The 55,436-nt window shown below is 62.0% G+C and carries 58 protein-coding genes and 1 tRNA gene; 30 read left to right on the forward strand and 29 right to left on the reverse strand.

Annotated features, from left to right (window positions below; all coding sequences use genetic code 11):
- Positions 1–86: 86 nt before the first annotated feature.
- Positions 87–1,493: a methylenetetrahydrofolate--tRNA-(uracil(54)-C(5))-methyltransferase (FADH(2)-oxidizing) TrmFO gene (trmFO, locus tag HY30_RS04075; RefSeq protein ID WP_034737428.1), complete on the forward strand. Its 1,407-nt coding sequence runs from the start codon at positions 87–89 to the stop codon at positions 1,491–1,493.
- Positions 1,494–1,514: 21 nt separating this feature from the next.
- Complete coding sequence (locus HY30_RS04080; protein WP_051614803.1) at positions 1,515–2,495, forward strand: NAD-dependent epimerase/dehydratase family protein; 981 nt, start codon at positions 1,515–1,517, stop codon at positions 2,493–2,495.
- A gap of 3 nt (positions 2,496–2,498) precedes the next feature.
- Here HY30_RS04080 and HY30_RS04085 read toward each other — a convergent pair whose 3' ends face one another.
- Positions 2,499–3,821, reverse strand: a complete 1,323-nt coding sequence (locus tag HY30_RS04085; RefSeq protein ID WP_034737430.1) for a PQQ-dependent sugar dehydrogenase — start codon at positions 3,819–3,821, stop codon at positions 2,499–2,501.
- A 73-nt stretch (positions 3,822–3,894) separates the two neighbouring features.
- Positions 3,895–4,545, reverse strand: a complete 651-nt coding sequence (locus HY30_RS19030) for a squalene/phytoene synthase family protein (protein WP_162176889.1) — start codon at positions 4,543–4,545, stop codon at positions 3,895–3,897.
- Positions 4,546–4,609: 64 nt separating this feature from the next.
- Between HY30_RS19030 and HY30_RS04095 the strand changes: the two genes are divergently transcribed.
- Together HY30_RS04095 and HY30_RS04100 are read left to right on the forward strand one after the other, a co-directional pair.
- On the forward strand, positions 4,610–5,206 hold the full coding sequence (locus HY30_RS04095; RefSeq protein ID WP_034737432.1) for a superoxide dismutase: 597 nt from the start codon (positions 4,610–4,612) through the stop codon (positions 5,204–5,206).
- Positions 5,207–5,377: 171 nt separating this feature from the next.
- Positions 5,378–6,988: a DEAD/DEAH box helicase gene (locus HY30_RS04100; protein ID WP_034737434.1), complete on the forward strand. Its 1,611-nt coding sequence runs from the start codon at positions 5,378–5,380 to the stop codon at positions 6,986–6,988.
- Positions 6,989–7,012: 24 nt separating this feature from the next.
- Here the strand turns inward: HY30_RS04100 and HY30_RS19035 are convergent, their stop codons facing one another.
- Both HY30_RS19035 and HY30_RS04110 read right to left on the reverse strand, forming a co-directional pair.
- Positions 7,013–8,092 (reverse strand): sensor histidine kinase, encoded by a 1,080-nt coding sequence (locus tag HY30_RS19035; protein ID WP_051614806.1) that lies wholly within the window; start codon positions 8,090–8,092, stop codon positions 7,013–7,015.
- Between the two features lie 61 nt (positions 8,093–8,153).
- Complete coding sequence (locus tag HY30_RS04110; RefSeq protein ID WP_034737435.1) at positions 8,154–9,590, reverse strand: coniferyl aldehyde dehydrogenase; 1,437 nt, start codon at positions 9,588–9,590, stop codon at positions 8,154–8,156.
- A gap of 151 nt (positions 9,591–9,741) precedes the next feature.
- Between HY30_RS04110 and HY30_RS04115 the strand changes: the two genes are divergently transcribed.
- From HY30_RS04115 to HY30_RS04125, 3 genes are all read left to right on the forward strand, one after another.
- Complete coding sequence (locus HY30_RS04115) at positions 9,742–10,542, forward strand: enoyl-CoA hydratase/isomerase (protein ID WP_034737436.1); 801 nt, start codon at positions 9,742–9,744, stop codon at positions 10,540–10,542.
- Between the two features lie 103 nt (positions 10,543–10,645).
- Positions 10,646–11,134 carry a DUF3291 domain-containing protein gene (locus HY30_RS04120; protein ID WP_034737437.1) on the forward strand — a complete coding sequence of 163 codons (489 nt, stop codon included), beginning with the start codon at positions 10,646–10,648 and terminating at the stop codon, positions 11,132–11,134.
- A 59-nt stretch (positions 11,135–11,193) separates the two neighbouring features.
- On the forward strand, positions 11,194–11,649 hold the full coding sequence (locus HY30_RS04125; protein WP_162176890.1) for a SixA phosphatase family protein: 456 nt from the start codon (positions 11,194–11,196) through the stop codon (positions 11,647–11,649).
- On the opposite strand, the gene HY30_RS04130 is transcribed toward HY30_RS04125, so the two are convergent.
- The 4 genes from HY30_RS04130 to HY30_RS04145 are packed head-to-tail and all read right to left on the reverse strand — an operon-like array spanning position 11,637 to position 14,663.
- Positions 11,637–12,005 carry a TfoX/Sxy family protein gene (locus HY30_RS04130; RefSeq protein WP_034737439.1) on the reverse strand — a complete coding sequence of 123 codons (369 nt, stop codon included), beginning with the start codon at positions 12,003–12,005 and terminating at the stop codon, positions 11,637–11,639. The genes HY30_RS04125 and HY30_RS04130 overlap by 13 nt on opposite strands.
- Before the next feature lie 4 nt (positions 12,006–12,009).
- Positions 12,010–12,270 carry a DUF3253 domain-containing protein gene (locus HY30_RS04135; protein ID WP_034737440.1) on the reverse strand — a complete coding sequence of 87 codons (261 nt, stop codon included), beginning with the start codon at positions 12,268–12,270 and terminating at the stop codon, positions 12,010–12,012.
- Positions 12,267–13,502: a serine hydrolase domain-containing protein gene (locus tag HY30_RS04140; protein WP_034737441.1), complete on the reverse strand. Its 1,236-nt coding sequence runs from the start codon at positions 13,500–13,502 to the stop codon at positions 12,267–12,269. Before HY30_RS04140 ends, HY30_RS04135 begins: the two co-directional genes overlap by 4 nt.
- Entirely contained in the window at positions 13,503–14,663 is a 1,161-nt protein-coding gene (locus tag HY30_RS04145) for an acyl-CoA dehydrogenase family protein (protein WP_034737442.1), read from the reverse strand. It abuts the gene before it with no gap.
- 107 nt (positions 14,664–14,770) lie between these two features.
- Between HY30_RS04145 and HY30_RS04150 the strand changes: the two genes are divergently transcribed.
- The 3 genes from HY30_RS04150 (at position 14,771) to HY30_RS04160 (ending at position 16,636) form a co-directional block, all read left to right on the forward strand.
- Positions 14,771–15,199: a PaaI family thioesterase gene (locus tag HY30_RS04150; protein ID WP_051614811.1), complete on the forward strand. Its 429-nt coding sequence runs from the start codon at positions 14,771–14,773 to the stop codon at positions 15,197–15,199.
- Positions 15,196–15,984, forward strand: coding sequence for an SDR family NAD(P)-dependent oxidoreductase (locus HY30_RS04155; protein WP_034737446.1), 789 nt, complete (start codon positions 15,196–15,198; stop codon positions 15,982–15,984). Before HY30_RS04150 ends, HY30_RS04155 begins: the two co-directional genes overlap by 4 nt.
- A gap of 76 nt (positions 15,985–16,060) precedes the next feature.
- Positions 16,061–16,636 carry a hypothetical protein gene (locus tag HY30_RS04160; protein WP_155839240.1) on the forward strand — a complete coding sequence of 192 codons (576 nt, stop codon included), beginning with the start codon at positions 16,061–16,063 and terminating at the stop codon, positions 16,634–16,636.
- 9 nt (positions 16,637–16,645) lie between these two features.
- Here HY30_RS04160 and HY30_RS04165 read toward each other — a convergent pair whose 3' ends face one another.
- From HY30_RS04165 to HY30_RS04175, 3 genes are all read right to left on the reverse strand, one after another.
- Positions 16,646–17,263, reverse strand: coding sequence for a glutathione S-transferase family protein (locus HY30_RS04165; RefSeq protein ID WP_034737450.1), 618 nt, complete (start codon positions 17,261–17,263; stop codon positions 16,646–16,648).
- A 120-nt stretch (positions 17,264–17,383) separates the two neighbouring features.
- Positions 17,384–19,303, reverse strand: a complete 1,920-nt coding sequence (locus tag HY30_RS04170) for a TonB-dependent receptor (protein WP_241765642.1) — start codon at positions 19,301–19,303, stop codon at positions 17,384–17,386.
- Positions 19,304–19,608: 305 nt separating this feature from the next.
- Positions 19,609–20,901 (reverse strand): NupC/NupG family nucleoside CNT transporter, encoded by a 1,293-nt coding sequence (locus tag HY30_RS04175; RefSeq protein ID WP_051614813.1) that lies wholly within the window; start codon positions 20,899–20,901, stop codon positions 19,609–19,611.
- A 241-nt stretch (positions 20,902–21,142) separates the two neighbouring features.
- On the opposite strand from HY30_RS04175, the gene HY30_RS04180 reads away from it, so the two are divergent.
- Positions 21,143–22,684 carry a S10 family peptidase gene (locus HY30_RS04180; RefSeq protein ID WP_034737452.1) on the forward strand — a complete coding sequence of 514 codons (1,542 nt, stop codon included), beginning with the start codon at positions 21,143–21,145 and terminating at the stop codon, positions 22,682–22,684.
- Positions 22,685–22,974: 290 nt separating this feature from the next.
- On the forward strand, positions 22,975–23,571 hold the full coding sequence (locus HY30_RS19940) for a hypothetical protein (RefSeq protein ID WP_034737454.1): 597 nt from the start codon (positions 22,975–22,977) through the stop codon (positions 23,569–23,571).
- A 290-nt stretch (positions 23,572–23,861) separates the two neighbouring features.
- Here the strand turns inward: HY30_RS19940 and HY30_RS04195 are convergent, their stop codons facing one another.
- From HY30_RS04195 to fabD, 8 genes are all read right to left on the reverse strand, one after another.
- A complete protein-coding gene (locus HY30_RS04195; RefSeq protein ID WP_034737458.1) occupies positions 23,862–24,080 on the reverse strand; it encodes a hypothetical protein in 219 nt (72 codons plus the stop codon).
- A 54-nt stretch (positions 24,081–24,134) separates the two neighbouring features.
- Positions 24,135–24,776: a guanylate kinase gene (gmk, locus tag HY30_RS04200; RefSeq protein ID WP_034737460.1), complete on the reverse strand. Its 642-nt coding sequence runs from the start codon at positions 24,774–24,776 to the stop codon at positions 24,135–24,137.
- A complete protein-coding gene (locus HY30_RS04205) occupies positions 24,766–25,653 on the reverse strand; it encodes a YicC/YloC family endoribonuclease (protein WP_034737462.1) in 888 nt (295 codons plus the stop codon). Before HY30_RS04205 ends, gmk begins: the two co-directional genes overlap by 11 nt.
- Positions 25,646–26,677, reverse strand: a complete 1,032-nt coding sequence (gene mltG, locus HY30_RS04210; protein ID WP_034737464.1) for an endolytic transglycosylase MltG — start codon at positions 26,675–26,677, stop codon at positions 25,646–25,648. The genes HY30_RS04205 and mltG overlap by 8 nt, the downstream gene beginning before the upstream one ends.
- A gap of 64 nt (positions 26,678–26,741) precedes the next feature.
- Complete coding sequence (fabF, locus tag HY30_RS04215) at positions 26,742–28,028, reverse strand: beta-ketoacyl-ACP synthase II (protein WP_034737466.1); 1,287 nt, start codon at positions 28,026–28,028, stop codon at positions 26,742–26,744.
- Between the two features lie 16 nt (positions 28,029–28,044).
- Positions 28,045–28,278 (reverse strand): acyl carrier protein, encoded by a 234-nt coding sequence (locus HY30_RS04220; RefSeq protein ID WP_034737469.1) that lies wholly within the window; start codon positions 28,276–28,278, stop codon positions 28,045–28,047.
- 114 nt (positions 28,279–28,392) lie between these two features.
- Positions 28,393–29,130, reverse strand: coding sequence for a 3-oxoacyl-[acyl-carrier-protein] reductase (gene fabG / locus HY30_RS04225; protein WP_034737471.1), 738 nt, complete (start codon positions 29,128–29,130; stop codon positions 28,393–28,395).
- A complete protein-coding gene (gene fabD, locus HY30_RS04230) occupies positions 29,123–30,085 on the reverse strand; it encodes an ACP S-malonyltransferase (protein ID WP_034737473.1) in 963 nt (320 codons plus the stop codon). Before fabD ends, fabG begins: the two co-directional genes overlap by 8 nt.
- Before the next feature lie 209 nt (positions 30,086–30,294).
- On the opposite strand from fabD, the gene rpsF reads away from it, so the two are divergent.
- The 5 genes from rpsF to HY30_RS04255 all read left to right on the forward strand — a co-directional run bounded on the left by rpsF (position 30,295) and on the right by HY30_RS04255 (position 34,332).
- Entirely contained in the window at positions 30,295–30,633 is a 339-nt protein-coding gene (rpsF, locus tag HY30_RS04235; protein WP_034737475.1) for a 30S ribosomal protein S6, read from the forward strand.
- Positions 30,634–30,651: 18 nt separating this feature from the next.
- On the forward strand, positions 30,652–30,909 hold the full coding sequence (rpsR, locus tag HY30_RS04240) for a 30S ribosomal protein S18 (RefSeq protein WP_034737477.1): 258 nt from the start codon (positions 30,652–30,654) through the stop codon (positions 30,907–30,909).
- Positions 30,910–30,920: 11 nt separating this feature from the next.
- The gene (rplI, locus tag HY30_RS04245) at positions 30,921–31,514 is read left to right on the forward strand and encodes a 50S ribosomal protein L9 (RefSeq protein WP_034737479.1); all 594 of its coding nucleotides are present in this window, start codon (positions 30,921–30,923) and stop codon (positions 31,512–31,514) included.
- Positions 31,515–31,663: 149 nt separating this feature from the next.
- Entirely contained in the window at positions 31,664–33,154 is a 1,491-nt protein-coding gene (locus HY30_RS04250) for a replicative DNA helicase (RefSeq protein WP_034737481.1), read from the forward strand.
- Between the two features lie 104 nt (positions 33,155–33,258).
- Positions 33,259–34,332: a GGDEF domain-containing protein gene (locus HY30_RS04255; RefSeq protein WP_034737483.1), complete on the forward strand. Its 1,074-nt coding sequence runs from the start codon at positions 33,259–33,261 to the stop codon at positions 34,330–34,332.
- Positions 34,333–34,348: 16 nt separating this feature from the next.
- Here HY30_RS04255 and HY30_RS04260 read toward each other — a convergent pair whose 3' ends face one another.
- A complete protein-coding gene (locus HY30_RS04260; protein WP_081812047.1) occupies positions 34,349–35,485 on the reverse strand; it encodes an acyl-CoA dehydrogenase family protein in 1,137 nt (378 codons plus the stop codon).
- Between the two features lie 97 nt (positions 35,486–35,582).
- Complete coding sequence (locus tag HY30_RS04265) at positions 35,583–36,071, reverse strand: CinA family protein (protein WP_034737605.1); 489 nt, start codon at positions 36,069–36,071, stop codon at positions 35,583–35,585.
- Between the two features lie 131 nt (positions 36,072–36,202).
- Between HY30_RS04265 and HY30_RS04270 the strand changes: the two genes are divergently transcribed.
- A complete protein-coding gene (locus tag HY30_RS04270) occupies positions 36,203–36,973 on the forward strand; it encodes an SDR family NAD(P)-dependent oxidoreductase (protein WP_034737485.1) in 771 nt (256 codons plus the stop codon).
- 67 nt (positions 36,974–37,040) lie between these two features.
- On the forward strand, positions 37,041–38,030 hold the full coding sequence (locus HY30_RS04275; RefSeq protein WP_051614814.1) for a DNA topoisomerase IB: 990 nt from the start codon (positions 37,041–37,043) through the stop codon (positions 38,028–38,030).
- A gap of 11 nt (positions 38,031–38,041) precedes the next feature.
- Here HY30_RS04275 and HY30_RS04280 read toward each other — a convergent pair whose 3' ends face one another.
- Genes HY30_RS04280 through HY30_RS04290 form a run of 3 tightly spaced genes read right to left on the reverse strand, consistent with a single transcriptional unit; the run spans position 38,042 to position 40,412 of the window.
- The gene (locus HY30_RS04280; protein WP_034737487.1) at positions 38,042–38,485 is read right to left on the reverse strand and encodes a hotdog fold thioesterase; all 444 of its coding nucleotides are present in this window, start codon (positions 38,483–38,485) and stop codon (positions 38,042–38,044) included.
- A gap of 41 nt (positions 38,486–38,526) precedes the next feature.
- Complete coding sequence (locus tag HY30_RS04285) at positions 38,527–39,495, reverse strand: alpha/beta fold hydrolase (protein WP_034737489.1); 969 nt, start codon at positions 39,493–39,495, stop codon at positions 38,527–38,529.
- Positions 39,496–39,500: 5 nt separating this feature from the next.
- A complete protein-coding gene (locus HY30_RS04290) occupies positions 39,501–40,412 on the reverse strand; it encodes a crotonase/enoyl-CoA hydratase family protein (protein WP_034737491.1) in 912 nt (303 codons plus the stop codon).
- A gap of 153 nt (positions 40,413–40,565) precedes the next feature.
- Here HY30_RS04290 and HY30_RS04295 point away from each other — a divergent pair, with 153 nt between their 5' ends.
- The 6 genes from HY30_RS04295 to HY30_RS04320 all read left to right on the forward strand — a co-directional run bounded on the left by HY30_RS04295 (position 40,566) and on the right by HY30_RS04320 (position 46,810).
- The gene (locus tag HY30_RS04295) at positions 40,566–41,867 is read left to right on the forward strand and encodes a Xaa-Pro dipeptidase (protein ID WP_034737608.1); all 1,302 of its coding nucleotides are present in this window, start codon (positions 40,566–40,568) and stop codon (positions 41,865–41,867) included.
- On the forward strand, positions 41,867–42,847 hold the full coding sequence (locus tag HY30_RS04300; RefSeq protein ID WP_034737493.1) for a sterol desaturase family protein: 981 nt from the start codon (positions 41,867–41,869) through the stop codon (positions 42,845–42,847). The genes HY30_RS04295 and HY30_RS04300 overlap by 1 nt, the downstream gene beginning before the upstream one ends.
- Positions 42,844–43,242 carry a ketosteroid isomerase-related protein gene (locus tag HY30_RS04305; RefSeq protein WP_034737495.1) on the forward strand — a complete coding sequence of 133 codons (399 nt, stop codon included), beginning with the start codon at positions 42,844–42,846 and terminating at the stop codon, positions 43,240–43,242. The genes HY30_RS04300 and HY30_RS04305 overlap by 4 nt, the downstream gene beginning before the upstream one ends.
- A gap of 26 nt (positions 43,243–43,268) precedes the next feature.
- On the forward strand, positions 43,269–43,823 hold the full coding sequence (locus HY30_RS04310; RefSeq protein ID WP_241765637.1) for a GNAT family N-acetyltransferase: 555 nt from the start codon (positions 43,269–43,271) through the stop codon (positions 43,821–43,823).
- A 109-nt stretch (positions 43,824–43,932) separates the two neighbouring features.
- Positions 43,933–45,480, forward strand: a complete 1,548-nt coding sequence (locus HY30_RS04315; RefSeq protein ID WP_034737499.1) for an acyl-CoA synthetase — start codon at positions 43,933–43,935, stop codon at positions 45,478–45,480.
- Between the two features lies 1 nt (position 45,481).
- Positions 45,482–46,810 (forward strand): GH1 family beta-glucosidase, encoded by a 1,329-nt coding sequence (locus tag HY30_RS04320; protein ID WP_034737501.1) that lies wholly within the window; start codon positions 45,482–45,484, stop codon positions 46,808–46,810.
- A gap of 57 nt (positions 46,811–46,867) precedes the next feature.
- On the opposite strand, the gene HY30_RS04325 is transcribed toward HY30_RS04320, so the two are convergent.
- Complete coding sequence (locus HY30_RS04325; protein WP_034737503.1) at positions 46,868–47,224, reverse strand: DUF4870 family protein; 357 nt, start codon at positions 47,222–47,224, stop codon at positions 46,868–46,870.
- 143 nt (positions 47,225–47,367) lie between these two features.
- Between HY30_RS04325 and HY30_RS04330 the strand changes: the two genes are divergently transcribed.
- The 4 genes from HY30_RS04330 to HY30_RS04345 all read left to right on the forward strand — a co-directional run bounded on the left by HY30_RS04330 (position 47,368) and on the right by HY30_RS04345 (position 52,763).
- Positions 47,368–47,823: a MaoC family dehydratase gene (locus tag HY30_RS04330; protein ID WP_034737505.1), complete on the forward strand. Its 456-nt coding sequence runs from the start codon at positions 47,368–47,370 to the stop codon at positions 47,821–47,823.
- A gap of 112 nt (positions 47,824–47,935) precedes the next feature.
- Entirely contained in the window at positions 47,936–49,975 is a 2,040-nt protein-coding gene (locus tag HY30_RS04335) for a tetratricopeptide repeat protein (RefSeq protein ID WP_034737507.1), read from the forward strand.
- 77 nt (positions 49,976–50,052) lie between these two features.
- A complete protein-coding gene (gene msrB, locus HY30_RS04340) occupies positions 50,053–50,463 on the forward strand; it encodes a peptide-methionine (R)-S-oxide reductase MsrB (protein WP_034737509.1) in 411 nt (136 codons plus the stop codon).
- Positions 50,464–50,597: 134 nt separating this feature from the next.
- Positions 50,598–52,763 (forward strand): S9 family peptidase, encoded by a 2,166-nt coding sequence (locus tag HY30_RS04345; protein WP_051614829.1) that lies wholly within the window; start codon positions 50,598–50,600, stop codon positions 52,761–52,763.
- Between the two features lie 64 nt (positions 52,764–52,827).
- Here HY30_RS04345 and HY30_RS04350 read toward each other — a convergent pair whose 3' ends face one another.
- Complete coding sequence (locus HY30_RS04350; RefSeq protein ID WP_034737512.1) at positions 52,828–53,742, reverse strand: carbon-nitrogen hydrolase family protein; 915 nt, start codon at positions 53,740–53,742, stop codon at positions 52,828–52,830.
- A gap of 217 nt (positions 53,743–53,959) precedes the next feature.
- Between HY30_RS04350 and HY30_RS04355 the strand changes: the two genes are divergently transcribed.
- Positions 53,960–54,421, forward strand: a complete 462-nt coding sequence (locus HY30_RS04355; protein ID WP_034737514.1) for a helix-turn-helix domain-containing protein — start codon at positions 53,960–53,962, stop codon at positions 54,419–54,421.
- A 45-nt stretch (positions 54,422–54,466) separates the two neighbouring features.
- Here HY30_RS04355 and HY30_RS04360 read toward each other — a convergent pair.
- The 3 genes from HY30_RS04360 to HY30_RS04370 all read right to left on the reverse strand — a co-directional run bounded on the left by HY30_RS04360 (position 54,467) and on the right by HY30_RS04370 (position 55,381).
- Positions 54,467–54,543 (reverse strand) — tRNA-Pro (locus tag HY30_RS04360).
- 53 nt (positions 54,544–54,596) lie between these two features.
- A complete protein-coding gene (locus tag HY30_RS04365) occupies positions 54,597–55,067 on the reverse strand; it encodes a MerR family transcriptional regulator (RefSeq protein WP_034737516.1) in 471 nt (156 codons plus the stop codon).
- Positions 55,068–55,087: 20 nt separating this feature from the next.
- The gene (locus tag HY30_RS04370) at positions 55,088–55,381 is read right to left on the reverse strand and encodes an integration host factor subunit alpha (RefSeq protein WP_034737518.1); all 294 of its coding nucleotides are present in this window, start codon (positions 55,379–55,381) and stop codon (positions 55,088–55,090) included.
- Positions 55,382–55,436 lie beyond the last annotated feature (55 nt).

The following is a 55,436-nucleotide window of genomic DNA, read 5'->3' on the forward strand; positions in this document are numbered from 1 at the left end:
CACCTATGTCTCGAGCCGCTCACCGCAAGGCGCCGGGCGGCAAACACCATCTTGACGCGCGGGTCTGGCCTGCGCATGTCCCACCCATGAGCATCAAACCTATCCATATTATCGGCGGCGGCATGGCCGGATCGGAAGCGGCATGGCAGGCAGCGAGCGCGGGTGTACCCGTGATCCTGCACGAAATGCGGGGCGTGAAGGGCACAGAGGCCCACCAGACGGACCAATTGGCCGAGCTGGTCTGCTCCAATTCCTTCCGTTCGGATGACCACACGACCAATGCCGTGGGCGTGCTGCACGAGGAAATGCGCCGGGCCGGCGGCCTGATCATTACCACGGCGGCCGACCATCAGGTGCCCGCCGGCAGTGCACTGGCCGTCGACCGCGAGGGCTTTGCCGAGGCAATTACCGCCAAGCTGGAAGCGCATCCGCTGGTAACCATCGTGCGTGAGGAAATCGCCGGTATTCCGCCGGAAGACTGGGACAGCGTGATCATCGCGACCGGCCCGCTGACGTCTCAGGCGCTGGCCGAAGCCATCCATGCGCATACGGGCGAAGGCGATCTCGCCTTCTTCGATGCCATCGCCCCGATCATCTATCTCGACTCCGTCGACATGACGAAGGCCTGGCGCCAGAGCCGCTATGACAAGCCCGGTCCTGGCGGCGACACGGCGGCCTATATCAACTGCGCGATGGACGAGGCCCAGTACAATGCCTTCCTCGACGCGCTGATCGCCGCGCCGAAGACCGAGTTCAAGGACTGGGAAAAGGACACGCCCTATTTCGAAGGCTGCCTGCCAATCGAAGTGATGGCCGAGCGCGGGCGCGAGACGCTGCGTTTCGGACCGATGAAGCCGGTGGGCCTGACCAATCCGCATGACCCGACTGTGAAATCACATGCCGTTGTGCAGCTGCGCCAGGACAATGCCCTTGGCACGCTGTGGAACATGGTGGGCTTCCAGACCAAGCTGAAACATGGCGCGCAGGCGGAAATCTTCCGCATGATCCCGGGCCTTGAGAAGGCCGAGTTCGCGCGGCTTGGCGGCATCCACCGCAACACGTTCCTGAATTCACCGAAACTGCTGGACGAGCAGCTGCGCATGAAATCCATGCCGCGCCTTCGCTTTGCGGGCCAGGTGACGGGCGTTGAAGGCTATGTCGAGAGCGCGGCCATAGGCCTGCTCGCCGGACGCTTTGCAGCCGCCGAGCGCCTCGGCCGCACCCTGCCCCCGCCGCCGCCGACCACGGCACTCGGCTCGCTGGTGCTGCACATCACGGGCGGCCACTTGCAGGGCAAGCAGACGTTCCAGCCTATGAACGTCAATTTCGGCCTGTTCCCGGACATTACCGACTATTCCAAGGTCGGACCGGACGGCAAACGGCTGCGCGGCAAGGACAAGGGCCGGGCCAAGAAGATGGCCCAGGCCGTGCGCGCGCTGCAGGATGTGGATGCGTGGCTGGCCGGCGAAGCCGAGCTGGTGCCAGCGGAATAGAGACAGTCCGGGAGCAGGCCTTTGAAACTTCTGCTCACCGGATCGACGGGCTGGCTGGGGCGCCACCTTGCGCCGCTCTTGGAGGCCTCAGACCATAGCGTTTTGGGGCTGGATGTGGCGCCGGGGCCTTTCACGCACGTGATCGGCACGGTCGCGGACCGGGCTCTGATCGACCGCACATTCGCGGATCACGGCATTGAAGCGGTCATCCATGCAGGCGCGCTGCACAAGCCGGACATTGCGCGCTTTCCGCGTCAGGCCTTCATCGACACGAATGTGACAGGCACGCTGAACCTGCTCGAGGCGGCGGTAGCGGCCGGGCACGACCGGTTCGTGATGACGTCGACCACGTCGCTGATGATCTCGCAGGCCATCCGTGACGAGGCATCGCCTAAGGCGGTGTGGCTGGACGAGGATCACGGGCCGCTGGCGCCGCGCAATATCTATGGCGTGACGAAACTGGCCGCTGAGGGGCTTTGCCGGCAGTTCGCGCTGGAGACCGGGCTGAATTGCATCGTCCTGCGCACGTCGCGCTTCTTTCCGGAAGATGACGACACATTGTCGGATCCGCCGCCGGAAAATTTGAAAGCCAATGAATTCCTGCACCGCCGGCTGACGGTCGAGGATACGGCGCGGGCGCATCTTGTGGCGCTGGAGAAGGCAGCGGATGTTGGCTTTGGGCTCTATATCGTGTCCGCACTGAGCCCGTTTGCGCGGTCGGACTGTGCGGCCTTGAAGCGCGATGCGGCGGCGGTCATCCGGCAGCACTTCCCGGACGCCGCAGACCTCTATGCAAGCCGGGGATGGCGCCTGCCGCAGCAGATCGGGCGCGTCTATGACGCCTCGCGCATCGAGCGGGACCTCGGGTTTCGCTGCGAGACGGATTTCGCCGCCGTGCTGGAGGCCTTGCGGTCAGGCACGGCGATGCCGTTTGCGCATGATGGCGGGTTCCGGTCGCCGAGCCTTGATGGCCGCGCGCTGATTGAAGGCGCGCGGCGTTAGGCCTTATTGCGCGGTGACACGCCAGATGCGGTTGCCGACATCGTCAGCGACGAGGAGGCTGCCGGATTGGTCGAGCAGGACGCCGACGGGACGGCCATGGGCGGTGTCATCGGTCATGAAATCATCAAGCACGGTTGTCGGCTCGCCTGACGGCATGCCATTGGCGAACGGCACGAAGATGACCTTGTAGCCGCTGCGCGGCTTGCGGTTCCAAGAGCCATGCTGGCCGATGAAAGCGCCCTCACCGAAATGCGTGGCCATGGCGCCGGTCGATCCGCTGGTAAGGTCGAGCCCGAGCGAGGCCGTATGCGAGCCGAGGGCATAGTCTGGCGCGATGGCGCTGGCGACGAGATCCGGCTTTTGCGGCTCTACGCGCGTGTCGACGGTCTGGCCGTAATAGCTGTAGGGCCAGCCATAGAAGGCGCCGTCCTTCACGGACGTGAGATAATCCGGAACCAGATTGTTGCCGAGTTCATCGCGCTCGTTGACGACGGTAAAGAGCGTGCCGGTTGCGGGATCAATGTCCATGCCGACGGGATTGCGCAGGCCCTTGGCAAAAACGCGGCCTTCGCGGGAGGCAATGTCGATTTCCCAGATGGCGGCCCGGCCTTCTTCGGCCTCGATACCGTTTTCTGCGACATTGCTGTTGGAGCCGACAGAGGCGTAGAGCTTGGTGCCGTCAGGGCTGGCGACAACGTTCTTGGTCCAGTGGTGATTTATCTCTCCGGCCGGGAGCGCAAAGAATTGTTCCGGCGTGGCCGTGGTCGTGGTTTCGCCTTCGACATAGGGCACGGTCACGATGGCGTCCGTATCGGCGATGTAGAGCGTGTCGCCGACAAGCGTCATGCCGAAGGGCGAGTTGAGGCCGCTGAGATAGGTCGTGTGGGTCTCAGCCACGCCGTCGCCATCTGCATCTCGCAGGAGGGAAATGCGGTTGGCGCTGGGCACGCCGGCGCCGGCCTTTTTCATCACGCGCTTCATGAAGAAGCCGCGAATGCCGTCGCCATCTTCAGGGCGTGGCGGGCCATTGGTTTCAGCGACGAGCACGTCGCCATTCGGCAGCTGGTAGAGCCAGCGGGGATGGTCGAGATCAGCCGCGAACTGGTTGACGGCGAGGCCAGCAGCAGGGGTCGGCCTGGAATCGCCCGTCCAGGCCTTGGCCGTGGCAACATTGACTGTGGGGAGGAGCTTGTCCGTGGGTTTGGGCAGGTCGGGCGACGGGCCAAAGCCTGTCTCGATGGGAGCTGGCTCGTTGCTGTTACAGGCGCCCAGTGTTGCGCCGAGCGCCATGACGAGCGCAGCGGATGCGATAGTTCCATATTTCATGTATTTCTCCTGCCTTGTCAGGAGAAGCGCGCAAAGTCCGCACCAGTTCCAGACTTATTCAGGAGGCAGAGCGTCAGACCTGGCCCGTATTCATCGCCTTCATGATGCTGAGGCGTTTGGTAACCGGGTTCGGGTCGCGGCCTTCGGAATAGAACTTGCGCAGGCGGAAATGGGCGATGGCCGGGCGGATGGGCTTGGGCGCCGGGGCGACGTGCGGGCCGAAGGCCTTGGTCTCGCTGCGGCGGGTCGCGGCATAGGCAGGTGCGACTTCCTGTATCTCCGTACCCCAGCCATGCGCGCCGGCGAGCACGCTGGCGGCGACGGCGGCGAGCCATGCCTCAGGCTCCCGCGCGCGGTCCTCGGCCTCGAAAGCGGCCTGGTAGCCATCGACCAGCTTCTGCAGGGCGCCGACCTTGAGACGCTGGCAGGCAACTTCCTCATAGAGGGCGAGGCAGACATCATGGGCACGCGGGGTCTGCTCGGCCTCGATTTCCGAGAGGGCATCGCGCCACCACTGGAAACGGATGGCACCCAGCGTATCTTCCGTCACGGCCAGCCGGACGCGGGCCAACTCGTAAGCCAGCGCATAAAGTGCTATCAGGGCGTTGCGGTATATTTCGGGGGCGAAACGACTGGATATCCAGCGATCTTCGTCCACGCGCTTCACGCGGGCGTCAATCGCCTTCCATTGTGTTTTGCTCAGGGGGCTAGTCTCGTTTGACATGGAACCCATATGTGGGAAGACGCGCTGATACACCAGTCAATGTTATGCAAGAAAGGACGATCTCATGGCTTTTTCCCTTCCCGACCTCCCTTATGGACGCGGAGACCTCGCACCTCACATCTCCGAGGAGACCCTCAATTACCACCACGGCAAGCACCATCAGGCCTATGTCGACAATCTCAACAAGATGATTGAAGGCACCGATCTCGAGGGCAAGTCGCTCGAAGAAATCATCAAGGCAGCTGCCGCCGACAAATCCAAGGCCGGCCTTTTCAACAATGCCGCCCAAGTGTGGAACCATACGTTCTACTGGCACTCGATGAAACCAAACGGCGGCGGCAAGCCGACCGGCAAGATTGCCGACAAGATCGAGAGCGATCTCGGCGGCTATGACCAGTTCGTGAAGGACTTCAAGGCAGCCGGTGGCGGCCAGTTCGGTTCAGGCTGGGCCTGGCTGGTGCTGAAGGATGGCAAGCTGGCCATCACCAAGACGCCGAACGCTGAAACACCGGTAACGGAAGCCGGTGCGACGCCAATCCTTACCATGGATGTCTGGGAACACGCCTATTACCTCGACTACCAGAACAGCCGTCCGAACTACATGGATGCGTTCATCAACAACCTGATCAACTGGGATTTTGCCAACAAGAACCTCGGTTAATCAGACGTCACCCATTCCGTGAATTTACGGAAACTGAGACGCCCGCCTGTACTGGCGGGCGTTTTTGCATTATGTGCACCGCAACAGACGCTCCGGGCTCAGGATTCGCCCGGCAAAGCTGCCATTCGGGCAGCGTCGGGTATTATCAACAATCCTTGGACTGGAAACACTTTGAACGACGTAACATTTGCAGATCTCGGCCTCGGGCCGAACGTGCTGAAAGCTGTAGAAGAAGCTGGGTACACAACCCCCACGCCGATCCAGATGGAAGCCATCCCCCACATTCTTTCCGGCGGCGACGTGACGGGCATTGCCCAGACCGGCACCGGCAAGACGGCCGCTTTCGTGCTGCCGATGATCCACCGCCTCGCACGCGGCCGGGCCCGGGCGCGCATGCCGCGCTGCCTGATTCTCTGCCCGACGCGCGAACTCGCCGCCCAGGTGGCCGAGAATTTCGAGAAATACGGCAAATATCTCAAGCTCACCATGGCGCTGCTGATCGGCGGCGTGAGCTTCAAGGAACAGGAAGGCCTGCTCCAGCGCGGCGTTGACGTGCTGATCGCGACGCCGGGCCGCCTGATGGACCAGTTCGAGCGCGGCAAGCTGCTGCTGATGGGCGTCGACTATCTCATCATTGATGAAGCCGACCGCATGCTCGACATGGGCTTCATCCCGGACATCGAGAAAATCGTCGCCAAGCTGCCGCCGAAGCGCCAGACGCTGCTCTTCTCGGCTACTTTCCCGACCGACATCCAGCGGCTTGCGAAGAGCTTCCAGATCAACCCGGTCAAGATTGAGGTTGCGCGCCCGACGGACGCCGCCAAGACGATCACGCAGCATGTCGTCCATATTCCGAGCAATGACGCCAAGGCCAAGCGCACCGCGCTGCGCCGCGTGATTGAGTCGTGTGATGTGAAAAACGGTATCGTATTCTGCAATCGCAAGGTTGAGGTCGATATCGTTGCGGCCTCGCTGCAGAAGCATGGCCATGACGCTGCCGCCATCCACGGCGACTTGCCGCAGGCCTTCCGCACTGAAGTGCTCCAGCGCTTCCGCGATGGCGACCTGAAACTGCTGGTCGCTTCCGACGTGGCGGCCCGTGGTCTCGACATTCCGGACGTCGACCACGTGTTCAACTATTCGCCGCCGCCGAAAGACGAGGACTATGTCCACCGGATCGGTCGTACGGGTCGTGCCGGCCGGAGCGGTAAGAGCTTCACGGTTGTCTCGCCTGCCGATGAAAAATCCTGGGGCTTCGTGCTCAAGATGATCCAGCAGGACGTCGAGGAATACATGCCCGAAGGCCTGCTCGAAGAGCTTGAAAACCTGCCGCCGGAAGAACGCTCCAGCCGTGGCGGACGCAGTGGTGGCAGCAGCCGCAGCAGCGGAAGCAGCAGCCGTGGGCGTGGTGATCGCCCAGAGCGCGGCCGTTCGCGGCGGTCGTCCGGCGACGATGCGCCGAAGGTCGAAGCCAAAGAAGAAGCCGCACAGGCAGAAGACGCTCCGAGGGCGGACGTAGCCGAAAAGCCGGAACGTGCCGAGAAGCCCGAGCGCGCTGAAAAGCCGAAACGCGAGCGTGCCCCGAAAGCCGACAAGTCCGAAAAGGTCGAGGCGAAGGAAAAAGCGGAGACTGCTGAAAAGCCGGCCCGTTCCGAGCGCGGCTCACGGGGTGGACGTCCACCGCGCGACCAGAAGCGCAAGGATGATGACCTTATCCTCGCCCCGGCACCGGAGCGCGTCAAAGGCTTCGGCGACGACGTACCCGCCTTCCTGAAACGCTAGGATTTTCCAGACGGCGCAGCAGCCTTACGAGGCTGCCTTGCGCCGTTTTGCGATCAGGGCCGACGAGAAATCATGTTCCGCCGGTGGCCGCGTGAACGTGATCACGTATTTCGTGCCCTCGGCCCCTGTATCGACCATGACCCGTGCCCCAACCGATTGCGTCAGGGAATCCACGAGGATTGTCCCGATCCCCCCCTGTTTGGCACGTGGGTCGCGGTCAGGCATGCCCACACCGTCATCTTCGACTTCGATGCGTACAATGTCCCCATCGCTCTCAAGCAGGACACGTATTGTGCCCCGGTCGCGTCCGGCGAAGGCATACTTGCAGGCATTTGTCACAAGTTCCGTCACGGCGAGACACACAGATACGGCCTTGCTGACCGGTAGCACGATTGCGCCGGCCGTCTCACACTTCAGCTGAATGTGATCATTGACCGAATAGGTCTGGACAACGGCCGTACAAAGATCAGGAAGAAGCGCTGCGCAGTCGACATGGTCATGCGTGCCGAGCTCGTACAGGCTGCGATGGGTTGCCGTGATCACCTCGATGCGCTGCCGCGTGAGGGACAGGGTTTCGCGCGCAATGTCGTCATCGATGCGCTTCATGGGAAGGGCCACAAGCGAGGCCACGATCTGCAGGCTGTTGCGAACGCGGTGATTGACCTCGAACAGGAGAAGCTCCTTCATCTCGAGCGCCTGGAGTAATGCCTGCTCCGCATTGACGCGAGAAGTCTCGTCACGGAGCGTAAGGACCGAGCCGATCTGCACCCCTTCGGAATTCCGCACGGGCCGCGCCGTGCCCACTGCGATGACGACCGTGCCGTCGGGCCTGCGGATCTTCCACGCGGCGTCGACAACATCCTCGCCGCGCAATACAGCACGCGCCAGCGGCAGCTCCTCCGGCGGATGGGGCGCGTCATTCATTGTCAGCAGCTGATAATCATCGGAATACGACTCTGGCGCGCCGCCGATCAGCGACCGGCCGTGAATTTCTTCCGCCGCCCTGTTGACGCTGATGATGCGCCCATCGGTATCGGCCACGATGACGCCCTCGCCCAGCTGGTCGAGCACAACAGACTTAAAGCTTTCAAGCGAACTCAGCATGGCTTCGCCTCCGTCTCCATTCATCAGTATAGAACGACTGGAGTTAAGAATGTCCGACACGTCAGCGTTTCAGGCGTCCCTTGACCTGTTTACGGAAGGCATCGCCATATGGGGGACGGATCATGGCCAGCATTTCGCTGCCGGTCTGCGTGTAGACCGACTTGCGGTGGCTGAACTCGTAAAAGCCTTCACGGCCGTGATAACTGCCCATGCCGGAAGGGCCGACGCCGCCGAAGGGCAGGTCTTCCTGCGCCACATGGAAGAGCACATCATTGACCGTTACGCCGCCCGAAGTCGTGTTGTTCAGCACAGTATCGCGCTCAGCCGAATCCTCGCCGAAATAATAGAGCCCCAGCGGGCGGTCGTGGGCGTTGATATAGGCAATCGCATCGCGCGTCTCGCCATAGGACTTGATCGGCAGGATCGGGCCGAAGATTTCATCCTGCATCACGGTCATGTCATCCGTCGGGTCGACGATGATATGCGGCGCGATCTTGTGGTGCGGCTGTTGCGAGAAATTGTCTCCGGTCGGATTGATCTCGATCACTTCGGCGCCCTTGGCGCGCGCGTCCTCGATATAGGACATGATGCGATCATAGTGACGCTGGTTCACGATCGACGTGTAGTCGTCATTGTCCTTCAGTCCGGACGGAAACATTTTCTCGACGGCGCTGGTGGCCGCGGCGGTGAACTCGGCGGTCTTTTCCTTGGGCACGAAAGCATAGTCCGGCGCGAGGCAGATCTGCCCGGCGTTCAGCGTCTTGCCGGCCATGATGCGGTTGGCGGCTTTCTGCATGTCGGCGGAGCGGCCGAGAATGACCGGGCTCTTGCCGCCCAGCTCCAACGTGAGCGGAACAAGATTGTCCGCCGCCGCGCGCATGACATGCTTGGCAACGGAGGTCGCACCGGTGAAGAGGATATGGTCGAAGGGCAGTTTCGTAAACTCTGCGCCGACTTCCGGGCCACCGGTAATCACGGCCATTTCTTCTTCGTCGTAATATTGCGCAATGACGGACTTCATCAGTTCCGACGTCGCCTCGGTGAATTCCGACGGCTTGATCATGCAGCGATTGCCCGCCGCAAAGACGCCCGCAAGCGGTGTGAAGGTCAGGTTGACCGGGAAGTTCCACGGGCTGATGACGCCGATCACGCCTTTTGGCTGGTACTGGATCTGGGCCTTGGAGCCGAGCAGGTTGAGCGGAAACTCGACGCCGCGCTTGTCCGGCTGCATCCACTTGTGAATGTGCTTCTTGGCAAACTTCAGGGCGGCGATCGACGAAGCGATGTCGGTGAAGGCTGACTGGTCCTTGGAACGATGGCCGAAATCCTCGCACATGGCCTCGTTGAACGCGTCCCCATGGGTGATCAGGAGGTCGATGGACTTGTCGATCCATTCGATCCTTTTCGCCGCTGACGGTATGCCGTCACGCAGGTTTGCCGCCTTTTGCCGCGAAAGGATGGAGCTCATGCCGCTGCCGGTTGCGCTGTCGAGTGCCATTCCAGAATCTCCCATAGCCATATCTGTAAGTGAATAGTGTAGCTCGCGTTCAGCACTTAACAAAGCAAAATGCATTGCCCTTGCGTGAGGCGTTCACAAGGCGGGCAAACTTACTAGATTGCCGACACAAACTTCCGGGAGAGAAACCAAGATGGCCTATTCAAAGATTTCCTACGAACTGGACGGCGATACGGCCATCATCAGCTTCGACGATGCGTCCACCATGAACGCCTGCGGCATCGATACCGCACAGGAGCTGTTGCACGCCTTTGAAACGGCCGCGCGCGAAGCCCGCTGCACCATCCTGACCGGTAAAGGCCGCGGCTTCTGCTCGGGCGCCAATCTCGGCGCCAACCCGGGCAGCGGCACAGCGCTGAGCCATCCGGGCTCCATGCCCGATGCCGGCCGCGCCCTGGAAACCCACTATAACCCGCTGATTCTGGCCATTCAGGACCACCCGCATCCGGTCATCACGGCTGTTAACGGCGCCGCAGCCGGTGTCGGTTGCGCCCTCGGCCTGATCGGCGATCTCGTGATCTGCGCCAAGAGCGGCTATTTCCTGCAGGCTTTCCGCCGCATCGGCCTCGTGCCCGATGGCGGCTCGACCTACCTGCTCGCCCGCACGATCGGACGGGTTCGCGCCATGGAAATGGCCCTGCTCGGCGAAAAAATTCCTGCGGAACAGGCCATGTCATGGGGCCTGGTCAACCGCGTGGTCGAAGACGACGCGCTGATGGACACGGCCAAGCAACTGGCCAAACAGCTGAGCGAAGGCCCGACCATGGCGCTCGCCATGACACGGAAGCTGATCTGGTCGGCCTGTGACGGTGATTTTGAAGGCGCCCTCCGGGCAGAACGCCTGTCCCAGCGCACCGCTGGCCGGTCTGAAGATTTTGCCGAAGGCGTTAAGGCCTTCCTTGGCAAGCGAAAAGCGGTCTTCAAAGGCAAATAATCATCTACAGATTGCAGGAATCTTGCTCGGGTTAACACTGGAGTAAGGCATCCGTGACATTTTCCCGGCGACTATATGGTTGGGCCGGGGGACGGTTACCTGCATGGATTACAGGCTGATTCATTTCAACTGCGCGCGCCCGAAAGGGGCGTTTACGTTCGAAAATGAGTTCGTGCGCGTTTTCCTGTCGATCCTGCCCCGGATTTTCAGCGACGCGGACTCCTTCGAAGGCCTTCACTGGCATCGCCATGGCGTGCGCGAGCCCAGTGGCAACTGGCGCGACCTCTATCAGGCCTTCCCCTATGCGGAAGAACTGGGCGTGCCCGATGTCTGCACCATGGCGGGCTGGACGTCGCTCGAGGAAATGCGGCGCTTCGTCTATTCCGGCAAGACGCACCCGGCCGGCATGCGCCGCCTGCAATCGCAGCTCGACCGCAGCCAGGGCCCCGGATTCGTCATGTGGTGGGCTCCGCGTGAGGAGCGTTTCACCATGAGCGACGGATGGGACCGGCTGCAGCACCTGCGCATGCATGGCTCCAGCGCCTATGCCTTCTCCCTTGATGAGCCGTTGGCCCGCCCCCAGGTCGCATGAGGGTTTCGCGGCGCGCCTTTGCGGGCCTGACGGTGGCCGCCCTTGTATCAGCCGCCTGCATGTCTTCGCCGCCCCCGCCGGAAACGGTGATCTATCTTGTCCGCCACGCGGAAAAGCAGACGGGCGACGATCCCTCGCTGACGGAGGAAGGGCGGGCCCGGGCTGAAGACCTGGCGCTGACGCTGCAACAGGCCGGAATCACGCACATCTATTCCACAGACACCGCCCGAACACGCCAGACAGCGGCGCCGCTGGCGGCGGCCCTCGGCCTGCCTGTCGAGATATATGATGCGTCTGACCTGCCCGCCTTCGCGCGTCAGCTGACGGCGCAGAGGGGCACATTTCTGGTTGTCGGCCACTCCAACACCACTCCCCCACTGGTAGAAGAGCTGGGCGGAGATCCCGGCACGGAAATTAACGAATCGAGCGAATTTGATCGGCTCTATGTGCTGCATATTCGCGGTGACGCGGTGCGGACCGAGCTGCGCCGATACGGCGCCCGCTACAGACCCTGACGCTTCCCTGCCTGCTTCTTTGCCTTCGCAAGTGCCACAGCCAAAGCCCGGCGTCCCCATTCGCTGGCTGCCTCTGCATCGTCCATGGCCGCAGACGGCAGGCTGACATAGCCGAGATCCGTCAGGCGGCCGTCACTTGGCCGCTTCCAGACAAAAGCCTCCCCACCTTCAGCGACGAGTTCAGCCCGCAGCGCCGGGTCGGCCTTCAGATAGACAATGTCATCAGATAGCAGACCAAACATCACACCTTGCTGAAACACACCCGCGCCGCCGAACATCCGGCGGATGGTGACCGGCCCGAGTGGCGCGAACAGGTCGGCGACGAACGCATGGAAAGGGTCCGGCGGTTTGGCCACAGCACTAGGCCGGCGGCAGACCGAGACGGTACACGCCCTTGAACGTATCAAGGTTGTCCACCGGCTTGCCCTTGCGATAAATGGCAATCGTCCCGGCCTTTGCGAGGCGAACGGCTTCCGCGCGCACATCCTTGAGCACGCGCTGGAAGTTCTCCTCGCTCACGGCACGGGCCGCCTGTTCGGCACTGATCGTCTTGCCGACGCCGCACTCTGCCGTCAGCGACAGGATCGCTTCGCGCACCGCGCTATGCCCCGGCTCGCTCACCAGTCGATCGCCGCATAGGCAAGCTGCTGGAACTGCTGGCGCATCGGATAGGAGGAGGACGGCATTAGCTGCGTTGCCTGGATGCCGATGATCTCCTCTTCCGGATCGATCCAGAAATAGGTCGAGGCCAGGCCGCCCCAGCTGAACGTGCCGTCGCTGCCGGGCTGCATGGTGGCGACAACATCGGTCACCACCGATCCGCCGAGGCCAAAGCCGACGCCGTCGGACATGACTTCGGTAAACATGGACTTGCCCATGTCGCGCATGGTCTGGCCGAAGGGCAGATGGTTCTGGCGCATGAATTCCAGCGTCTTGGGGCTGATCAGGCGCTCGCCGTCCAGTGTGCCGCCGCGCAGGATCATCAGGCAGAAACGGTGATAGTCGCGCAGGGTGGACACGAGACCGCCGCCGCCATTCAGCAGCGTCGGACGCTTCGCATAGAGGCGCGACTCGGCGCCTGCCGCATCGGCCAGCGTCGTCTCGCCGGTCTGGGCGTCTTTCTGGTAGCAGGCCATCAGGCGGTCGATCTTTTCTTCGGGCACCCAGAACTCGGTATCATGCATGCCGAGCGGGCCGGTGATGCGCTGGCGGAAGAATTCATCGAGCTCCATGCCGGAGACGATTTCAACAATCGCGCCCAGCACGTCGATCGAATGGCCATACCACCACTCGTCGCCCGGCGAGCATTGCAGCGGCAGTTTCGCGAGCCGCTTTGACATTTCCTGCAATGTCTCGTCCGGCCGGCCGATCTTTTCCTTGCGGTAGAGCGCATCCACGGGATGCTGCATCATGAAGCCATAGGTGATGCCGGACGTGTGCGTGAACAGGTCCAGCACTTTCATCGGCCGGTCCGGCTTGCGCGTCTTCACATTGTCCTTGTCGCCGCTCTCGTAGACCATCACGTCCGCAAATTCGGGGATGTAACGGCTGACATCATGGTCGAGGCGCAGCTTGCCTTCCTCGAACAGCATCATGGCGGCCAGCGATGTGATCGGCTTGGTCATGGAATAAATGCGGAAGATCGTGTGCGGGCCGATGGGCTCGCCGCTGCCGAGATGCGTCGTGCCGGAATAGTCTTCCAGCGCAATCTCGCCGCCGCGCGAGATCAGCGTCGCCATGCACGGCACCTTGCCTGTGTCGATATAATTGGTTTTGAAATACTCCGGGATGGCCGCGAGGCGATCCGGGTTGAGGCCGACTTCGTGCGGGTCTGTGGGGTCGTGGTCGAACATTTATAGCTTTCCCGCTTTGGCGGCGCGGGCGAGTTCCCGCGCAATGATGATCTGCTGGATTTGAGTCGTGCCTTCATAGAGGCGGAAGATGCGGACGTCGCGGTAGAAACGCTCGATGCCATAATCGGTGACGTAACCCGCCCCGCCGAACACCTGCACGGCGCGGTCGGCCACGCGGCCACAGGCCTCGGTCGCAAACAGTTTCGTGCACGAGGCCAGCATGGTGACATCCTCGCCCGCATCACGCCGGCGCGCCGCGTCGAGGATCATGCAGCGGGCCGCATAGGTCTCGGCCTGGCTGTCGGCGATCATCGCCTGGATCATCTGGTGCTCCATGATCGGCTTGCCGAACTGTTTGCGCTCCAGCGAATAGTTGACCATTTCCTTGATCAGGCGCTCTGACACGCCCGTGGCGACGGCCGAGATATGCAGGCGACCCTTGTCGAGCACGCTCATGGCCACCTTGAAGCCTTCGCCCTCGCCCGCGAGGCGGTTCTCGACCGGCACGCGTGCATCCTCGAAAATCACGTCGCAGATATGCGCGCCCTGCTGGCCCATCTTCTTCTCGGGCTGGCCGACGGACACGCCCGGCGTATTGCGCTCGACGATGAAGGCGCTGACACCCTTGGCGCCCGGCGTCGACGGATCGGTGCGCGCCATGACGGTGAAGAGATCCGCCTTGTTGGCATTGGTGATGTAGCGCTTGGTGCCGTTCAGCACATAATGGTCGCCGTCGCGGATGGCTTTCGTGGTCAGGCTGCCGGCGTCAGAGCCCGCTTCCGGTTCGGTCAGCGCGAAGCTCGCGATCAGGTCACCGCTGGCAATGCCGGGCAGCCATTTCGACTTCTGCGCATCCGTGCCGAACAGGACCAGCGCCTGGCTGCCGATGCCAATGTTCGTGCCCGCAACCGAGCGGAAGGCGGGCGATGTGTGGCCCAGCTCGAACGCCACAAGGCACTCGGTTTCCATGTCCAGCGCGAGGCCGCCATATTCTTCCGGCACGGCAATGCCGAACAGGCCGAGATTCTTCATCTCGTCCACAATGGACTGCGGCACGGCGTCATTGTCGCCGACTTCGGCCTCGATCGGTATGCATTTCTCGGTCACGAAGCGGCGCACCTGTTCGATCAGCGCAGCGCGGATTTCGGCATCGAAGGCCATATGGAGGCTCCCATTTATGTTTATCGGCAAGATGATATGCCGTTGGGGCACGCTTGTCGAAGGGTGACCGTGCGGTATCAAAGCCAAAAGGGAGGAACAAGCCGCAAATGGTGACGACGGAAGTGACAGAGGGCGAGTTCAAGGGCTGGCACACCTGGCCTGAAGAGCCATTCGAATATGACACGGCCGGCCCGTTCTACATGCGGACCGACGAAAAAGGCCCGGTTGCGGCCTTCCGCGCCCAGCGCAAGCACATGAATGCCGGCGGCGTGGTGCATGGCGGCTGCCTGATGACCTTCGCGGATTATGCCCTGTTCGCCATCGGCCATCAGGGCATGGAGGGCGTTTACGGCCTCACCGTCGCGTTTACGGCCGAATTCCTCGATGGCGCCCGTGAGGGCGAACTGATCGAGGCGCGCGGCGACCTGCTGCGTCAGGGCCGCTCCATCACCTTCGTCCGCGGGATCGTCACCGCCGACGGCCGCCCCGTTCTCAATTTTTCCGGTACAATCAAAGTGAAGAGGCCCAAAGCATGACCCAGCCCCCCTATCAGGAACTTTCCCGCTCCATCAAAGGCAAGACCGCCCTCATCACCGGCGCGGCCAGCGGCATGGGAAGGGCAACCGCCCACCTCTTCGCCCGCGAAGGCGCGAATGTCGCCGTCACCGACCTGAAACAGGAAAACGTCGACCGCGTCGTTGACGAGATCAATGCGGCCGGCATCGGCCATGTCAAAGGCTGGGCGCTGGACGTCAGCGACGCCGACGCGATCAAGCGCGTGATCGACGAGGCTGCCGCGCATTTCGGGGGCATGGACATTCTCGTGAACAATGCAGGCTTCGCCAAGGCGGGCGATGTCGGCGAGGAAAGCTATGAAGACAGTTGGGGCCCCAGCATCAACGTCATGCTCACCTCGCACCAGCGCGCCATCCGCGCCGCCCTGCCCTACATGCGCAAGAATGGCTGGGGACGCATCGTCAATATCGCCTCCACCGAAGGCCTCGGCGCCACACCCGGCAACTCGCCTTATGTCGCCGCCAAGCATGGCGTCATCGGCCTGACGCGCGGCCTTGCGGTCGACCTTGGCCGCGAAGGCATCACGGTCAACTGCATCTGCCCCGGCCCGATCATCACCGGCATCACCAGCGGCATTCCTGACGAGCACAAGGAAATCTACGCCAAGCGCCGCGTGCCGCTGCGCCGTTACGGCATTCCGGAAGAGGTCGCCAACATGACCCTGTCGCTGGTCCTGCCGGCGGCCTCCTTCCTCAATGGTGTGCACATCCCGGTCGATGGCGGCATGTCGATCAAGAACGCCTGACGCCTCTGCCCGATCTGTGAATCTTATCCAGTTTTCGTCACATCCTGCTCATGATCTGCAGGGATAATGCGAACTGATGAGACAAGTACTGGTTCTGCTCACGCTATTCTTGTCTGCCGTGTCGCACGCCACGGCAGACGCTCCAGTATGTGACACAACAGACTCGACGCCGATTGAATTCGCCGCGCTTGGCAAGACAGCTCTGCTTACGAGCCACCTGCACCCTTCATCCTACCCGGGCGAACCGCCGGTCGTTGACCGCCAACTGAGCATTTCCGGTCACGCGCTGATCGCTCTCCCTGTGGGCAGCAAACTGATTGATGAACCAGATATCGGCTGCGCCGAGTTGATCGCCGATTCGCAGGTGGCCATTGCCGACAGCCTTCGCTCCGGCGCCACACTGGACACCGTGCCTGAAGATAATCTGGCCGCCCTGCTGAATCCGGCGCTCTGCGGCGAAGACCGGGATGGCCGGTGCAACTATGCAGATATCAGCATCTTCCTGGAAGGAACTGATCCGGCAAGGATATCCGAATTGATGGCAGCGCGCGCGCCTATCATCCGTATCAAGGAGTCGGCCTATATCGAGAGCGTATGGGCACTCGATATTCAAACCAATGAACTGGTCCCCCTCTGGTTGGAGGGGTGTTAGCGAAGCGTCTCAGCCCTTCGCGAACCCGCGCTCGGTCATCGCGGCGTGCCAGCGGCCAAGGTGTTCGTGTTCCTTGTGCGGCTCCCATTTCATCACGCGGGCAAAGCCGACGGCGATGTAGAGCGTGATGTCGGCAATCGAGAAACGATCCGCCGCGACGAAGTCATGGGTGGCAAGGTGCGCGTCGAGGCGCTTGGCCATTGCGCGCGCGGCCTTCTCGCCCTTGGCGGCGGCCTCCGGGCTTTGCGGCACTTCCAGCGGCGCCATCATCGGGTGCGAATTGCGGAACCAGCCGGCAAACTGGATGAAGAACATCAGTTCGATGCGGCGATCCCACATCTCGATCAGGGCCTTTTCCTTCGGGTCTGTGCCCATCAGGTTTGGCTCAGGGAAGATGCCTTCCAGATAGGTGCAGATCGCGCGGCTCTCGGTGATCGCCGTGCCATCATCCAGCACCAGGGCTGGCACCTGCGAATAGGGCGAGACCTCGCGGTATTCCGGCGTTTTGTGCTGCTGGTCCATGATCGACACGTCGATCATCTCCACCGCGTCGAGCTTGCCTTTCGCGCGCAGGAAAAAGACCACGCGATCCGGGTTTGGCGCCTTGGGGCTCTGGTAAAGTTTCATCTGTTTCTCTCTCCCTTTTCATTATCGTAGCGCTCATCCTGAGCGAAGTCGAAGGACGGGCGCGTGCTCCTGACCTCCCGGCTCGTCCTTCGACTTCGCTCAGGATGATCCTGCCTTCATCTAGAATGTCTTCCTGACGCCCAGCGTCGCATTGAGCGGCTCACCCGGGAAATAGCGGCCATTGCCAAAGGCAAGGTCTGCCCGGTCGGCATAGGCCTCATCCGTCAGGTTCCGCACGATCAGGAACACTTCCGTCCCCTCACTGAACGCATAGGATCCACGCGCCGCCAGGATCGTATGGCCCGGATAGGTCGCCGTATTGGCCGGGTCCATATAGTATTCGCCGACATGTTCCACGGACAGGGAGAGCCCAAGCGCCTCTGTCGCCTGCCAGTCGAGCGAGGCATCGGCCAGCCATTCCGGTGCCGTGTCGATCTGGTTGCCATCTCGGATCGTCTCGGTGCCCGAGCCGACAACGCGGTCGAACGTGTAGGTCTGGTCAGACCAGCTCACATTGCCCTTCAGCGCCAGCGTGTCGGTGATGTCGAACGCCGCTGCCGCCTCCACGCCCACATGGCGCGTTGAGCCGTCCGGCACGTTGAGACCGTCACTGTCGCGGAAGAAGAAGTTTTCCTTGTCCATCCAGTAGGCGGCCACATCGAACACAAGCCGTCCGTCCACGGCGCTGCCGCGCGCGCCCACTTCCACGCTGTCCAGCGTCTCGATGTCCACCTCGCCCACGACCTGAAGGCTCTGCAGGCGGTAGAGGTCGGACACCTGCGGCGCCCGCTCACCGCGCGCATAGTTCACGTAATAGCTGATATCGCCCGGCGACCAGATGAGGCCCAGTTTCGGCGTCAGCAGGTCGAAACTGTCGGTCCGGTCCGCTGGCACATTGAAGCGGCCATTGATGCCGACCGGCGCAGCGGTGGAATAATCATATTCGTGCGTCTCGCCGCGCAGGCCCGCCAGCACGCTGACATCATGGCCCAGCGCAAACTCCGCCTCGCCCCATAGCGCCAGCTCGGTCGTGTCGACCGTATAGTCATAGTGCACGCCCTGCGGGAAGCGCGTGTCGCCGGGGAAAAAGCCGAACGGGTCCGGCTGGATTTCCTTCAGGTAGCCGCTCGCGACATCCACATCCGCGCCAAGGCGCAGCTCAACATTATCGCTCGCCTCCCAGCCATAGCGCGCCATCAGGCCGCCGCCGGTGTGGCCGTTCTTCTCAACCCCGCCATTCGGCAGGAAGTGCTGCGAGAAGATCATCGCCTGGCTGTGCGCATAGGGCGTCAGCACCAGCGTTCCCGGCCCCAGGTCCCGCTCCGCCCGCATGCCCAGCCGCGCCGACCAGGCGTCACGATAGGCTTCGGGGTTCGGGTTCTGCTTGGCGAGATCGCGGTCCTTGTAGCTGTCGGTGCCCTCGACATAGCCAGCCGTTTCCTGGTTCAGGTTCGAGGCCGACAGCCATGGCGTCACATCCCACGCACCCAGCGTATAGGCGCCAACGGCCGAGAATTTCTGCTGGTCCATGCCCGTATTGTCGCGCCAGCCATTATCATGCTGCAGCGAGAGGCCGAGCCGCACATGCTCGCCATCGTCCAGTGCGGCATCGGTGCGGTAACGGCCCAGCGTGCCATAGCTCGCGCTGGCAAAGCTGCCATCGCCCGGCTTGCCGAGGATCACATTGACGAGCCCGTGCACGGCGTTCGAGCCATACTTGGCACTGCCCGGCCCGCGCACGACTTCAATGGCCTCTGCCACTTCATGATGCGGCTCCATCAGGCTGTTGACGTTGCCAAAGGCCGGCGAGCGCGTCGGCACGCCATTCTCGAGGATCAGGAAACTGCCCTGCCCGGCCCCGCCCGTCAGCACGGGCGAGCGGATGGCAATCAAATGCTCCTGCCCCGAATTCATCTGGATATTCACGCCCGGCAGCGTGTTCAGGATTTCGGCGGGGTGATCGGCATCAATGGCGGCGATCTCAGAATGTGTAGCAGCAGAGAAACTGCCGGGGTTTTCGAACTGTCGATCGCCAAACACCCGAACAGGTTCAAGAACGCGCTCAATGAGGCACAGGCCAGATGGATTTGTGATATCTGGTTTTGCCAATTCAAGATCATGATTGACCGTTTGCCGAGCGATGATAGTCAGGCAAACTCGCTCCCCATCCACAGCTTCAGCCTGCTCCTGCGCCCGCGCCTGCCCAGCAAGACAGGTCGCCAGAACAGCAAGGCTGGCGGAGGTCGCAATCAGTCGGTGCGGCATGGAAAACCCTTCGGCTTGGTTGCAATGCCCGAGACTTAGGGCGATCCCCGCCGCTTGGCGAGCCCTCCCCGAGCGTCAGCTCAGTGCGCGCCCGCGAACAGCTGATAAGGCAGCGCGCCCACAACCGCGCCCGACAGGCACGTTGCCAGCGTGCCCGCCAGCAGCGTGCGCCAGGCCAGCGACAGGAAATCGTCGCGCCGGTCAGGCTCGATGATCGACAGGCCGCCGATCAGGATGCCCATCGAGCCGAAATTCGCAAAGCCGCAGATCGCGTGCGCCGTGATGATCCGCGTGCGCGGGTCCATCGCATCCACCGGCAGCTCGGCCAGTTGGAGGAAGGCCACGAACTCGGTCAGCACCGTCTTCACGCCCATCAGCGAGCCGGACTGAGCCGCCTCGTTCCACGGCACGCCGATCATGTACATCAGCGGCGCAAACACCCAGCCCAGCACCCGCTCGATCGACAGCGGCGCGCCGAACGCGTCCGGCAATGCGCCCAGCCCGGCATTGACCAGCCAGAGCAGCGCCAGCGCCGCGATCAGCATGGTTGCAATGTTCAGCACGATCTTCAGGCCGTCCGTCGCACCCGTCGAGAAGGCATCCATCGTGGAGGCATAGTTGAAGTCCGGCTGCTTCATCCGCTCGGTCGTCGGCGTGGTTTCGGGAATCATGGTCAGCGCCACGGCCACGGCGGCCGGCGCGGCCATGATCGAGGCCGTCAGCAGCTGCGCCAGCGGATTGGCCATCTTGCCATCCAGGAACGCCCCGTAGACAACCAGAACAGAGCCGGCAATCGTGGCAAACCCGGCCGTCATCATGATCAGGAGTTCCGACCGCGTCATGCCCTTGATGTAGGGCCGGATCAGCACCGGCGCCTCGGTCATGCCCATGAACACGTTCGCCGACACGGCCAGCGAGGTCGCCCCGCCCAGCCCCATCGTGCGCTGGAAAATATAGGCAAAGCCATTGGTCACCCAGCGCAGGATGCGCCAGTGCCACAGGATGGCCGACAGGGCCGCCACGACGATCACGATCGGCAGGATCTGGAAGAAGAACAGCGGCGGCGGCGTGCCCTCCATCAGCTCGGCGCCGGCCGTATTGTCGCCGACATAGCCGAACACGAAGCCCGTGCCCGCGCGCGTCGCCGCCTGCAGGCCGTCGACCACGTCATTGGCATGGAACAGGATGCCGCGCACGAAGGGCACACCGAACAGCAGCAGCGCAAACACGAACTGCATCGCCGTCGCGCCGAGGATGATGCGCCACGGGAACAGGCCGCGCTTTTCCGACAACAGCCAGCACAGGCCATAGATGAGCCCGATCCCGATCAGCGCACGGGCATTGTCCCAGCCCCATTCATAACCCGCCAGCATCCAGATACGCTCCCTCGCCCGTTTTGCGACCTGTATGACTTAGCCGTGACAGCCGGGAATGGAAAGCACGCAGGTGCGCCGGGGTGTATCTCGGGGCCTGTTGCCGGATACCGTGGCAGGAAAACCCGGGGCGCTTTGACACCCCTTCGCCCCGGCGACTGGTTTTTGCCTTTACAATCAAGTATCTCCGTCTCAAACCGCTATCCTGCCCCGGTCCTGCCGAGGCCCCAGACGGAGAGACATGATGATGCGCGCCCTGTTCATGGCCCTGGTGATGGCCGTTGCCACACCCGCCTTTGCCGACCCGGACACCGCCAAAGCGGACGACGAAAAGACCGAAACCAGGCCCGTGCCCGATCCGGTCATGTTCGAGAGCAAGCATAGCGGCGTCTTCGGCGGCCAGAAAATCGCCTACCATGTCGAAGCGGGCGAGACCTATATCGCCAACGAGGAAGGCGACCCGGCCGCCAGCCTCTTCACCCTCTCCTATATCCGCGACAATGCGGGCGCCGACCGGCCCGTCACCTTCGTCTTCAATGGCGGCCCCGGCTCGGCCTCCGTCTGGCTGAACCTCGGCCTGCTCGGCCCGAAGCGCGTTGAAGTCGCCAGCGATGCCGACGCGGATGATGGCGCCGCGCCCTATAGTCTGGTCGACAATGAACAATCCATGCTCAACGTCACCGACCTTGTCTTCATCGATCCTGTCGGCACGGGCTACAGCCGCGTCGTCGGCGACGGCGAAAACGCGGACTATTGGAACGAGGACGGCGACGCCAGCTCGATTGCCGAATTCATCCGCATCTGGATCACCAAGCACAAGCGCTGGAACGCCCCGAAATACCTCGCCGGCGAAAGCTTCGGCACCACCCGCGCCGCCTATCTCGCCAATGAGCTGACCACAGGCGACGTCGATATCGCCCTCAACGGCATCGTGCTGATCTCGCAGGCGCTCGACTATGAGGGCTCCACCTCGGTCGACGACAATGTCTATTCCTACATCACCTACCTGCCGAGCATGGCCGCCGCCGCGCAATATCACGGCAAGGCCGGCCAGGGCATTGCCCAGGCCGATTTCCTCGGCGAGGCCCGCGCCTTTGCCCGCGATGAATATGGCCCGGCCCTGCTCAAGGGCGACCGTCTCAGCCCGGACGAACGCGCCCATATCCGCGACCGGCTCGCCTATTTCACCGGCCTTGATCCCGTCTATATCGAGCGCTCCAGCCTGCGCATCCTGATGCCCCGCTTCCAGAAGGAACTCCTGCGTGACAAGGGCCTCGCCCTCGGGCGCCTCGATGGCCGCTATGCCGGCGACGAGGCCGACGATATCGCCGAGACCCCCGAAGACGATGCGGCGAGCTATTTCGTCAGCTCGGCCTATTCCGCCCTGATGAACCAGTACCTGTCGACCGATCTCGGCGTCGAGATGGACCGCCCTTACATGGTGTCCAGCAGCGAGGCCGGTTCGCAATGGGACTTTGACGACAAGGCGGAAGGCGAATCCTGGGAGCCGCATTACGTCAATGTCGGCCGCCAGCTGACGACCGCGATGCGCCACAACACGGCCCTGAAAGTCATGGTGGCCAGCGGCTATTACGACCTGATCTGCCCTTTCTTCGATGCAGAGATCACGTTCGGCCGCTATGGCATCCCGCAGGACCGCGTCGCCCTCACCTACTACCAGGGCGGCCACATGATGTACCTGAACGACGGCGCCCGCGACGCCCTCTCGACAGACATCCGCACCTTCTACAGCGGCAAACTGAAAGACGCCCGTCCGGATTAGGCAGCGCCACTCCCCCCAAACCACAGTCCCGGCGAAAGCCGGGACCTCAGGCAATTGATGAACAAAGCCAGCCACACGCGCACCCCTCTCCCTTGGGAGAGGGGCCGGGGGTGAGGGGCCACCGCACACCCCGCAAACACCGCTCTCGCAGCGCCGACGTTTCCCCTCATCCCCAACCCTCGCTCGGGCAATCGCAGTGCGATTGCTGATCCTCGCAAGCCCAAAGGGAGAAGGTGGGCTACCTCCCCACCTTATCCAACCCTAATCCCGCCCGGCCTATACTGGCCGCCATGACCAAAACGTCCGCCTTCGTCACCCATGGCATCGCCCACGCGCAACGCGCGCTGGCGAACGTCGCCGTGATGACGAACGCCCACCTCAACCCCACAACCCTGAAACGCACCCTCGCCCGGCGCGCCCGCGCCGAACTCGCGCGGCTCGAAATCATCATCCGGCGGCTGCTCATTCTGATGGCCCTCGGGCTCGTGCTGCCGCCTGTGCCTGTTCGTGCATCGTCCGTGCATCCTTCGTGCACCGGGCGCGTCGAGACGAAGGCCTCGGGCCGCCTCACGGGCCTCTCGCCCCGCATCCTGGGCCCGGACATGAACCGGGACGGGCTCGCCACAGCGGCGCGATCCTGCGGACCCGTTCAGGCCGCGCCGATCCTCGCCCGCCTCGCAGCCCTGCAGGAACTGCTCGCGGCCCCCGAAGCCCATGCCAGACGCCTCGCCCGCACGCTGGAACGCCAGCGGAAGGCCGGAGACCCGGCGCCCATGGCGCTGCCCATGACCCGCACCCACCGCCTGCCGCCCGAACTCGGCGCCATCGCCACGGGCCTGCCGGAATTGCTCCGCACCGCGTTCAAGAGCTGGGAAAGTTCGGGCTGAATCCCCCTCACAATCAGACCCCCATGCCGGGCGCCCCAAAGGGCGTTTCCGGTCGCACCTGCATGACCCCCCTCTAGCTCCCCCCTTTCAGGGGGGAGAACAGTCCGCACTGTTTGGAATGATCTCGGCCCACGAAAGGGACTCCTCCCCCTGAAAGGGGGAGGCTGGGTGGGGGTCCGATACCGCGCTCTCAAAAAAGAGGCCCCCCCAATCCGCGCTCCCGGCGAAAGCCGGGACCTCAGGCAATCGGAGAAAGCCCCCGGCCTGCGCCGGGAATACGGGCATACTGATCAGGGCTTCCCGTCGAACGGCTCGACCACGATATCCGTCACTTCCTCGAATGTGTGCGAACGGTCCATGCCGCCGCGCAGCACATACCAGGCGACCAGGACAATCGCGGCAAACGGGAGCAGCCATAGGAGCCAGACCCGCTTCGCCTTGGGGCGCGGCGGAGGGGCCGGCGGCTCAGGCGACTGGCCACCGGTCTGCGGTTCATTATCGTTCGTCATGTGCTGGCCCTTTCCGGGAGGACTTGCAAAAACGGCTAAAGGGTTCGGGTGTTCCTAGGCCTCGCCCAAAAGGCGGCGGACATGGTCTTCAAGGTCCAGCTGGCGCAGCCGTTTCAGGCGCTCCACAAGCAGGATGCGGCGCAGGCGCTGGTACGCCTCGTCGAGATTGTCATTGACGATGGCATAGTCATAGCGGCGCCAGTGCATGATTTCCCGGCGCGCATCCACCATGCGGCGGGCGACATCTTCCGGCGTCGAGCCCTCGCGGGCAGCAAGGCGCGCTTCCAGCTCCTCGATGCTCGGCGGCAGGATGAAGACCGAGACGACATCGTTCGGCATCTGGTCGTGCAGCGCATCGGCGCCCTGCCAGTCGACGTCGAACAGGATGTCCTCGCCGCTCTCCAGCTTCGCCACCGTGTCGGCGCGCGGCGTGCCGTAATACTTGTCGAACACATGGGCCCATTCGAGGAATTCGCGGTTCGCAATCATGCCCTTGAAGTCCTCAACGGACTTGAAGTGGTAATGCGCGCCTTCCTGCTCGTTCGGGCGCGGTTTGCGCGTCGTGGCGGAGACCGAGAGGTTCACATCCTCGAACTCGTTCAGCAGCATGTGCGACAGCGTCGTCTTGCCTGCGCCCGACGGGCTCGACAGGACGAGCATCAGCCCCCGGCGCTTTCCCATTTGCTCATTCGACATTCGCGGCCTGCTCCTTGAACTGGTCAATCACCCCTTTGAGGCCGAGACCGGCATTCGTCAAATCCAGGCTGACAGATTTCGAGCAAAGCGTGTTGGCTTCGCGGTTCAGTTCCTGCGCCAGGAAGTCGATCTTGCGGCCCGCCGGCGAACCGGCCGCCAGCAATTCCCGCGCGCCGATGAAGTGCGCCGACAGGCGGTCCAGCTCTTCGCGCACGTCGGCTTTGGCGGCGCTGAGGGCGATTTCCACCGCCGCCCGGTCGGCATCGACGCGGCCCTCGGCATCGAGTTCGTCCAGCTGCTTTGTCAGGCGCGCCTTCAGCAGCGCGGGCTGGCCCTCGGCCAGTTTCGCGGCGCTGGCGGCAAAGCCTTCCATCTCGCTGACCAGTCCTGTGAGCAGGTCCTTGAGCGAAGCGCCCTCCGCGAGGCGCGCCGCAGCCAGCTCATTGAGCGCGGCCTCGGCGGCTTGCGTCAGTGTCGCAATGGCCGCTTCGTCCTGCGCCAGTTCGCGCAGCGAGCTGCCGCCGGTTTCGACTACGCCCTTCAGCGTCATCAGCGTGGCAACCGCCTCGCCGGACAGGCCAACGCCGTGAATGGCCTGCGCCGCATTCGTCAGCGCTACCAGAAGCGGCTCGTTGACGGTGACTTTCTCGTCGCCGGCACTCATGTCGATTCGCAGCGAGACTTGCAGCGAGCCGCGATTGAACAGTTTCGACGCCGCCGCTTTCACGCTGCGCTCCAGCACGTCGAATCCCGGCGGCGTGTTGACACGCACATCCAGGCTGCGCCCGTTCACGCTTTTCGCTTCCCAGGCCCAGCTGCCCCAGGGCGCTTCCCCCGTGACGCGGGCAAAGCCGGTCATGCCGGACAGTTCACTCATTTGTCGCCCTTTCCCGCGCGATCTCGCCGCGCTCGTATTTCCGATAGGCCGCCACATTCCGATTGTGCTCGGCCAGCGTCTTGGCGAAGAGATGCCCCCCTTTGCCATCTGCCACGAAGAAAATGTACTCGGTTTCAGGCGGGTTTAGCACTGCGGCAATGGCGTCGCGGCCGGGATTGCAGATCGGCGTCTTCGGCAGGCCGTCGATCTGGTAGGTGTTCCAGTCCGTCTTGCGGTCGATCTCGGAGCGCAGCAGCGTGCGGCGCTTGCCGGCCTTGTTGTACAGAGGCTCGCCCTGCGAGACGCCATAGATGATCGTCGGGTCGCTCTCCAGCCGCATTCCACGCTTCAGGCGGGTGACGAAGAGGGCGGCGACTTCGGGCCGCTCGTCTGCCCGTCCGGTTTCCTTCTCCACGACGGAGGCGAGGATCACAGCTTCCTGCGGCGTGCTGATCGGCAAGCCGTCCTGACGCATGGGCCAGAGTTCAGCGAGCAGGTCATCCTGCGCCTTGGCCATCTGGGCGATCAGCTTGGCGCGCGTCATGCCGCGATGATAAAGATACGTATCAGGAAGAAGGCTGCCCTCGGCGACGGGGAGTTCAGGCATCGGACCGATCAGAACGGGATCGGCTTCGATCAGGCGCAACAGCTGCGCCGTGGTGCGCCCCTCCGGCAGCGTGATCTTGTGCATCACGGCTTTGCCCTCGATCAGCGTCTCCAGGATTTCGCCCATGCTGGCCTGCGGCTCGATCACGAACTCACCGGATTTGAGCGCGCCCTCCGTGCCATCAATGCGGACCTTCAGGCGCAACAGCCAGGCCGACCGGATGACACCGTCCTTTTCCAGCCGGCTGGAGACGGTGGAGAAGCCTTCGCCGGGCTCAACGACAAACAGGGTTTCGGCGGAAGACGGCCCATCCTTGGCCACTTCATTGCCCAGCCAGATCCAGCCCGCACCCGCGACAGCTGCCGTGAGAATGACGACAGCCACGATGAGTGACAACAGGGCTCGGATGAACTTCATGAAACGCCTCACACGAATCTGGCAATGCCAGCCTACATGCCCGCCCCTGCCCGGCGATAGTGGCCTATTTCACTTCACGGATGACAAGCGACGCATTGGTGCCGCCAAATCCGAAACTGTTCGACATGGCAGCCCGCACGCGGCCCTTCTTGGCCTTGTGGGGAATGAGGTCGATCGGTGTCTCGAAGCTCGGATTGTCGAGGTTCAGCGTCGGCGGCATGACCTGGTCGCGGATCGCGAGCGCGCAGAACGCGGTCTCGATGGCGCCCGCCGCGCCCAGAAGGTGGCCGATGGCCGACTTGGTCGACGACATGGAGAGGTTCTTGGCGTGGTCGCCATAGGCCCGCTCAACCGCGCCGGCTTCGCCCTCATCACCCTTCGGTGTCGAAGTGCCGTGTGCGTTGATGTAATCGACTTCGGTGGGATCAATCCCGGAATTCTTGAGCGCCATTTTCATGGCACGATAGCCGCCTTCTGCGCCCTCGGCCGGGGCCGTGATGTGATAGGCGTCGCCGGTCAGGCCATAGCCGGACACTTCGGCATAGATCTTCGCGCCGCGCGCCTTGGCATGCTCGTACTCTTCGAGCACCAGCACGGCCGCGCCATCACCCATGACAAAGCCGTCGCGATCCTTGTCATAAGGACGCGAGGCCTTTTCAGGCGTATCGTTGAAAGCTGTGGACATGGCCTTGGCGGCGCAGAAACCGGCAATGGCGATGCGGCCGATAACGGCCTCGGAACCACCTGCCAGCATCACGTCGGCATCGCCGAACTTGATGAGGCGCGCCGAGTCGCCAATGGCATGTGCGCCCGTGGCGCAGGCCGTAACGACCGCGTGGTTCGGGCCCTTGAAACCGTGCTTGATCGAGACCTGGCCGGAAGCGAGGTTGATCAGCGCAGACGGAATGAAGAACGGGCTGACCTTGCGCGGGCCATGCTCGTGCAGGGTAACAGCCGTATTGTAGATGGATTCAAGGCCGCCGATGCCGGAGCCAATCATGACACCGGTGCGTTCCTTGCTCTCTTCGTCCTGCGGACGCCAATCGGCATCCTCGACGGCTTCTTCAGCTGCCGCGATGGCGTAGAGAATGAATTCGTCGATCCGGCGCAGCTCCTTGGAGGAGACAAACTTGTCCGGATCAAACGCATGGGGGTCGCCTGTCCCACCGCCGCGCCCATTGGTCCACGGAACCTGAAACGCAATCTTGCACGGCATATCTTCCGGATCGAAGACGTCGATGCGTCCCGCTCCGGATTTTCCAGCAATCAGGCGTTCCCAGGTTGCCTCACGCCCGAAAGCGAGCGGAGAGACAATCCCGATACCCGTTATGACAACGCGGCGGTCAGACATGCAGTATCAGCCCTATTTAGATGTGGGCTTTGATGTGAGTCACCGCATCGCCGACGGAGCGGATGGATTCCTGCACATCGTCTGGGATCTCGATGTTGAATTCTTCTTCAAAGGCCATGACCAGTTCAACCAGGTCCAGCGAGTCAGCGCCGAGGTCGTCGATGAAGCTTGCGCTCTCAACAACTTTGTCGGCGTCCACGTCGAGATTATCGACTACGATTTTTTTAACACGCTCAAGAACGTCAGACATGAATACCTCTCTAGATATGCCCGATAGCCGGCTCATTTCTGAACCATTGTGTTGCGCCTAGCACACCCTTGGCGAAAGCGCCAAGCCCTAGTCGCAACGGTTACAGTAGCGAAATCAGATCATTGCCATACCGCCATTTACATGTAGCGTTTGCCCCGTAACGTATGCGGCCTCGCTGGAAGCAAGATACACTGCGGCTGCAGCGATGTCTGCCCCCTGCCCCAGACGGCCTGAAGGGATCTGTCCCAACAGCGCGATTTTCTGGGTTTCAGGCAGCCCGTCCGTCATCGGTGATTCGATGAATCCGGGCGCAATCGTGTTGGCGGTGATGCCGCGGCTGGCCACTTCCTGCGCGATGGATTTCGTGAAACCGATCATGCCGGCCTTCGAGGCGCAATAATTTGTCTGGCCGGGGTTTCCGGTGACGCCGACAACCGAAGTGATTCCGATGATGCGGCCGTAGCGGCGCTTCATCATGCCGCGAACGACCGTCTTCGTGAGGCGAAAATAGCTGCCAAGATTCACCTGCAGTACGTCATTCCAGTCCTCATCCTTCATCTGGATGAGCAGCTTGTCGCGCGTGATGCCGGCATTGGCGATGAGGATGTCCAGCGGGCCCACGGCGGCCTCGGCGCGGCCCACAAGACTATCAACGGCCTCGGCGTCCGACAGGTTGCAGGTCACGATGGCGCTTTCGCCCTTCAGCGTGGCGGCAACCTCCTCCAGCACGCTTTCGCGTGTGCCGGAGAGGGCCACTTTCGCGCCTGCCTCGGACAGCGCTGTGGCGATCGCCCGGCCAATGCCACCCGATGCGCCGGTAACCAGGGCCGTACGGCCGGTAAGATCAAACATGGGCTTCTCCCTTGATGGCTGCTGCGAAGGCTTCAAGATCCTCGGGCGTGCCGAGCGTGAAGCCGTTCAGTGATTTTTCGATGCGGCGCTGCATGACCGTCAGAACCTTGCCGGCGCCCGCTTCGCCTGTCGTGGTGACGCCCTTGCCGACCATGAACTGCACGCTCTCGGTCCAGCGCACGCGGCCTGTGACCTGATCAACGAGGTTCTTGCGGATCGTGTCCGGCTCAGATGTCGGCGAAGCGGAAATATTGGCCACGACCGGCACGACAGGCGCCTTGATATCAATGCCAGCGAGCGCCTCGGCCATCGCATCAGCGGCAGGCTGCATCAGTGAGCAATGGAATGGCGCGGATACGTTGAGGAGCATCGCCTTCTTCACACCATTCTCTCTGGCATGGGCGCACGCGGCCTCAACGGCGGCCGTCGAGCCGGACAGCACCAGCTGGCCGGGCGCATTGTCATTGGCCAGTTCACACACGCCGCCGGTCTCACGGCCTGCGACGCACGCGGCCTCGGCCTGGGCGACGTCAGCCCCCAGAAGGGCCGCCATCGCGCCCTCACCGGGCGCTACGGCGCCCTGCATGGCATTGCCGCGAATACGCAGGAGGCGCGCCGTGTCAGCCAGGCTGATCGCACCCGCCGAAGCCAGCGCCGAATACTCGCCCAGCGAATGGCCCGCCACGAACATGGCATCGGCCGCAGAGAGGCCGAATTCAGCCTCAAGCGCGCGCATGGCGGCCACGCTATGGGCCATCAGGGCGGGTTGTGTATTGGCTGTGAGGGTCAGGTCGGCGATATCGCCGTTCCACATCAGGTCCGACAGGTTCTGGCCCAGCGCTTCATCGACCTCTGCGAAGACTGCCTTTGCCGCCGGGAAAGCGTCTGCGAGCGCCTTGCCCATGCCGATTTCCTGGCTGCCCTGGCCCGGGAATATGAATGCCAATCCTGTCATTGTCTGGTCCTCCGGATTTTCCGTCGTGCCTAAAGGCGCTCGCGAATGTAAGCAAGCGCTTGAAATCTGCGCCATTTTGGGCTTAAGACGCGCGTTCACACGCAGGGATGCGGTCCTCAATAGCCCGGAATGAGCCGGACGAAGAGGGGCCATCGCTGGGCAGTTTCCCGCTGCCGAGCGCCGCATTCCTCATTTTTGGGAATAAAAACATGGCACTATATGAGCACGTCGTGATCACACGACCTGACATTTCGCCGGCACAGGTCGACACATTTGTCGAAGAACTGTCCGGCTTCCTCAAGGAAAAAGGCGCAACTGTCGGCCGCACCGAATATTGGGGCCTGCGCAACCTTGCCTATCCGATCAAGAAACAACGCAAGGCGCACTATTCGCTCCTGAACATCGACGGCCCAGCCGAAGCGATCCACGAACTGGAACGCCGCCTGCGCATTTCCGACGATGTGATGCGTTACATGACGATCCGCGTCGAGTCGCACAGTGACGAGCCATCGGCTGTCCTGTCGCGCAAAGAACGTCGTCGCGACTAGGACAGGAAAGGACATCAAATGGCTCAGAAACTGAACATCACGAACATTCCTGCCCGTCGCCCATTCGGCCGTCGCCGCAAGGTGGACCCGTTTACCGGCGAACACGCCCAGGAAATCGACTACAAAGACGTGAAACTGCTGCAGCGTTACATCTCTGAAAAAGGGAAAATCGTTCCTAGCCGCATCACGGCCGTCAACCTCAAGAACCAGCGCAAGCTTGCACAGGCGATCAAACGCGCCCGCATGCTGGCCCTGCTTCCGTTTGAAGTGAAGTAGGAGACACGACCATGCAAGTGATCCTTCTTGAACGCGTCGAGCGCCTTGGAAAGATCGGAGACGAAGTCTCCGTGAAGAACGGCTTCGCACGCAACTTCCTCATCCCGCAGGGCAAGGCCCTTCTCGCAAATGACAAGAACCGCGCGCGGTTCGAAGCTGAGCGTGAAGTGATTGAACAGCGTAACGCAACGGCCCGTGCGGCCGCCCAGACCGAAGCAGAGAAACTTGAAGGCACAGTCTTCACGATGATCCGCCAGGCTGGCGACACCGGCCAGCTCTTCGGCTCGGTCACCGCGCGTGATGTTGCTGAATCTGCTGCTGCAGCCGGCTTCAAAGTGCCGCTGAGCGGCGTGCGTCTCGACAAGCCGATCAAGGCCATTGGCCTTTATGACGTGTCGATCCGCCTTCACGCCGAAGTCACCGTCACCGTTCAGGCCAACGTGGCCCGTTCGACGGAAGAAGCCGAGCGTCAGGAAAAAGGCGAAGACATCGTTGCCTCCCTGCAGGAAGCCAACGCTGCGTTTGCCAGCGAACAGGCCAGCGAGCTGAAAGAAGCTGCAGCCGAGCTTTCCGACATGATCGGCGGTTCGGACGACGAGGACTAGTCCTCTCGCGACAGCGACATAAAATCAGAAAGCCGCAGCTATCCACAGCTGCGGCTTTTTTGTGAGTCGAATTGGCCAAACCGGGAACGCCGCCATTTGGGCTGTCGGAGGCACGCGCTTTCCTGCGCCATTTGGGGTATGATTAATTCATGCCTCTCGACGATCACGCCTCCGAAAACACGCTGACCGCGCCGAACAACCTGTCGGCCGAAGCCGCCGTGCTGGGCGCGATCCTGTTCGACAACAATGCCTATCAGCGGGTCGCCGATATCCTGCGCCCGTCGGACTTCTACGCCCCTGCCCACCAGGAGCTTTATGACGTCGCCGCGACCATGATCCAGCAAGGCCGGGTCGCTGACGGCGTGACCCTACGCGAGCATTTCGAGAAAGCCGAGAAGCTGACCGAGATCGGTGGCGCACGCTATCTGGAACAGTTGCTGGACAGTGCCGCCTTCGGGCCGGAAGTCTCCGACTATGCCTACATGATCCGCGACCTGGCGATGCGCCGCGCGCTGGTCGATATTGGCAGCGAGCTCAAAGGCCGCGCACTGACGCCGGGCCCCGATGAAGACGGGGCGCGCCAGATCGAACTGGCCGAGCGCCAGCTGTTCGATCTCGCCGAACGCGGCTCGACCGGGCGTGGCTTTACCAGCTTTGCCGAGGCCCTCGTCGAATCGCTCAAGTCGGCCGAAGCGGCGTTCAAGCGCGAAGGCAAGATCGCCGGCATCCCGACCATGTTGCGCGACCTCGATGACAAGCTCGGCGGCTTCCACCGATCCGACTTGCTCATTCTTGCCGGCCGCCCGTCGATGGGTAAGACATCGCTGGCGACCAACATCGCCTACAATGCGGCCGCCGCCTATCGCGCCGAAGTGCAGGATGATGGCTCCAGGAAAACCGTCGAAGGCGCGGTTGTCGGCTTCTTCTCGCTCGAAATGTCGAACGAACAGCTCGCCACACGTATCCTGGCCGAACGGACCGGCATCACGACCCACCGCATCCGGCAGGGTGATCTCGACAAGGCCGACTTCGAGCGCCTGCGCGAGGCCACGGAAGAGCTGCAGAACCTGCCGCTCTATATCGACGACACCGGCGGCATCTCGATCAGCCAGCTGGCGGCCCGCGCACGGCGCCTCCAGCGCTCGGCCGGCCTCGACCTGATCGTGATCGACTACCTTCAGCTGATCACCGTCACCAATGGCAATTCCAACGCCAACCGCGTGCAGGAAGTGACCCAGATCACGACCGCGCTGAAGGCGCTCGCCAAGGACCTCAACGTGCCGATCCTGGCACTGTCACAGCTGTCGCGCGCCGTTGAACAACGCGACGACAAACGCCCGCAACTATCAGATCTTCGCGAATCCGGTTCGATCGAGCAGGATGCCGACGTTGTGATGTTCGTCTATCGTGAGGAATACTACCTTGCCCGGTCTGAGCCCGGTGCCGACCCGAATGATCCATCTTCCAATGAAAAATGGACCCAATGGCGCGCCCGGATGGACCAGATCTATGGCATTGCCGAAGTCATCATCGGCAAGCAGCGCCACGGCCCGATCGGCAAAGTCGACCTCGCCTTTGACGCCAACATCACCCGCTTCGGCAACCTGGACCGCGCCGGCATCGAGCGCGAGGAAGACTAAAGGCGCAAGTTTTTTCAAAAATTGCGCCTTCAGGCTATTAACCTGACATAAAATATGCGCCAGTAGACAGACTATGGTTAATAGCACAGTCGTGGGGACGCAAAGTGATACATAGCGCGCAAGCGAGCGAGGATGACGTTCAGCCGTCTTCCGACGCCTCGAAGGAAGCGATCGCAGTCTATCAGAATGCGGGCAAGGCTTTTGCCCTCATCGAAGAGCACCGCACGCCGCCTGATCCAAAGGCCTATGCACTGTGGTATGCGTATGCGGCTGGTGAAGATACGCGCGTTGTGGAGCGCGTGGATCAATTGCTCAAGAACAAGACGCCCCTCAGCGACTACGACATCGATTCCATCTATCAGGAACTGCTTCTGCCGGACACCGGCCAGGCCGCGACGCAGAGCATTGGCGGTGCGATCGAAAAGGAAATCGAAAGCGTCCTCGGCATCATCGAGCAGAGCGTATCGTCCAATGTCACCTACCAGGCTTCACTCAATGACGTCGAAACGCGCCTTCCGGCCGCTTCCTCAGGCGGGGGGCTCGCCTCGCTTGTATCGCGTCTTGTCAGCGACAACCGGCGCATGATCGACACGACCAAGCAGTTGAGCCAGGGTCTCAGCGAGTCCCAGAAACAGCTCGCCACGCTTCATCAGGAACTTGAGGAAGTCCGCAATCAGTGCATGCGTGACCCCCTGACGGCGATTGCCAACCGGCGTGCTTTCGATGATCGTCTTGAAGAAGAAATAAGCCACGCTTTCGCATCTGGCAGCAAGCTTTGCCTCGCCATGGCGGACATCGATCTCTTCAAGCAGGTCAATGACTCCTTCGGCCACCAGACAGGCGATTCCGTTCTGAAAATGTTCGCCCAGTGCATCAAGGGCAACATCAAGGGCCATGACATGGTCGCACGGATAGGTGGCGAGGAATTTGGCATCATCCTTCCCCAGACAGATGTTGTCTCGGCCTATAACCTCCTTGTGGCGATCAAGAGCGAACTCAAGGGTTCAGAAGTGCCTGTCGAAGGCGACCCGACACGCATTGCGCGCGTGACGGCATCATTCGGCGTCGCGCGGTTGGAAGCCGGCATGACCCTGCGAGGGCTGGTCGAGCAAGCCGACAAGTATCTCTACGAGGCGAAGAAGGCCGGGCGCGACAAGGTCAAGGCGCAGGGGCTGTAATCAGCTTACGGTGCGCCTAGGGACAGCCGATGGCGCGGGCCAGGATATTGCGATGCACTTCGCTCGTGCCTGAATAGATCGTCGCCGCCCGGGTGGCGAAATACTTTTCCTGAGCGAATGCGGATTGCGGCGCCACGTCTATTGCGACTTCCGTGATGGCCTGATGCAGTTCTGTCGCAAGCAGCTTGAGCGCCGAGGTCGCTGGCGCGGGGCCAATATCAATACCGCCCGCCGAGACGTGCGCCTCAAGTGCCTCGAACGCATCGATGCGGCGCACCATGTCCGCAAGGCGCATCTGCATTTCACCGTCCACACAGCCTGCCTCGGCAGCGCCCTGTTGTGCGGCCCGCATGGCGCGGCGCAGCAAGCCCGTCGTTGTATTGTTGGACCGGGCAATCTCCATCAGGCGCTTGGCGGCCTTCCAGCCCTCTCCCACATCACCGATACGGTCGACCGCCGGTGTACGCACGCCATTGAAGAAGACCTCATTGGTCTCGCAAGCCCCATCAATGAAACGGATAGGGCGCACCTCGATACCGGGCCGATCCATCTCGACGAGCAGGAAGACCAAGCCATGGCCTCCCGCCGATCCGGGGTCACAGCGGGCCAACAGGAACATGTGCGTCGCGTAATTGGCAAAGCTGGTCCAGAGCTTCGATCCCGTCAGGATAAAGTGTTCGCCCTCGCGCTCGGCGCGCAGTGACAGGGCGGAGAGGTCAGAGCCCGCCTGCGGTTCGGAAAATCCCTGGCACCATTCATGCGCGCCGCTGAGGATGGCCGGCAGGTAGCGATCCTTCTGTGCCTGCGTACCCTCCGCAATGATCAGGGGACCAATGGTCCGGATACCGGAGGATTGCAGGATAGGTGCGTCCCGTGCGGCGCTGGCGTTTTCAAAATAGAGCCTTTGCTCCGTGCTCCAGCCAGCGCCGCCATAGGCGACAGGCCAGGAGGGCGCAAGCCATCCCCGCTCGAACAATATGGCGCGCCATGCCGCGCAGGCTTCGAACGAGGACTTGAGGCCCGTGGTCGCCCGTCCAGCTGCGCGTAACTCATCTGTCAGCGCAGTGTCGAGAAAGGCGTCGACCTCGGCCCGAAAAGCGGCGTCCGCGACACTCTGCGCTTCCGCTGCCACGATCTGAAAACTGCCATCCATGTCGCTCTCCCTCTATTGAGGACAGAGCATCATTACGGACTTTCCGGCCGCTGCGGCCTATCCGGGAAACTACGTGGATGACGCGGCGTCGTCTCGTTCAGGCGAGCGCCGCGTGAAGCAGTTCCAGCGCATCCATCGCAAAGAGCCGCATGTTCTCAACACGGTCATCAAGGCCTGTCTCAAGCGTGCGGGAGACTTCCATTCCGCCATCGCCGACCAGCGCGACACAGGTGTGGCCGGACGCATCGCCATAGCCATTGCCCCCCGGCCCCGATGCGCCTGTTTCACAGAGGCCCCAATCGGCCTGCAGGCGCCCGCGTATCGTCCGGGCCATGAGGCGGGCATAGGGCTCGGTGGACGAGCGCATGCCATCGGTCATAACGGAGCGGTCCAGGCCCATCAGGCCGCGAAAGGCCTGCGGTGTGTAGATCACGCCGCCGCCGCGATAATAGGCCGAGGCACCGGGCACCGAGAGGAGCGCGGCAGAGATCAGCCCGCCGGACGAGGATTCGGAAATGCCGACCGTTTCGCCGCGCGCCTTGAGGCGGGCGCCGATTTCAGTGGCGAGGGGAAGGAGTGTCTGCATCCCTCCCATCAAGCAGCCAGCCAGCCCAATGGCAAGGCGCGACGCAAGGGCAGTTGGAATATGCACGCAGACGCGCCACATTAGGCGCCAAAGCACCGGCCTATCATGGCGGGCAGACAGGGAGAAAACACATGGACCTCAAACTCAAGGGCAAGAACGCCATCATCCTCGGCGGAACGCGCGGGATTGGCCGCTCCATCGCCGATACACTGGCAGCCGAAGGCGCCAATGTCGCCCTCTGCGCACGTCATGCCGACCAGGTGACAGAGGCCGTCAGCGAGCTTGAAGCGCTGGGCATCAAGGCGACCGGCGGCTCGGTCGACATTACGGATGGCGCTGCCCTCAAGGCATGGATCAAGGCGGCTGGCGAGGAACTCGGCGGTATCGACATCCTTATCTCGAATGCAGGCGCCATGGCGCAGGGCAATGATCCAGATGCCTGGAAGAAGAATTTCGAGCTGGATGTGCTCGGTGCCGTCAATGCGTTCGACGCCGCATCACCCTTCCTCACCAAAGCCGCAAAGGCCAATGGCGACGCCGCCTTCGTCATAATCACGTCGATTTCCGCCGCCATTGCCGATAGCGCGGGCTCTTACGGCCCGGTCAAGGCTTCGCTGATCCACATGGCCAAGGGCCTCGCCCGCCAGCATGCCGGCATCGGCCTGCGCGTGAACACCGTGTCGCCGGGCATGGTCTATTTCGAAGGCGGTATCTGGCACATGGTCGAGACCAACCAGCCCGAATTCTTCAAACAGGCCAATTCCCGCAACCCGATGGGCCGCTGCGCCACACCGCAGGAGATCGCCAATGCCGCCGTTTTCCTGGCGAGCCCGCTTTCGTCCTACACGACCGGCGCCAACCTCATCGTCGATGGCGCGGTGTCCAACCGGGTGAACTTCTAAATCCCGGCCGACGCTAATTTTTGACAGCGGGCAGGAACCGGGTTCGCAGGGCGGGAGTTCTGCGAACATGCCTTTCAGCTCGACTGTCCCCCTTGCACGCGAAACGGTTGGCGCCCGCCATGCGAAGCTTGTCTGGGCAGACACGGACAAGCCCGGCTGGCGACGCCAGCGACGCGGCAAAGGCTGGCGTTATATTGACGAGCGTGGCGATACGATTTCCGGCGAGGCGCGCGCACGGCTAGAGACGCTCGCCGTTCCCCCTGCATGGAAGAATGTCTGGCTCAGCCCTTCGGAGCGCGCTCACATCCTCGCCACTGGCGAGGATGACGCTGGCCGCACGCAGTATATCTACCACCCCGAATGGCGCCGAGTGCGCGACGAGGCGAAGTTTGCCGACATGCTGGAATTTGGCCGGGGCCTGCCTGCCCTGCGCCGTCAGGTTCAGTCGCGCCTCCTTGATATGGACGATCGGGTCGACTTTGCTTGTGCCTGTATCGTGCGCCTGCTCGACAAGGGCGCGCTGCGCATCGGCAAGGAAGGCCGCACCAGTGCCATCGGCGCGGTGTCGCTCTGCAACGCGCATGTCGATATCCACGATGAGTTGCTGGAGCTGCACTATATCGGCAAGGGCGGTAAGGCGCGCGATATCCTGATCGAGGATCAGTTGCTGATCAATGCGGTCAAACATTTGCAACAACTGCCGGGGCAAGCCCTCTTCGAAGTGGACGGGCATTGCATCACATCGCACGACGTCAATGAATTTATCCATGACCTGACAGGCCGCGCCTTCAGCGCGAAGGACTTCCGCACATGGTCCGGAAGCACGGCCGCAACTGAAGTATTGATGCGGGAAGACAAGCCGACGCTCAAGGCGCTGAGCGAAGCCGCCGCCGCACGCCTCGGCAACACACCCGCCATTGCAAAGAAATCCTATATCCACCCGGCAATCATGACACTGGCCGCAAATGGAGACCCCCTGCCCGCGCCCGATGGTCCGACACGTCTTCTGTCAGCCGAACGCCAGCTGATGGGCATCATGGCCGCCAGCAGCAAATAAGGAATCCTTTGTCAGGTCGGCGAGGCCCTTTTGGCTGGGATCACAGCCACCGTGAAACGCGACAGGCAGACAAGCCGATCCTCTTCATCCGTGATGCGGATGGTCCAGATCTGGGTGGTTCGCCCCAGCGCTTCTGCCTTCGCCGTACCGAAGACGAAACCCTCTTTGACGGGGCGCACATGGTTGGCATTGATCTCAAGGCCGACACCCACACTCTCATTTGAGTCCAGCACCAGGTTGGCCGCAATCGACCCGACCGTTTCTGCCAGCGCAACTGAAGCGCCGCCATGCAGGCGTCCATGCGGCTGGAGCGTGCGATGATCCACCGGCATGCGCGCCGTCAGCGTATCGTCGCCAATGCTCACCAGTGTGATCCCGAGGATGCCACCCATCGTACCCTCTTGAGCCGCGGTGATCTTGTCGAGATCAATATTCGTTTGCCGCCAGATCGCCATGCGGGAGCCTTTCGGGTTTTTCGGTCAAAAATGGACGGGACTTAAAGACCGCCGAGCCAATCCAGGAGGAGTTTGTTGACCTCTTCAGGCCGCTCCTGCTGGGTCCAGTGGCCGCAGCCTTCGAGCAAGGTCGCGCCGCGCAGGTCGCGAAGGTTCGCCTTCATCGTTGCCAGCATGTCGCCCGGCCACATCTTCAGAACGAGGTCCTTTGTGCCGCCAATGTAGAGCGATGGCTGGCCAATGCTCATTGGCGCGGGATGCCCGGTCAGGAAGGCATGGTCGCGGTGATGGTTGCGATAGCGGTTGAGCGGCCCACGGAAACCGGACTTGCGGAACTGGCTGTCATAATAGGCAACATCTTCCGCGCTCAGCCATGGCAGCGGCATGGGCGGCTCCGGCAGTCGGTACAGGATCGTGTCGCCATGCTTCTTGTCGGTCGGCCAGGTGCCGTCCGGTGCATCGCCGGAGTTCGCGTAGTAGAATTTCCGGATCGCCTCGGCAGGGTCAGCCTCAAGCTCGGCCTCCGGCGGGCCGATCTCCTGGAAATAGACCTGATAGAAGAACAGGCCGCGTTTGGTGAAGAATTCCCGCACCATATCGATGAACACGATCTCGCCGGGCGGGATGTAAGGCACGGAGAGGCCGGCCACAGCGCGGAACGTGTCCGCATGCAGCCGGGCCGTATTCCATGCAATCGGAGCGCCCCAGTCGTGACCGACAACCACGGCCTTCTCGCCCGGTGAAAGCGCTTTCGCCACACCGGCTACATCGCCGGTGAGGCTTTCCATGTCATAGGCTTCGACCGGCTGTGGCCTGTCAGAGCCACCATAGCCACGCACATCCAGCGCCGCGACGCGGTAGCCCGCCTCCGACAGCGCCTTGATCTGGTGACGCCAGGAATACCAGCTCTCCGGGAAGCCGTGCACGAGAACGACCAAAGGTCCATCTCCCGCCACGGCCACACGGATTTTGACGCCATTGGTTTCAACGAACTGGAATTCCGGCGTCATGGCGGTTAGTCCTTGCCGCCGATCCACTCGAACTCAGGCTCATCCCACCAGGGGAAGAAGTTCGGCATGCCGTCGGAGACCTTGACCGGGTATTCCGGCTTGCGCTTCTCGAGGAAACTCATGACGCCCTCTTTCGCGTCCGGCGTCTTGCCGCGCGAGTAGATCGCAGCGGAGTCGACGATATGGGCTTCCATCGGATGGCTTGCGCCCAGCATGCGCCACATCATCTGACGCGTAAGCGACGTAGACACAGCCGCTGTATTGTCGGCTATCTCACGCGCCATGGCCTTGGCCACATCGAGCAGTTCGGCTTGCGGATGCACGGAGAGCACGAGGCCACCCGAGAGCGCCTCGGAAGCCGGGAAAACGCGGCCCGAATAGCACCAGGCCAGCGCCTGCTGGATGCCGACAAGGCGCGGCAGGAACCAGCTGGAAGCCGCTTCCGGGTTGATGCCCCGGCGGTTGAACACGAAACCGAAGCGCGCCGTGTCGGCTGCGATGCGGATGTCCATGGGCAGCTGCATGGTCACGCCAATGCCAACCGCCGCGCCGTTGATGGCGCCAATCACGGGCTTCAGGCTGTTGAAGATGCGCAGGGTGACACGGCCACCGCCGTCGCGCTGGATGTCGACATCCTTGGTACGGCCTTCTTCGCCGGTCGTGGCGCGGGCGTCATAGTCGAACGTCTTGGCACCTTCGGAGAGGTCGGCGCCAGCACAGAAGGCGCGATCGCCCGAGCCGGTCACGATCACGGCGCGCACGCTGTCATCGGCATCCGTGATGTCGAAGGCCTCAATCATTTCGTACATCATCTTGCCCGTGAAGGCGTTCATCTTTTCGGGGCGGTTAAGCGTCAGAATGGCAACGCCATCCTCTATATCCAGGATAATCTGCTCGAACTGTTTCGGCTGCGCCATCTTGTATCTCCCTTTGGGCAATTGCTGGCGACACACTGCCTGCCAGACGCCCAAGGTCAAGCGCGTCGCAGGGGAAAGCTGCACCCGGGTTGACCGTCCGGCGATTTGGCCCTGATAGTCGCGCAAATCGCAGATGAAGAAGGCCTTCCCATGATGTTTTCCCGCTCGCTGCTCCTGTCAGCCGCCATGCTCGCAACCGGCGCCATCGCCCAGGCCCAGCCTGTCTATGTAAAGGCCGGCAGCCTCGTTGATCCAGTCAGCGGCAAAGTGCTGAAAGACGTCGCGCTGGTCATTGATGAGGGCAAAGTAACGGCCTCCGGCACCCAGAAGACGCTCAAGGTGCCGCGTGGCGCCACCGTGATCGACCTGTCAGACGAGACGGTGCTGCCGGGCTTTATCGACATGCACACACACCTGACGAGCGACCCGGAAGATGGCGGCTATGCCTCGCTTGCCCTGTCGGACGAGCGCCACGCGATCAAGGGCGTCAAGAATGCCCGCCGCACGCTGCTGTCTGGCTTCACGACGGTCCGCAATGTCGGCGCTGGCAGCTATGGCGATGTCGCCCTGCGCGACGCCATCAATGAAGGCGAAGTGCCCGGCCCGCGCATGTACGTGTCCGGTCCGCCTGTCGGCATCACCGGCGGCCATTGCTCTGATCGCAACCTCCTGCCGTCCGAATACGCGCTCAAGGGCGAGCGCGTGGCCAACAGCCCTTGGGAAATGCGCGCGCAGGTGCGCGAGAACATCAAGTATGGCGTTGACCTGATCAAGACCTGCTCCACGGGCGGCGTGTTCTCCAAGGGCACGGCCCTCGGCGCCGCGCAGGGCACGCTGGAGGAACTGACAGCTGTCGTCGACGAAGCACACGCCCGCGGCCTGAAGGTCGCCAGCCACGCCCATGGCACCGTCGGCATCCGCAATGCCCTGCTTGCCGGGGTCGACACGATCGAACATGCCAGCATCCTCGACGACGAGACGATCGCGCTTGCCAAGGAAAAGGGCGCCTACCTTTCGATGGATATCTACAACACCGAATACACGCTGGCCGAAGGCGAGAAGAATGGTGTGCTGCCAGAATCCATGGACAAGGAACGCTCGATCTCGAAAATCCAGCGCGCCAGCTTCACCGCCGCCAACAAGGCAGGCGTGAAGATGGTGTTCGGCTCGGATGCCGGCGTTTATCCGCATGGTGACAATCCGAAACAATTCTCGCGCATGGTCCAGTTCGGCATGACGCCCATGCAGGCCATCACCGCAGCAACCGCAACTGCCGCCGAAGCGCTCGACAAGTCCGGCATGCTTGGCTGTCTTGATGTCGGTTGCGCGGCAGACCTGGTGGCGGTAAGTGGCGACCCGCTCAAGGACATCGCTATCCTCGAGAACGTCGATTTCATCATGAAGGCCGGCCACGTCTACAAGCAGGACGGCGCCATCATCGCGGACCCGACATAATGCCGGAATGGCTCGCAACCATACAACCGACGACCCTTGCCGCGCCGGTCTTTCTCATATCGGTGATATGGGAATGGTGGGCGGTGCGCACCGGGCGCGCCAAGGGCAGTTATGAGACAAAGGATGCCCTCGCTTCAATGGCCATGGGCATCGGCAATGTCGTGGTCAACACGCTGACAGGCATGATCACGATCTGGCTGATGATGCTGGCCTGGCCCTATCACTTCTCCATCTCGACGATCTCCGGCTGGGGCTTTGAAAGCATCCCGTTCACATGGTGGAGCGCCGTGCTGGCCTTCGTGATCTATGATTTCACCTATTACTGGAAGCACAGGCTGGCCCATCGCATGCGCTGGTTCTGGATGGAGCACGTCACACACCATTCGAGCACCCATTACAATCTGACGACAGCCCTGCGCCAGCCCTGGTTCGGTCCCTTCACCGGCCTGATCCTGGTTGGCGTGCCGATGGTGCTGATCGGCTTTCATCCCTATGTCATATTCTTCGTGGGCGGACTGAACCTCATCTACCAGTTCTGGATCCACACCGAAGCGGTCGACCGCATGCCGGGCTGGTTCGAGGCTGTCTTCAACACGCCGTCCCATCACCGCGTGCACCATGCCACCAACCCGCGCTATCTCGACGCCAACTATGCCGGCGTGTTTATCACATGGGACAAGATGTTCGGCACCTATGTGCCCGAACTTGATGACGAAAAGCCGGTCTATGGAATCGTCAAACCGCTGCAGAGCTACAATCCCTTCATCATCGCCTTTCATGAACTGGGCGGCCTGCTACACGATTGCGCGCGCGACGGCCTGCGGCCTGACCGCTGGGTGCGACGGGCCATCAATGCGCCGGGCTGGAGCCGGGACGGCCACCATAACCGCTCCGTCGAACTGAAGGCGGCCTATGTTTCACAGCATCCGGAACTCGCCGGGACACCCGGCCTGCCACGCACAGGAAAATCAAAGCCATGAGCCCCGCCGACCTCATTGCCCGCTATTACGCCGCCTTCAATGCCAAGGACTGGGACGGCATGCTCGCCTGTGTCAGCGACACGGTCAGCCATGATGTCAACGAAGGCGTGCGCCGTGGCGGCAAGGAAAAGTTTGCCGCCTTCATCGCCCATATGGATGAATGCTACGACGAAAACCTCACTGGCATAGCGATCATGACCTCTGCAGACGGTACACGCGCCGCCGCAGAATTCATCGTCAACGGCATCTACAAGAAAACCGATGACGGCCTTCCCAAGGCCCACGGCCAGGAATACCGCCTGCCCGCCGGCGCCTTCTTCGAGATCAGTGAAGACGAGATCACGCGCGTCACCACCTATTACAATCTCCAGAAATGGATCCGGCAGGTCTCATGAATGTCCGCTCGTTGACAGGTGGGGAAATGGAACAGGCGTTGCCTGCCCTGGCCCGCCTGCGCATCGAGGTCTTTCGTGCCTACCCCTATCTCTATGCAGGCAGCGAGGGCTATGAACTCGACTACCTGCACACATTCTCGCAGGCACCCGATGCCCTCATTGTCACGGCCGAGAATGAGGCTGGAGAGATCGTCGGCTGCGCCACCGGCTCGGCCCTCACAGGACACCATGTCGAGTTTGCCGAACCGCTCGTCGATGCAGGTATCGACCTTGCGACGACCTTCTATTTTGGCGAGTCTGTCCTGCTGCCCGCGTATCGCGGCCACGGCATTGGCCATGCCTTCTTTGACATGCGCGAAGCCCATGCCCTTGCCCATGGCTACAAGCGGGCCTGTTTCTGTGCGGTGGAGCGAGCGACCGACCATCCCCTGCGTCCCGATGAATACAGCCCGCTCGATAGTTTCTGGACCGCGCGCGGCTACAGCCGCCTGGCAGGAGCCGTAAGCCATTTCGACTGGCCGGAAACGCCGGAGGGGCCCAAGATCGTCCACCGGATGCATTACTGGACCCGCAGCTTTTAACGCTTTCCCTTGCGTCGCCAGTGGACGCACGGCGCGGGTTAGTTAAGTTCGGGCAGAACCTGAGGCAGGCCCCAAAGAGCGGCCGCCGCACCAACGGAGAGAGACGCAAATGCACCCCTTTCATCACGCCAAATCCCGGCCTGATCACCCCGCCTATACAATGGCGGGCAGCGGTGAGGTCGTCACCTTCCGCCAGCTCGACGAGCGCTCCAACCAGATCGCCCACGCCCTGCGCGAAGCTGGCTGCCAGCCCGGCGACACGATTGCGCTGTTTGCGGAAAACTCGGCCCGCTATTTCGAAGTCTGCTGGGCCGCCCAGCGCTCCGGCCTCTACTTCGTCTGCATCTCGTCCCGCCTGACGACACCCGAGGTGCAATACATCATTGAGGATTCCGGCGCAAAACTGCTCATCGCGGACGCCCACAAATCCGCCGTTGCGCAAGACGTGAAATCGGTCACCAAACTGGACCATTACTGGTCCATTGATGGCGACATACCGGGATTCACATCACTGGAAACCCATCAGTCAAAATTCCCGGTCACCCCCATTCCGGACGAGATGGCTGGCACGGACATGCTCTATTCCTCCGGCACGACCGGGCGGCCCAAAGGCATTCGCCCGCCGCTGGAGCGGGGCCTGCCCATTGATGCCGACAATGTGCTTGTGCAGATCTGCCGGGGCCTCGCCGGCGTGACCGATCAGTCCATCTACCTGTCGCCCGCGCCGCTCTACCATGCGGCCCCGCTGCGCTGGAGCATGTCGATGACCAAGCTCGGCGCCTCGCTCATCATCATGGAAAAGTTCGACGCGGAAAAATACCTGCAGCTGGTCGAGAAGTACAAGGTCACGCATTCCCAGCTTGTCCCGACCATGTTCGTGAAAATGCTGAAGCTGCCTCCTGAGGTGCGCGAGAAGTATGACGTCTCGAGCCTTCAGTTTGCCATCCATGCGGCGGCGCCTTGCCCGATCCCGGTCAAGGAACAGATGATCGCCTGGTGGGGCCCGATCATCGACGAATACTATGCCGGGTCCGAAGGCAATGGCATGACCTGGGCGCGCAGCGCCGACTGGCTGACCCACAAGGGCACCGTCGGGAAGCCTGTCCATGGCGAAGTCCACATCTGCGACGAACAGGGCAATGAAGTGCCGGTTGGCGAAGAAGGCCAGGTCTATTTCGGCGGAACTGTTCCGCCGACCTATCACAATGACCCCGAGAAATCGAAAGGCGCCCTGCACGCCAGCCATGCCGACTGGTCGTCGCTGGGCGATGTCGGCAAGGTGGATGAAGACGGCTTCCTCTACCTGACAGACCGCAAAGCCTTCATGATCATTTCGGGCGGCGTGAACATCTATCCGCAGGAATGCGAGAACATCCTCATCACCCACCCCAAGGTCGCCGACTGCGCTGTGATCGGCGTGCCGGACGAGGAGTTTGGCGAAGCGGTGAAGGCGGTTGTCCAGCCCGCTCCGGGCCAGGCGCCATCCGAGGAACTCGCCGCCGAACTGATGGCGTTCTGCCAGGCAAACCTCTCGAAGATCAAATGTCCGAAATCGATCGACTTCGATCCCGAACTCCCGCGCCACCCGACCGGCAAGCTCTACAAGCGCCTCATCCGCGACAAGTATTGGGGCAATTCCAAGAGCCGGATCGTCTGACATGGTCAAGCCAGGTGACTTTCCGAAGGATTTCATCTGGGGGGCATCGACCGCCTCTTATCAGATAGAGGGCGCCCATGATGAGGACGGCCGCGCGCTGAGCATCTGGGACGCCTTCTGTCGCGAGCCCGGCCGCATCGACAATGGCGACACAGGCGACGTGGCCTGCGACCACTACCATCGCTACCGCGAAGATGTCGGCCTCATGCGGCAGCTTGGGCTCGACGCCTATCGCTTTTCCTTCTCATGGAGTCGCGTCCTGCCCGAGGGCAAGGGCCAGCCGAACGAGGCCGGCCTTGATTTCTATGACCGGCTGACGGACAGCCTTCTCGAAAACGGCATCGCCCCATGGGCCTGCCTCTATCACTGGGACCTGCCGCTCGCCCTGCACGAAGCTGGAAAGGGCTGGACCAGCCGCGAGATCGCCCCGCTGTTTGCAGATTACGCGACCCTCATGGCGGACCGCCTTGGCGACCGCATCACGCACTGGGCCACCTTCAACGAACCCAATGTCTTCGCGATGTTCGGCTACAAGATGGGCATCCACGCGCCGGGCATCCGCGACTACGACCTTTATCGAGACATGGTGCACGGTGTGAACCTCGCTCACGGAGCCGCGATCCAGGCACTGCGGGATAGCCTGCCCGCTGGCGCCAAACTCGGCGTCGTCCCCAACATGCAGCCCTGCCTGCCGAGACACGACACAGACCCTGACCATCTCGCAGCAGCGAGGCTCGATGCCTGGTGGAACCGCGCCTTTGCCGATCCCATGATCCTCGGCAAATACGACCCGATCGTGTCGGCGGCGCTCGGTGACCGCATCCGCCCCGGCGATGAAAAACTGATCAACCAGAAGCTCGACTGGTTTGGCCTCAACCACTACTCGCCGCTCTATGCGACCGCCGATGACGGTCCTGCGGGCTATCGCTGGGCCAATCCGCCCGAGGATAGCGAGATCACCCTGATGGGCTGGAATGCCTCCCCTGAGGGCTTCCGCGACATCCTGATCGAGACGGCCGGGAAATACGGCCTGCCGATCTTCGTCACGGAGAACGGCGTGGCTGACCTGGCTGAGCCGGACACGCAAGGCCGTGTGAAGGATGACCTACGTATCGACTTCATCGACCGCTACCTGGCCGCCCTGCTGGAAGCGCGCGCAGCAGGCGCCGATGTGCGGGGCTACTTCGTCTGGTCACTGCTCGACAATTTCGAATGGGCCAAGGGCTACACCACGCGCTTCGGTGTCACCCATGTCGACTTTGAAACACTCAAACGCACACCGAAGGATTCCTTCCACTGGCTCGCCGGGCTGACCGGCAAGCAGGCCTGAAACGAAAACAGCCGCCCCGATGGGAGCGGCTGTTTCCTTATTCGATGCCATAGCAGCCTAGAACATCCAGCTGCCAGGGTTCTCGATCGCCTGGCCAGCCGAGAGGGCCTGCATGCCCTTGATGCAGCGCACGATATACCAGACCAGAGTTGCGAGCAGGATCAGAATGCCGATCAGCACCATTGTAAGAACGGCCCCGATCAGGCTGTAAAGCAAGGCCTTCCAGAATATGTTGATCTGGTTGTTATAATGGCTTTCCAGCACCGGATCGCCCTGCCCCTTGCCAATATAGGCCATGATCACACCAATGATCGGCGTGACGCCGATAACAATCCCAACGAGGTAGAGAATATAGATCAGGTTGGCGTTGCCCTTGGTGTTCGGATCAACGGAAATCTGGTTCGAATCTGTCATGTAGCGTCTCCCAATTCAGCCCATAGGCGCAGTATTTGCGAGAATCAGCTCTACGTCCAGCAGATTGACGCTCAGTAAACCTTGCCGGATGGCGCTGCCCGCGCCAGAAAAGGCCCAAGCATAAACTCTGGAGGAATTCCCCTATGGCTAACCCGAAAAAAGTCGCCTACGCCGATCTCGAATCCATCGCAGGCACCGAAACCGGCGTGTCCGACTGGCACCTGATCGATCAGGACCGCGTCAACAAATTTGCCGACGCAACCGGCGACCATCAGTGGATCCACGTCGATGTCGAGCGCGCCACCAAGGCCATGGGCGGCCCCATTGCGCACGGCTTCCTGACGCTGTCCCTGCTGCCAATGCTCGGCGGTGAAACGCTGAACGTCTCCGGCGTGACCCGCGGCATCAACTACGGCTCCGACAAGGTGCGCTTCACCAACATGGTGCCGGTAGGCTCCAAGGTTCGCCTGCGCCAGAAGTGCACGTCCGTGACCGAAAAGTCCGGCGGCAAGCAGATGATCATGGAAAACACGATCGAGATCGAAGGCCAGGAACGCCCGGCCCTCGTCGCTGAATCGATCACCGTTCTGTACGGCTGATCCGCACGCCTAGCCCCCCGGGGTGATGACGTTGCAGGCCATGCTGCATAAAAAAAGGCGGGAGTTGCGATCATGCAGCTCCCGTTTCGATTCGCGTACAGGAGTTTTCGTAATGTCCGCCGCCGTCTGCATCCGCACCATGATTGCCGCCCTTGTTTTCGGCGCCATGCCAATGCTGGCCTCTGCCCAGGGCGAGGCCGCAAAGGCGCTCATCGAGAAGGGATATGCGGCGCTCACGGCGGGCGACAAAATTGCCATGACGGAATACTTCGCCCAGTCCTGCGAGACAGATCCAAAATTCGGCAAGTGCGCAACGGCTGGCGATAATCTTGCCTCAGGCTACGGCGGCGGCGTCCCCGACATCCCGCGCGCAGCACGACTCTACGAATTGGGGTGCAATGCCGGCTCCCAACAAAGCTGCATCAAGGCCGCTGAGCTAAAGGCAAAGAACGGGACAGCCGACGACGACGCTGCAGCCGTCGCCCTGTTCAAGGAAACCTGCGAGACGGATTGGACCGCAGACAAGGAATGCCTGAAACTCGCAGCGGCCTATGCAACAGGCAAAGGCATTGCGCAAAATCTGGCTGAAGCCGCGCGCCTGTACGAAGAAACCTGCGATATTGCCAACCCATACCGCCTGCCGAACCCGGAGGCCTGCCTCCTGTCCGGCCAGGCCTATCTCAACGGCACGGGCGTCACTGCGGATCGCGCCAAGGCCACACAGCGCATCAGGATCGCCTGCCAATACGAACGCGAAGGCGCTTGCGACCTGCTGGCGACCCTTGAACCGCCGGCCAGCAAACAGGTCGCGGCGGCTCCCAGCAGTCCGGTGCCAACACCTGCCAAGCCGCGTACGGATCAGCAAGCCCGCTACTCCGCCGCCCTCGAAGCCGTTCGCAGCACGAATGCAGACATCGCCTACAAGGGAGCCGATGATGTCTTCTCGCTTTGCAGGAACGAGGATTATGGCCAGGCGTGCTACTTCTACGGCAACATGCTGATGCAGTCGCAAAAGGCGAGCGACAATGTCGACGCCATCCCCTTCTATGAAAAAGGGTGCGACAGCGGCTATGCCGACGCCTGCGTCAGTGCGGCGAACTATCTGGCTGGCGTTGAGGGATTCCCACAGGATGTCGTCAAGGCCGCGAGACTGCTCGATCGTGGCTGTCTCGAGCTTGATGCGGTCACCTGCTACGCGTCAGGCGTCTTCTACCGCGATGGCCACCTCGGCAAGCCCGATCCGGCAAAGGCCAGGGTCCACCTATCGCGTGCTTGCGATAATGGTGATCCGGTTGCCTGCGAGGAAGCCGCAGAATTGGGCGCAGAGGTCAAACCCGCCGCCAGTACACGCTATACCGTGCCGGATGCCGCAACCCTTTCAGCCTTTGAAAAACGCTATAACGAAGCAACAAGCCGCACGAACTCAAGCGACGCAACCATCCGCAATCAGGGATTCGACGGGCTCACAGACCTTTGCAACGCCTTTTACGGAAAGGCCTGCTACTGGCTGGGCGACACGCTCATGCTGACGACAGACGCGAAATCACGGGCGGATGCCTATGCCTATTTCAGCCTTGGTTGCGAAGGGCGGTTTGCAAGCGCCTGCACACGTGCAGCCCTTATGCTTGAAGAAGGCACGGATGTTCAGAAGAACCTGGCTCAGGCCGCAGCATTCCGCGATGAGGCCTGCAAGTACAATGACAAGACCGGCTGTTTCGCTTCGGGCAACGCCTTCGCGCAAAACCTCTACGGCAACCCTAATTACGCTAAAGCACGCAAATACCTGGCAACGTCGTGCACGGCAGGCGAGCCAGCGGCCTGCAAGGATCTTGGCGTCATGCAGGAAAACGGCCTCGGCGGCTCGCCTGACAAAGTCGCTGCGTTGGAAAACTACCGGCTCGCATGCAAAGCCAATGAGGCCAGCGGCTGCTACAATGTAGCGGTGGCGGCCTACAATGACTGGCCGGGCACAAGCGCGACAGATCAGCAAAAGATCGAAGGCTTCCTGAACGCGTGTGAGTTGGGCTCCGCCTCGGCATGCGACGTGGCTGCGAAACTGACGTCAGCGGGCCTTGGATTGTCACTCTATCCCGGCCGGTCTGACCGCAGCCGGTCGCTCGCCTGCACATTGGACAAGCAATACTGCCAATAGGGCCTGACGACACACAACCAATGGCGCTGGGGCATAATCGGCCTATATTGACGGGGAACCCGAAACAGGAGGCCTCCATGTCTGCCACAGGCACCAAAATCCAGCGATCCGACCGCGAATGGCGCGAAATCCTCACCGACGAAGAGTTCCGCGTCGGTGTGAAGGAGGGCACAGAGCGCGCCTTCACGCCGGGCAATTACGAGAGCGAGAAGCGCGCCGGCAAGTATCACTGCAAGGGCTGCGATACCGTGCTCTGGTCGTCCGAACACAAGTTCGAAAGCGGAACCGGCTGGCCGAGCTATTGGCAGCCTGCCTCGGAAGGCGTTGTCGAAACCAAGACCGATTTCAAGATGATCATCCCGCGCACCGAATGCCACTGCGCCATCTGCGGCCTGCATCAGGGCCACGTCTTCAAGGACGGCCCGCCGCCGACCGGCGAGCGCTGGTGCATCAACGGCATCGTGCTCGACTTCCAGCCCGACGAATAGGTCTGGACAGGTCCCTTCCCGCCTGATCCATTCCGCCCCGAACCCAAGCCTTAACTGACACAGGAGCCGGCCGTATGCGCCTTACTTTCCTTCTTGCCAGCGCAGCGACCGCTGCCCTTCTGACCGGATGCACAATGACTGATACCAAGCTCACCGACACAGCCGTCGAAACGCCGGCGGCCACGCCTGCCCCCCAGCCCCCCGTCGCCGAGCGCATTGACCACGAAATCACGCAGGTCGGCCGCACCCGCAATGATCCCTATAACTGGCTGAAGGATGACAACTGGCAGGAAGTCATGCGCGATCCGTCCGTGCTCGACGCGAAGATCCGCGCCTATCTCGAAGCCGAGAATGCCTACACCAAGGCTGTGCTCGAAGACCCGACAACCGAGCTGCGCGATGAATTGTTCGCGGAGATGCGTGGCCGCATCAAGGAAGACGACAGCACCGTTCCGGAGATTGACGGCCCGTGGGCCTATTACACGCGCTATCGGCAAGGCGGCGAATACCCGATCATCGCCCGGCGCCCGGCCGAGGATGCCTTCAACCCCGACGCCCCCGAAACCATCCTGCTCGACGGCGACGCCATGGGCGACGGCAAGGACTATTTCTCCTTCGGCGGCATCGACACCAGCCCCGACCACAAACTGGTCGCCTACGCGGTCGATACGCAGGGCAGCGAGTTCTACAAGATCCACATCAAGGACATCGCCACCGGCGCGGAAACCGCCGCCGAGATCGATAATGCCTATGGCGACTTTGAATGGACCGCCAACGGTCAGGCCATCGTCTGGGTCCACCGCGACGAGAATGCCCGCCCCGACGCCGTCTATCAGCGCAACCTGGCCACCGGCGAAGACACGCTGCTGTACGAGGAAAAAGACCCCGGCTTCTTCGTCGGTGTCGGCAAGAGCGCCAGCGAGGACGTGGTTTTCATCAATGCCTCGGGCCACACGACATCGGAAGTCTACTGGTTCTCCACATCGGAACTTGATCCCGAGATTCACCTCATCGCCCCGCGCCAGACAGATAACGAATATTCCGTGGTCCACTGGGACGGACAATTCTACATCATCACCAATCTCGATGGGGCCGTCGACTTCAAGATGATGAAAGCCCCGATGGAGTCGACCTCCCGCGACGCGTGGGAAGAAGTCATCCCGCACCGTCCCGGCACCCTCCTCCTCGGCATGCAGCCACAAAAGGATTATCTCGCACGCATGGAGCGCGAGAACGGCCTGCCCCGCATCGTCGTGCGTGCCCGCGCCGATGGCGCCGAACATGCGATCAGCTTTGACGAAGCGGCCTACGATCTCGGCCTCGACAGCGGCTATGACTACAACACGCCTATCCTGCGCTTCGACTATGCCTCGCCGGCCACGCCGGACCAGGTCATCGACTATGACCTCGTCAGCCATGCGCGCACCCTGCGCAAGACTCGCGAAGTCCCCTCGGGTCACAATCCCGACGATTACGTCACCGAGCGCGTTATGGCGCCCTCATGGGATGGCGCCGAGGTCCCTGTCACCCTCCTGCGCCGCAAGGATACGCCGCTCGATGGCACCGCGCCGGTTCTGCTCTACGGCTATGGCTCCTACGGCATCACCATCCCGGCAGACTTCCGCACAGGCCGCCTCAGCCTCGTTGATCGCGGCTTCATCTATGCCATCGTCCACCCACGCGGCTCCATGGCCAAGGGCTACCAATGGTATCTCGACGGCAAGCTCGACAAGAAAACCAATACGTTCAAGGACTATGTTGCCGCCGGTCATTACCTTGTCGATCAGAACTACACGTCCAAGGGCAAACTCGTCGCCATGGGCGGCTCGGCCGGTGGCCTGCTGATGGGCGCCGCTGCCAACATGGACCCGCAACTCTTCGGCGGTATCATCGCCGCAGTCCCCTTCGTCGATGTCGTCAATACGATGTCCGACGAGAGCCTGCCGCTCACGCCGCCCGAATGGCCGGAATGGGGCAACCCGCTGACCAGCGAGACGGATTACGACACGATCGCAACCTACAGTCCGTATGACAATGTCTCCGACAAGCCTTACCCGCCCATGCTGATCACGGGTGGCCTGAGCGATCCGCGCGTCACCTATTGGGAACCCAGCAAATGGGCCGCCAAGCTGCGCCATGAGGCCCCTGAAGCCGGGCCATACTTCCTGCGCATCAACATGGACGCCGGCCACGGCGGCGCCTCAGGCCGTTTCGAGGGCCTCAAGGAAACCGCCACGGAATACGCCTTCGCCCTCGCCGCAGTCGGCAAGACGGACGAGCTGGATCTGGAAAAGAAATAGGCGCCACCGCATCACCTGCATCAGCCGCCGGGCTGGAGCAGGTCACTGCGCTACGACGCAGGCCCTATCTTTGCGGCCTGGTGTCCACGGACAGTTTGAACACATCAGGGCGGCTGTAATGGCCGCTTACGTCGAGATCGAACTTCGCCCGCTTGATCTCGTCCATGTCGATCTCGGCAGACACGATGGCTTCCCTGTTGAACACCGGCGCCGCCAGAATGTCTCCCATTGGTGAAATGATACAGCTGCCGCCACGTATCAGAACGGTATCGGGCTTCGTGCCCTGAACGGGCTCAAACCAGTCAGCAGAGACATCGCCAACCGTCATGAACTGGCAGGCACTCACCACGAAACACCGCCCCTCAAGGGCAATCATCTGCAGTGTCGGCAGCCAGACGTCCCGGTCGTCCACCGTCGGCACGCAATGCACCTGTGTCCCCTGGCTGTAGAGATGCGAGCGCAGGAGCGGCATGTAATTCTCCCAGCAGATCGCCATGGAGAGCACGCCCATGTCGGATTTGGCGACCTCAAGGGTGGAGCCGTCGCCCTGCCCCCAGATCACCTTTTCCATAGCCGTCGGCATTAGTTTGCGATGCCATGCGAGGATGTCGCCATCCCGGCCAATCGTTGCGCTGGAACAGTAAAGTGTCCCGCCTTCGCGTTCGATGATGCCCAGAACAACATTGACCTGCGAGTCTTTGACGAGCGACCTGATCTCGCTCATCTGCGGCGAGTGCCGTTCAATCGCCCCGTCAAAATACTGGCGAAACTGCTCGCGTCCCGCAGGCGAGCGCATGCCCACACGCACGCCGAAATCAATGCCCTTCGGATAGCCGCCGATAAAGGCTTCCGGAAACACCACCAGGTCCGCGCCCGTCTTCGCCGCTTCGGTCAACTTGCTCGCAAACAGGGCAAGGGTCGCATCCGTATCGAAGAGTTTTGACCCGGCCTGCACCGCAGCCACAACAAATTTGGACATGGCACTTCCCCTTTTCGCACTCTGCACCGACCAACATGGCCCTTAGGCTGCTGCGAGGGCCTGAATAGGTACGGTCGGCCAGAATGTCGAGAAAGGCCTGCGTTGGCGGCGCACTGGCGGCCTCGTGGCGGGCTGATGGCGCACCACTGGCGTGGAGGCCGGTCGTAATTTGCGATTTGCTGGGTGCATCTGATAATGGGAAACGCAGGAGAAAAAAATGTCCTTCAAAGCAGATGCAGCCAAGATCAAGCGATGGCGTGAAGAGCGTTATTGGTCCCAGGAACATGTAGCCGAACTCGCCGGGATTGGCCTTAGGACTGTCCAGCGCATCGAAAATGGCGGACCGGCCTCGCAGGAATCGCTCAAGGCGCTGGCGGCCGCGTATAATGTCGATGTCATCGCACTGTCGGTCGATCAGGCGGTCGAAGCGGCCAGTAATGTTGCCCGCAAGAATGCAAAGACACGGGCAGCGATATGGCTCTCCCTATGGATCCATCTGGCAGGCTATGCCATCGGTGTCGTCGTATTCGTCGGCATCAGCATAGGCATTGGTGGCAACACGTTCGTGATGAAATGGCCACTGATCTGGTGGACGGTGGGGTTTGTTTCCCACATTGCGACGGTCCTCATCGTGCACGTCGCCACACGCTATCAGGAACAGGTCGAGACAGCCGCTTGAGCCACCCCATTCCGCGGTGCAAGCTGTATCTGTCAAAAGTGAAAATGGTCGGAGCGATAGGATTCGAACCTACGACCCCTCGCCCCCCAGGCGAGTGCGCTACCGGGCTGCGCCACGCTCCGACTCTGGCGGCTTGTAGCCAAGCCGCCCCGGTTCCGCAATCGCTTATATGGGTTTAGGCAGCGCGGCGGCTGCGCATCGCATCAAGGCGGGCCTTCAGGTCGGTCAGCTCGACCAGCGCGCCCTCAAGACGCTCCTGACGCTTGGGTGCAGACTCATCCTGCAGCTCCGCATCGAACGCTTTCGCGACCTTCTTCTGCAGTTCGCGCGCCGGGCTGGCAGCCGTGCCCAGCTTGGCCGCGCCGGACAGCACAGCCGCAAGGCCCTGCTCGGCGAGAATGGACTTGGCGCCTTTCAGCGTCATGCCGCGCTCATGCACGAGAATCTGGATGGCGCGCAGGGCTTCAAGATCCTGCGGGCGGAACAGGCGGCGGCCATCGGCGCGCTTCACCGGCTTCACATCGCGCGGAAACTTGCTTTCCCAGTAGCGGAGGACATGCGTCTCGAGCCCAAGTTCGGCAGCGGCCTCGCCAATCGAGCGGAAAGCATTGGCGGATTTTTCAACTCGGTTCCGTGCAGCAGTCATATCGCTATCCTTGTTTTGGTTCAGCCCTTGTCGACGCGGGCCTTCAGCATGGGAGATGGTCGGAAGGTGACGACGCGGCGCGGCGCAATCACGGCTTCTTCGCCGGTTTTGGGGTTACGGCCTTCGCGCGCAGCCTTCGACCGCACCACGAAATTGCCAAAGCGCGAGAGCTTCACTTCGTCTTCATGCTCCAGCGCACTGCCGATCATGTCGAGCGTGCGGTCCAGCAGGTCAGAGGATTCCTGACGCGTCACGCCCACTTCACGGACGATGGCATCGGTCACTTCTGCGCGGGTCAGGGTCTGGTTGCTCATGACGGTCTTTCGCCTTTCGTTAATGGATAGCCAATGAATCTTAACGGATTCCTAG

Source organism: Hyphomonas chukchiensis (assembly GCF_000682695.1).
GTDB classification, from domain to species: domain Bacteria; phylum Pseudomonadota; class Alphaproteobacteria; order Caulobacterales; family Hyphomonadaceae; genus Hyphomonas; species Hyphomonas chukchiensis.

Excerpts from the sequence above, each read along its gene's own strand:
- trmFO (WP_034737428.1), top strand. The coding sequence starts at position 87 with ATGAGCATCAAACCTATCCATATTATCGGCGGCGGCATGGCCGGATCG.
- HY30_RS04085 (WP_034737430.1), bottom strand. The coding sequence starts at position 3,821 with ATGAAATATGGAACTATCGCATCCGCTGCGCTCGTCATGGCGCTCGGC.
- HY30_RS19030 (WP_162176889.1), bottom strand. The coding sequence starts at position 4,545 with ATGTCAAACGAGACTAGCCCCCTGAGCAAAACACAATGGAAGGCGATT.
- HY30_RS04095 (WP_034737432.1), top strand. The coding sequence starts at position 4,610 with ATGGCTTTTTCCCTTCCCGACCTCCCTTATGGACGCGGAGACCTCGCA.
- HY30_RS19035 (WP_051614806.1), bottom strand. The coding sequence starts at position 8,092 with ATGCTGAGTTCGCTTGAAAGCTTTAAGTCTGTTGTGCTCGACCAGCTG.
- HY30_RS04110 (WP_034737435.1), bottom strand. The coding sequence starts at position 9,590 with ATGGCACTCGACAGCGCAACCGGCAGCGGCATGAGCTCCATCCTTTCG.
- HY30_RS04115 (WP_034737436.1), top strand. The coding sequence starts at position 9,742 with ATGGCCTATTCAAAGATTTCCTACGAACTGGACGGCGATACGGCCATC.
- HY30_RS04120 (WP_034737437.1), top strand. The coding sequence starts at position 10,646 with ATGGATTACAGGCTGATTCATTTCAACTGCGCGCGCCCGAAAGGGGCG.
- HY30_RS04125 (WP_162176890.1), top strand. The coding sequence starts at position 11,194 with ATGTCTTCGCCGCCCCCGCCGGAAACGGTGATCTATCTTGTCCGCCAC.
- HY30_RS04140 (WP_034737441.1), bottom strand. The coding sequence starts at position 13,502 with ATGTTCGACCACGACCCCACAGACCCGCACGAAGTCGGCCTCAACCCG.
- HY30_RS04145 (WP_034737442.1), bottom strand. The coding sequence starts at position 14,663 with ATGGCCTTCGATGCCGAAATCCGCGCTGCGCTGATCGAACAGGTGCGC.
- HY30_RS04150 (WP_051614811.1), top strand. The coding sequence starts at position 14,771 with ATGGTGACGACGGAAGTGACAGAGGGCGAGTTCAAGGGCTGGCACACC.
- HY30_RS04155 (WP_034737446.1), top strand. The coding sequence starts at position 15,196 with ATGACCCAGCCCCCCTATCAGGAACTTTCCCGCTCCATCAAAGGCAAG.
- HY30_RS04160 (WP_155839240.1), top strand. The coding sequence starts at position 16,061 with ATGAGACAAGTACTGGTTCTGCTCACGCTATTCTTGTCTGCCGTGTCG.
- HY30_RS04165 (WP_034737450.1), bottom strand. The coding sequence starts at position 17,263 with ATGAAACTTTACCAGAGCCCCAAGGCGCCAAACCCGGATCGCGTGGTC.
- HY30_RS04175 (WP_051614813.1), bottom strand. The coding sequence starts at position 20,901 with ATGCTGGCGGGTTATGAATGGGGCTGGGACAATGCCCGTGCGCTGATC.
- HY30_RS04180 (WP_034737452.1), top strand. The coding sequence starts at position 21,143 with ATGATGATGCGCGCCCTGTTCATGGCCCTGGTGATGGCCGTTGCCACA.
- HY30_RS19940 (WP_034737454.1), top strand. The coding sequence starts at position 22,975 with ATGACCAAAACGTCCGCCTTCGTCACCCATGGCATCGCCCACGCGCAA.
- HY30_RS04195 (WP_034737458.1), bottom strand. The coding sequence starts at position 24,080 with ATGACGAACGATAATGAACCGCAGACCGGTGGCCAGTCGCCTGAGCCG.
- gmk (WP_034737460.1), bottom strand. The coding sequence starts at position 24,776 with ATGTCGAATGAGCAAATGGGAAAGCGCCGGGGGCTGATGCTCGTCCTG.
- HY30_RS04205 (WP_034737462.1), bottom strand. The coding sequence starts at position 25,653 with ATGAGTGAACTGTCCGGCATGACCGGCTTTGCCCGCGTCACGGGGGAA.
- mltG (WP_034737464.1), bottom strand. The coding sequence starts at position 26,677 with ATGAAGTTCATCCGAGCCCTGTTGTCACTCATCGTGGCTGTCGTCATT.
- fabF (WP_034737466.1), bottom strand. The coding sequence starts at position 28,028 with ATGTCTGACCGCCGCGTTGTCATAACGGGTATCGGGATTGTCTCTCCG.
- HY30_RS04220 (WP_034737469.1), bottom strand. The coding sequence starts at position 28,278 with ATGTCTGACGTTCTTGAGCGTGTTAAAAAAATCGTAGTCGATAATCTC.
- fabG (WP_034737471.1), bottom strand. The coding sequence starts at position 29,130 with ATGTTTGATCTTACCGGCCGTACGGCCCTGGTTACCGGCGCATCGGGT.
- fabD (WP_034737473.1), bottom strand. The coding sequence starts at position 30,085 with ATGACAGGATTGGCATTCATATTCCCGGGCCAGGGCAGCCAGGAAATC.
- rpsF (WP_034737475.1), top strand. The coding sequence starts at position 30,295 with ATGGCACTATATGAGCACGTCGTGATCACACGACCTGACATTTCGCCG.
- rpsR (WP_034737477.1), top strand. The coding sequence starts at position 30,652 with ATGGCTCAGAAACTGAACATCACGAACATTCCTGCCCGTCGCCCATTC.
- rplI (WP_034737479.1), top strand. The coding sequence starts at position 30,921 with ATGCAAGTGATCCTTCTTGAACGCGTCGAGCGCCTTGGAAAGATCGGA.
- HY30_RS04250 (WP_034737481.1), top strand. The coding sequence starts at position 31,664 with ATGCCTCTCGACGATCACGCCTCCGAAAACACGCTGACCGCGCCGAAC.
- HY30_RS04260 (WP_081812047.1), bottom strand. The coding sequence starts at position 35,485 with ATGGATGGCAGTTTTCAGATCGTGGCAGCGGAAGCGCAGAGTGTCGCG.
- HY30_RS04265 (WP_034737605.1), bottom strand. The coding sequence starts at position 36,071 with ATGCAGACACTCCTTCCCCTCGCCACTGAAATCGGCGCCCGCCTCAAG.
- HY30_RS04270 (WP_034737485.1), top strand. The coding sequence starts at position 36,203 with ATGGACCTCAAACTCAAGGGCAAGAACGCCATCATCCTCGGCGGAACG.
- HY30_RS04275 (WP_051614814.1), top strand. The coding sequence starts at position 37,041 with ATGCCTTTCAGCTCGACTGTCCCCCTTGCACGCGAAACGGTTGGCGCC.
- HY30_RS04280 (WP_034737487.1), bottom strand. The coding sequence starts at position 38,485 with ATGGCGATCTGGCGGCAAACGAATATTGATCTCGACAAGATCACCGCG.
- HY30_RS04285 (WP_034737489.1), bottom strand. The coding sequence starts at position 39,495 with ATGACGCCGGAATTCCAGTTCGTTGAAACCAATGGCGTCAAAATCCGT.
- HY30_RS04290 (WP_034737491.1), bottom strand. The coding sequence starts at position 40,412 with ATGGCGCAGCCGAAACAGTTCGAGCAGATTATCCTGGATATAGAGGAT.
- HY30_RS04295 (WP_034737608.1), top strand. The coding sequence starts at position 40,566 with ATGTTTTCCCGCTCGCTGCTCCTGTCAGCCGCCATGCTCGCAACCGGC.
- HY30_RS04300 (WP_034737493.1), top strand. The coding sequence starts at position 41,867 with ATGCCGGAATGGCTCGCAACCATACAACCGACGACCCTTGCCGCGCCG.
- HY30_RS04305 (WP_034737495.1), top strand. The coding sequence starts at position 42,844 with ATGAGCCCCGCCGACCTCATTGCCCGCTATTACGCCGCCTTCAATGCC.
- HY30_RS04310 (WP_241765637.1), top strand. The coding sequence starts at position 43,269 with ATGGAACAGGCGTTGCCTGCCCTGGCCCGCCTGCGCATCGAGGTCTTT.
- HY30_RS04315 (WP_034737499.1), top strand. The coding sequence starts at position 43,933 with ATGCACCCCTTTCATCACGCCAAATCCCGGCCTGATCACCCCGCCTAT.
- HY30_RS04320 (WP_034737501.1), top strand. The coding sequence starts at position 45,482 with ATGGTCAAGCCAGGTGACTTTCCGAAGGATTTCATCTGGGGGGCATCG.
- HY30_RS04325 (WP_034737503.1), bottom strand. The coding sequence starts at position 47,224 with ATGACAGATTCGAACCAGATTTCCGTTGATCCGAACACCAAGGGCAAC.
- HY30_RS04330 (WP_034737505.1), top strand. The coding sequence starts at position 47,368 with ATGGCTAACCCGAAAAAAGTCGCCTACGCCGATCTCGAATCCATCGCA.
- HY30_RS04335 (WP_034737507.1), top strand. The coding sequence starts at position 47,936 with ATGTCCGCCGCCGTCTGCATCCGCACCATGATTGCCGCCCTTGTTTTC.
- msrB (WP_034737509.1), top strand. The coding sequence starts at position 50,053 with ATGTCTGCCACAGGCACCAAAATCCAGCGATCCGACCGCGAATGGCGC.
- HY30_RS04345 (WP_051614829.1), top strand. The coding sequence starts at position 50,598 with ATGACTGATACCAAGCTCACCGACACAGCCGTCGAAACGCCGGCGGCC.
- HY30_RS04350 (WP_034737512.1), bottom strand. The coding sequence starts at position 53,742 with ATGTCCAAATTTGTTGTGGCTGCGGTGCAGGCCGGGTCAAAACTCTTC.
- HY30_RS04355 (WP_034737514.1), top strand. The coding sequence starts at position 53,960 with ATGTCCTTCAAAGCAGATGCAGCCAAGATCAAGCGATGGCGTGAAGAG.
- HY30_RS04365 (WP_034737516.1), bottom strand. The coding sequence starts at position 55,067 with ATGACTGCTGCACGGAACCGAGTTGAAAAATCCGCCAATGCTTTCCGC.
- HY30_RS04370 (WP_034737518.1), bottom strand. The coding sequence starts at position 55,381 with ATGAGCAACCAGACCCTGACCCGCGCAGAAGTGACCGATGCCATCGTC.